The following is a 57,671-nucleotide window of genomic DNA, read 5'->3' on the forward strand; positions in this document are numbered from 1 at the left end:
TGCTTATGTGCCGATCGACCCGGATTATCCATTGGCGCGACGGACCTACATGCTCCAGGACAGCGGCGTGGCCTGGCTGTTGGTCGAAGATGAACAGCATGATCTCGGTGACCTGGCCGATGTGACGGTACTGGCGCTGAGCGCAGCTGATTCGCCGGCTCCATGGCTGGCCGATTCGCCGTTGGATAATCCCCCCCGACTACCGGAGCAGTCAGCGCAGAACCGTGCTTATGTAATCTATACCTCCGGCTCGACCGGCCAGCCCAAGGGGGTCATGGTCGAGCATCATGCCCTGATGAATCTGGCGCACTGGATTCACAGCATGGCGCAGCAGCATTTTGGCGATCAGTGTCAGAACTGGGCATTAAATGCACCACTGGCGTTTGATGCTTCGCTGAAAATGGTCACGCAACTGGCCTTTGGTGTGTCACTGCACATTCTGCCAGAAGCACTGCGGTTGCAGCCCGCTCAGCTGATGCAGTATTTCCAACAGCATGCCATTGCGGTTGCGGATATCACGCCATCGTTGTTGGAGATTGTGTTGCAGGAGGCTGAATCCGCATTGCAGCCTCTGCCACATCTGTTAATTGGTGGCGAAGCGGTTCATGCACAGTTGTGGGATGTCTTGAGCCGTTATGGCGAACAGCATCAACGGGTGTTTGTGAATGTCTATGGTCCGACTGAAGCTACGGTGGACAGCAGTTACAGCCTGATTACCAGGGCGCAGTCGCCCAACGTCGGTTATCCGATTGATAATGTCCAGCTATATGTTATGGATACCCGGCAGCAGTTACTACCGGCCGGATATTGCGGCGAACTGTGCATCGCTGGCCGTGGTCTGGCGCGTGGTTATCTGAACCAGCCGGCGCTGAGTCAGGAAAAATTCCCGCTCGTAACCCTGGCCGACGGTCAACGCGTTCGGATGTACCGTACCGGTGACAAAGTTCGCCTGCGTGAGGACGGTCGCCTGGATTATCTTGGCCGGATGGATAATCAAGTGAAGATTCGCGGGTTCCGCATTGAGGTCGGGGAGATTGATCATCAGTTGTTGGCTCTGGAGATGGTGACCGCTTGTTGTACCGTGGTTCGGGATGATGCCCAGGGCAACCGCATGTTGGTCAGCTATCTGGTGCCGCAACAAATGCCGGACGTGCACACAGACTGGATTCAGGATATCCGTTCTCAGTTGATGACCCGTGTGCCTCACTACATGATTCCATCTGCGTTCGTGCTGCTGCCGCAGCTGCCGGTGACCGTGAACGGTAAGGTCAACAAACAACTGCTGCCGGCTGCAGACCTGAGCTTGCAGGCTCACTATGCGGCACCGGAGACTGTCATGGAAAACCGGCTGGTTTCAATCTGGTCGGATCTGCTGGCGGTGGAGGCTTCCCGGCTCAGTGTGGGTCAGAGTGTGTTTGAACTCGGGGCACATTCGCTGTTACTGCTAAAAGCGCTGGCCGAGATGAAGAACGCCGGTATTGAAGCCACCCTGAAAGCTATTTATGAATATCCTGCCATTCGTGACTTCGCTGCCCACCTGCAAGCCGATGCGCTGTCTCAAAGCGAGGGGTGTGTGATCCGGTTGAACCAATGTCATGACGGCCAGCCGTTATTTATTTTCCATCCGTTTGGTGGCCGTTGTGACGGTTATGCGGCCCTGGCAACAGCGCTGGAAAATGTCTGTCCCGTTTATGGGGTGCAGGCACCGTTTACCTATCGCCATGCGTTTTCGTTCCATCAGTTCAGTCAGCTCTGTGATTTTTATATTGAGGGGCTCAGACATTATCAACCCAAAGGACCATATCGCATTGCCGGCTGGTCCGCCGGAGGCAATATCGCCGCCATGGTGGCTGCCAGACTGACGGCCGCCGGTGATGACGTACAAAACCTGATCGTCATGGATGCATTGCTGGAGCGTCAGTTGACCAGTACACCAAAGACTGAATTCGAACATCTTCGGGATGTGTTGAAGATTGAGTTACAGGACGAAGAGGATACTTCTTCGGAGTTCGCATTGCCTGATGTTCTCGCACAGCAGTTAGATGGTCAGCATATCGAGCGGCAGATTCAGATGGTGGCTGAGTATCTGGTGGCGGAGCAGCGTAATGATTTTATGGATGTAGAACAGATCGCCATTGCGCTGCGCTTTGGCATTGACTTCAACGCGGTGGATCGCTCGGTGCCGCCCTTTGCAATCACCGGAAAATCGGTGCTGATATCGGCCACAAAGAGTCCCGGTACCTTACAGCGGGATATCTTTCAGAGCTGGATGAAGGTGGTTCGGGCTCCGGCCAATGAACACTACAAAGTGGACACCGAACATCACCGAATGATGCGTGATGAAAGTGTACGGAAAATTGCTGGTATTTTGCGCAAAGAACTCAGACACAACCGAACAAAACACAACCGAACAAAACACGCCAAGTGATTGGCGAGTGAATACATTTTGATAAAAAGGATCCGCTTATTATGGGCGACAGTTACTACCTGAAAGAAGATGTGTATATCGAACCATTGTTTAACCACTGGTATGCGTGGCCATATCTGATAGCACCGGCGACGGCGGCCAGACATCTGACCAACACTCACAGACGGATCATGAAATCCTATGTGAAGAATTATGAACTGCATATTCTGGCCAAAGAGCATAAGGCCTTAACGGGGGGCGATTTTGTTGATTGCACCGAAGAACAGTTGGAGGACATCAAACAGCTGATCGCTGAAATTGAAGATAATTGTGGTGAACTGGTCGCACTGTCTTCAGATATCAAAAAGCTGAATGAATTGATGGCCAGCCATGTTACCGGTGAAAGCATCGAGTATCTCTATGAACAGGTACCTGAAGGACTCAAAGGCTACGTGGAGTTGTTCATGGACATGGAACATAATCCCGGTTACCGCTTGATCGAACCGCTGTTGTATAACAGCCACTATTATCGGCCCGACCTGCAATCCATATCCCTTGGTCTGATCTCCAAAGTCGGTGACCGGCCATTCGTGTTCAGTACCCCACGGCTGCCGGATGATAACCACCTGCAACTGGATGCTGAGTTCAATGATTCGTTCTGGGATACATTGTGCCGCGCCCGTGAATATCCGTTATCATCACAACAGATTAAGGAGCTGTTTGACGGCCGGCAACTCAGTGGCGGTTTAACGGTAGAAGAGTTGTTTACCGATACACCCAGTCAGCACCAACACCAGCCGGTGACCTCTGGCATACGGCTGACCTATACCGGGCACGCCGGTTTTCTGATCGAGAGTGAGGATGTCAGCATTCTGATCGATCCGGTCATTGCGAGCCGGGGTGATCAGTATGCCAGTGACGTGGTGAGCTTCAGTGAGCTGCCGGAGAAAATCGATTACATCTGTTTGACTCACAATCACCAGGACCATATCAACATCGAGACCTTGCTACAGTTGCGCTATAAAACCGGCAAAATTCTGGTGCCGAAAAATAATGGTGGCAGTTTGGCCGATCCTTCCATGAAACTGATCCTCAAACAGCTTAAGTTCACGGTGGAGGAGATGGAGGATCTGGATCAGATCGATATCCCTCATGGCCGCATCACCGCGATTCCGTTCCTGGGTGAACACGGTGATCTGAACATTCGCAGCAAGGCCGCCTGGCTGGTTGAGCTGAGGGGTAAGAAGTGCTTCTTCGGTGCTGATTCCGCCAATCCGGACATTAATCTGTATCGACATATGCAACCCCTGCTGGCGGATGCTGATGTCTTCGCTGTGGGCATGGAATGCGTGGGGGCACCGTATACCTGGCTGTATGGCGCGCTGAACACCAAAAAAGTGGCGCCAGTGATCCGCGAATCACGGCGTTTGAATGGTTCTGATTCGGCTCAGGCCATTGAAATGGTCAAGTTGCTTAAACCCAGACAGGTGTTTATTTACGCCCTGGGTATGGAACCTTGGTATAAGTACTTTATCGGCCTGGATTACAGTGAGGGTGCTAAACAGATTGATGAATCCGATCACATGCTGACACTGTGTGAGACGATCAAAACGCCAGCGGAAAAACTGTTTGGTTGCAAGGTTATGACCCTGGAAACCAGTACCTGAGACTTAGGGAACCTCTGAAAAATGGCCCGTTTTCGCGCAGAACCTTGTCAGCACCCGTCTCACATCCTCATTTACGCCGGTAAATTGTGGTGTTGCGAGTGGTGCTTCCTCGCCTGCATCAAAACTATTCCTATTTTTTCTGAGGCCCCTTAGCAATGAACGGTGCTGAGGTGGTTATGGATAATGGCTTTGGAGTCTGTGGCCCATTCAGGCACAGACTCCCAAAAAACCTGAAATGGTTCAGATCTTTTCCTAAAAAACCGAGTATTCATGGCTACGTAGTCTCTCAATCAGTTGGTTTCGTAATTGTCTGATAGTGCGGCGATCGCAGATTTGTACATCAAACAGTTTTGCCCGTTGGTGATGCTTTGGATGAATATCATGGAAACTGGTAATCATGCCGGTGGTTCGGAATCCCCCAAGATGTTTGAGCATGGATCCGAGTTTGTACACCACATGCTGGGCATTGCGGTAGTCCATTAGCGCGGTCTTGCATTCAATTACGATCAGCCGATTGTCATACAGAGCCAGTACGTCGAATTCGTTGCGAAGCGAGGATTTTTGTTTGCTGCCCAACCAACGGACCTGAACGCTGCGGGCTACATCCTGTAAGCGTGGAAACTCTGAACGCAATTGAAACAGTTCGCTGAATACCCGTTCCTCCAGCCAGCCACCATTGGCAAAAAAGCGTGCCTCTTCACTGGCGAAGGTCAGCTGCTGTTGCTGCAAGTCTGCCAGACCGGTGGCGCTCAGTTGGTCCAGAATGTCCAGGAACATATGATCACCACGCAGTTCGTGGCGTGGTATGTTGCACTGCAAATGACCTTCTGCCTGACTGGCATAATAATTGAGTTTGGCGATGGCCTGACTGTAGGCAGATGCCTGACGCTGCCATTTTTGCGCCAGTTCCCGTTGTTCTGTTGGAATGTGTGAGCGACAAATGGACTCCACTTTAAGTCCATGAGCCAGCATAAATGCTGGCAGCTTAACATTGTCCTGTAATGCAAAATCTGCTTGTTGATCAGGGTTGCTCAACCAGCGCACCCAGTCCTTGTTTAAAAAGAACACCGGCAGATCGCGATAAAAAAATACCTCATGGGCAATGATGGCGACCGGTCGATAACCGCCGGTGCTGTTCAAAACCAGCTTGTGGCCAAGAGCCAGGCGTTGTGTCACCAATGATTCAAAAGTTTGACGTAGTGCTTCGGTCTGCCAGGCTTGTGGGAGATCCAGCAGAGTACACTGAATACCCATTGGTTTGCAGGCTTCCATTAACCACTGTTGATGTTCCTGGAAAGGAGTGTTGGGTGTGGCTGCCAAAATCACTTCATCGGGTTTCAAACGAAGATCCATTAACGGGCAAAGATTTTGTCCCGGTTGTTCAGATACCAGGACCAGTTGGACTGTTTTGGTGTTCATATGATCTTCCTTTGGGTTACTGCCGGAATTATTGAAAATTGTTCTCAAAAATACCAGTGGCAGGGCACTCATTGTTCTTCGGTATTATCGAGAGAACCCCGTATAGCTGAGATATTTTCTGTGTTTCTTGCTGCTGAGGCTGATCCACTTTCACGGTGTTGCATGTGTGGGTGACGTCATAACCGTTAGGAAGTGAACTAAGCTTGTGGCGTCAGCGAAGAGTAGGTTTGCTTGAGAAGGGTAGGGAGAACTGTCCAGGTGCAGACCAAGAATCGTAGCGATGTATGAAAGGCGAGTGAACAGCTGCTTGTTGTTTTGTATTCTGAACTGTTTCTTATCGAGGTTTACAATATGTATAAAGTTATCTTGATAATAGTTTATTTCGCAAGACTGGCGTGTACATCGCCTTACAGCGGGAGCCGAAGGGCCACACCGTTTATGCCACTTGAATAAAAAAGGATTGCTGGAGAATGCTGCTGGGCAAGTGGCCAGCGGATCATCAAACCACGGGATGTCCGGGATTCTGATGATGTTTAATGATGTATCACCGAGGTAATGGCGCAGGAACGGAAAATAGATACCTTAATCAACCAGGCCGGGGCAGTTTTTATGCGTATCACCAGACATTTTCCGTTAAATCCCGATCACGTTGTGCATTTGTACGGTGGTGTCTTGGAAACTAACTAAGCGATTGCCCGCAAACGCACTCGAAATAGTATGGTGGATGGTACTGAAGAAACCGCTCATGTTGAGTCGACCGCATCTCCGGTCAATCGCATAGGCTGCTTATCCGCTCACTGGATACCGCTCCGATTCTTAGACCAAACGGAGATGAGAGTGGATGTTACTGTAGGGCCGATAACCGGTACTTGATATACAAAGGGTTTAGTTCGTTTGCACACCCGATGGCTACCTTCAGACAGGTCAATTGTATTTTCGCCGACACAAAAAATATCAGGGACAATAAGCACGTAGAAAAACATCGACAGCTCTGGCGGCAGAGGCATTAAGCTCGTCGAGATCTGGTCGTTCAATCGCGTTCAGAAACAGGGGTGTGTAGTATTCGGCGACAATTAAGGAAAGAAAATGTTGGGCGCATACCCGAGGCTCTACTGAATAAATGTTCCCCTTTTTCATATGCTGTTCCAGAAAATTTTCCAGCTTCGCTAATCCTCTTCTGGGGCCATGCTCGTAGAAAAATTTACCTATTTTTGAGCGATGGGCCTCATGCGCCACAATTTTTTCCAGTGCCAACATTTCCGGTTCGGTAATGGATTGCAGGTAAGACTCTGAAAAGCTCTTCAATGAGGGGAGCAGATCGCTTTCGGCTTCCAACGTATTGAATGCTTCGGCCAGCTGTCTGCGAGCGAACGTTTCCATGACAGACAAGAAAATTTCCTCTTTAGAAGAAAAATAGTTGTACACGGTTGCTTTGGAAAAGCCTACCCGGCGGGCAATTTCATTCATCGAAGCACTCTCAAACCCCGTTTCACTGAATACCTGTTTTGCGGCATCGACGATGGCCAGGCGGCGAGACTCACTTTTAACTCTCATTAATCATACTGCTCCACGGTTAGGGGGTTCTCTTATCCTTGACTTTAAAAACGATGTCAATATTATAACTAAACTGAACGGTTCAGTTATTTATAGAACTTTCCCCTTTAAATTCATATAAAACATCCATTCAAGAGGTTTTAGCATTGCGTAAACAGTATTTAGCCCTGTTCGCGGCCTTATTACTGGTTAGTGGTTGTGTGTCGCTTCCGGGTGAAGAATTCAGCCAGACCAGCATGGTCGACAAGCTACCTTATGAGAAATCGGTGATGACAGACACCGACTCCCTGTGGCCGGAGGACCTCTGGTGGCAACGCTATCAGGACAATCAGCTGGACCAGTTGATTGCCCAGGCACTCGAAGCATCCCCGAATCTGCAGATTGCAGAGGCCAGAATCAATCTGGCGCTGGCCGGTGTTCTACAGTCCGGTGCGGCGATGATGCCATCGGTGTCGGCGAACGCATCGATGAACGAGACCCGTTTGAGTTATCACAATGGTAACGAGTTTGTGCCAAGAGGTTGGAATACCTTCGGCAGTGCGACCTTGAATTTTGATTATGAGCTGGACCTGTTTGGTAAAAACCGTTCGCAGATTGCCGCCGCCAAGTCAGAAGTATTTGCCTCGCAGGCAGAACAGGCCCAGGCACGTCTTGTGTTAACCACATCCATTACCAAAGCATATGCTGAACTCGCCAGGTTGTACGCCAATCTGGCCAATGTGTCAGAAGCCAGAGATATTCGCCTGAAAACTGTGCAGCTAACACGTAAGCGATTTGAGGAAGGGCTTGAGAATAAAGGTTCTGTTCGTAGCGCAGAAGCGGCGTTGGCGTTAACTGAGTCATCCTTACTTGAACTACAGCAACAGATTCTGATTCAAAAACATGCGCTTTCAGCACTGACAGGGTCCGGGCCCGACGAGGGTGAGATATTAACCGAACCGGTATTAATTCTGGATGCATCTTACGGAATTCCAAATGACGTGGGAATAAATCTGATGGGCCGGCGACCGGACATTTCAGTATCCCGCTGGCAGGCGGAAGCAGCGGCACATCGTATCGGTGTGGCAAAAGCGCGGTTCTATCCCAATGTTTCTTTAACAGGCTATATCGGCTCTCAGGCAATGGGATTGGAGTACATGAATTTAGGCGGGTCTTTGGCTGGGGGCGTGGGTCCAGCAATATATCTTCCCATATTCCAGGGTGGTGCCATTAAAGCCGGTTATAAAGCAGCCGGTGCTCAATACAACATGGCGGTTGCCACGTACAACCAGGTTGTAAATCGGGCATTTCAACAACTGGCGGATGTTTCAGCGCAACGAAAGTTTATGCAGCAACGAATCAAAAAAATGCAACAGGCTGAAGCAGCAGCCAGAGATGCCTATCAGATTGTCAATCAACGCTATGAAGGAGGTTTGATGGGGTATCTTGATGTTCTGAACGCTCAGGATAATTGGTTATCCAGTAAACGAAATCTGGTGAACCTGCAGTCTGAAGCTGTATTTGTCGATGTTGAAACGGTACTTGTGCTTGGCGGCGGATTTGCCGCAGAGCATTCCTGAATGTCAAATTATTAAGAGAGAATCCTATGTCTGAAGCTTCTCAAGAGTTGGATGTAACTGCTCTGTCGAACAGTCGTCGAAATATGTTTTTATTATTTTTTTTGGTCGTGATATTGGCGGGAGGAGCCGGTTTCGCCTATTGGTATTTTATCAGTTCGCACTATATTTCCACGGATAACGCATATACCAATGTGGAAACCGCACAAGTGACACCGGCTGTGGGGGGTATTGTTACAGATGTAAGAGTGAGCGATACGCAGCAGGTTCAACAGGGTGATGTTCTGGTCATCCTGGATGACACCGACGCCAGTATTGCGCTGGCACAGGCCGCCGCCGACCTGGAACTGGCCCGCCGCCGGGTACAGGGATATCAGGCTCTGGATGAAAATCTGACCGCACAAATTGCGGCTCGAAAAGCCGATAAGGAACGTGCTGCTGCACAATTGGATGCTGCCAAATCCAATCTGGTCAGGGCGCGATTGGATTTTGATCGCCGTAAAGGCCTGGTGAATTCCGGTTCGGTTTCTGCAGAAGATCTTTCCAATGCTCAAAATGCACTGACCCGCGCAATGGCCGATTTGAAAATCGCTGAGTCCAGCCTGCATCAGAGCGAAGCCAATTATAACAGTGCGATCGGTGCGCAAAAGGCCAATGCAGTACAGATCATCAATGCCGATATTGAAAACAACCCCGAGGTGCTGGCAGCCAAAGCCCGTTATCAACAAGCTCAGGTGAATCTGGATAGAACGGTCATTTATGCGCCAATCTCCGGGGTCATCGCCAAGCGCCAGGTGCAGGTGGGCCGTCGTGTTCAAATTGGTGAGCCTTTGATGACATTGGTGCCCACCGATCAGATATATGTCGATGCCAATTTCAAAGAAGTAGAACTCAGCCAGGTCAAACCTGGACAAATCGCCACGCTGACGGCAGACATTTATGGTGAAGATATTGTATTTCGTGGCGTAGTGTCTGGATTTTCCGGCGGTACAGGTTCTGCTTTTTCTCTGATCCCGGCACAGAACGCCACCGGCAACTGGATTAAAGTCGTTCAGCGCCTTCCGGTTCGCATAGAACTCAATGCGGTTGATTTGAGCAAACATCCGCTGAGGGTCGGGCTGTCAATGGAAGTGAAGGTACATTTGAACGAAGAGACCCACGATCAGGTGGCACAGACCAATGAGTTGTCTTATTTAGATGCGAACCAACATTTAAGGCAAGTTGAATAATGAGTACAACAGCGATTGACGAAAGTCCCAAGCCGCTGGCGGGTATACAACTTTTATTGGGAACACTGGTGTTGGCAATGGCAAACTTTCTGGCCATTTTAGATACCACGATTGCCAACGTTTCTGTCTCCAACATTGCAGGTGCGATGGGAACGACGACATCCCAGGGAACCTATGTGATTACCTCTTATGCCGTTGCAGAAGCGATTGCTGTGCCACTTACCGGATGGTTGGCGGCTCGCTTCGGTTCTATTCGGGTATTTGTAACCTGTTTCTTTTTGTTTGGAATTTTCTCCATTGCCTGTGGTTTATCAACCAGTATGGGGATGCTGGTTTTTTTCCGTATATTGTTGGGATTCTGTGGTGGCCCACTGATGCCCTTGTCACAAACACTGATGATTCGGATATTTCCGGCGAACAAATCCCATGCAGCCATTGGTATCTGGAGTATGATGACATTAGTGGCACCGATCATGGGCCCTATCCTGGGAGGGATATTGTGTGATCAGTTAGGGTGGGAATATATCTTTCTGATAAAAGCGCCGTTTGCCATTATTGCAGCCTTTTTATGTTGGAAACTGTTACGTTCATTTGAAACCAAAACCGAGAAAGTGGGTGTCGACAAAGTCGGTCTGATTTTGCTGGTGGTCTGGGTAGGTGCGTTGCAGCTCATGCTGGATGAAGGAAAAGATCTGGACTGGTTCTCATCCACCTGGATCGTTTTTCTGGCAATCGTTGCCTTGCTGGGATTTGTGGCTTTTCTGATTTGGGAATTAACGGAGAAGCATCCGATTGTTGATCTGAAAATATTCCGACACCGAGGTTTCAGTTTCAGCATGGTGACATTGTCACTGGCGTTTGGTGCATTTTTTGGAATCACCGTATTGACCCCCCTGTGGTTACAAATGTACATGGGATACACCGCCACCATCGCTGGTTATGCTACAGCGACGATGGGAGTGCTGGCGGTGTTTGTTGCGCCGGCCATTGCGAGTTTATCATCGAAATTTGATCCCCGGCCCATGGTGTTCGTAGGGGTTCTATGGTTGGGAGGATGGACTTTGTTCCGCAGCTTCGGAAATATGGATATGACCTTTGCCCAGATAAGTGTACCGATGTTATTTCAGGGTTTGGGAACACCTCTGTTTTTCGTACCTCTAACCGCCGTGGCATTGGGTGCCGTTGGCTTTCATGAAATGAATTCCGCTGCAGGTCTGATGAATTTTATCCGCACCCTTTCCGGCGCATTTGCGACATCGCTGGTGAATACCCAATGGGAAAGCCAAAGCACCTATGTACATGCAGAACTTGCAGGACTGACAGACCGAACCGGTGCTGCCATGGAATTAATGACGCAAACGGGAACACCCAAAGAACAGGCCGTGAGTATTATTGACATGTTGTTACATCGTGAAAGCGTGATGATTGCAACCAACCATATTTTTATCGTGATCAGTGTCATATTTGTGGTGGCGGCATTCATAATCTGGTTTGCACCAAAACCAGCAGTGAAAGCTGACGTGAGTGCCGTGCACTAACTGCACAGTCAAACTCAGTTGATCATGATCAAAATTTTATCAGAGGCGCGTCTGAACCCATGTTCAGATGCGTTTTTTTTAGGGCACAACCACTCTCCACACCCATATCAGAAAGACAATTCAGCGCCATTCATCGCAGCTGCTTTAAATTCTCTACCGCTGACTGAATGCCACTGGTTTGACGGTCAATTTCCGTTATCAGGCTCATGACCACCCGCCCGATATCAGATCGTTTCTCATTCTCAAAGTTTAATAAAATACAACCGATGGATTCATACTGCTTGAGTTTGGCCTGTATTTTATTCAATTGATAATCGATCAGCTTTAACTGCGACTGATAACGTCTTTCGGATTCTGTTTGCATAAGTGAGACTCCATGCAGAATGAAAAATTACCCCGTAGCGGGTTATTGGATATCGCCTAATGCGGAATAAATACTGTCCATCTGCACATGCAAATGCTGCAAAAAACCATAAGCTGCTCTGGCCACATTGGCAGTGGTTTCGTCATCCGATTCGGATAGCATCAGTGCAATCGCCTGACCACCATTGAGCGTGGTGATCGTTGTACACAGATCGCGCCTGATCAGTTCCAGTTGAGAGATATTGGGTGAAGGGTTTGAGATGGGCGTGGACTCTGTCGTCATGGCATATGATTCCTCTGTGATCGCATGGATTCTGCCCCTCACAGGGATTCATATGACGTTTTGGGGGCAGAGTCGGCGAGTCGCAACAAACCGCTCACAGAGACGCGGCCCAGCCGAAACTGGCCCGCCGACCTGCCATAAAACGGGCAGGTGCGCGAGTGCGCAGGCATACCACAGGCGCTGAACGCCTAATGCCTCTCTGTGACTAAAGCGGGGTTGCGATCCCGACGCCGGATTTTGCCAGCGCGCGGCTATGTTACGTGAAAAGCCCGGCCCGGGGCAACAGTGAGACTTTAGGGAACAGGTTTGAGAGCGTATAAATATGAAACTGAGCGAAATCAATTTGAAGCTAAACTTTGTATTGGCGGTTTTAGGTAGCGGGGCTATTTTGGATAGGGTGTGGAATGTGTAGGTGTTGTTTAAATAAAAATATGATGAGATAGGTATAGTTGCCTCTGGGGAAAAAGGCATATTTTATGGCAAATATCCCAACGTCTGAATTTGTTTATAAAAATACATGAGCGCAGGAGACGCTGATGCTAAAAATCGTCAGTCTTTCTTGGAGCGTTGTGTGGGGGGCTAATTTTATGATCGAAATGAGTGTGGAATATAAGAACATCGTCGAAAAAATATTCGACACGTTGAAAGCACTCGAAGCGCAAGGTGAGTTGGTAATTACTTCAACAGTGCCGCAGAGCATTGCCCGAACCATCTTTCATGCTGCAATAGAGGATTGGCTTAAGGAATTGGATGTCGGGCATGAGCCTATGGAGTGTACTATGCCATACTTGCTGGATCAGACTTGTTCGGAATTGTCGCACAGGTTTGCGATAGACTCTGTGCGAGCCAGAGAGATTATAAATGCATATTATTCTCAGTGGTGTAAGACTCGTAGCATTAAAGAAATTGCAGAAATATACTGGCATGAAACACCCTCAGAGATGGCTAAGCGAGCCTATTGGAGTGTCGTCATGAAAAAGCCGGATAATCGTAACTTAGATTATCTTGAATGGAGAAAGCAGTGCTGACAATAGTCGCAAGGTGCAGCACAAGGAATCAGGTACTAGCGGGGCGATAAAAAAAACAATTGCTCATCAAAGGAGATCATACCCATGGCAAGACCCACTACAAAACAGGCACTACTCGAAGCAGCAAACACAAATTTCGAAACGCTCTGGCGAACCATTGATTCAATGACAAAAACCGTTCTGACCACTGAGTTTGATTTTTCAGATGATGTGAAGAAAAAAGAAGCTCATTGGCAACGAGATAAAAATCTTCGGGATGTATTGATCCACCTCTATGAATGGCATCAGCTACTGATACATTGGGTAGAGTCAAATATGGCCGGAAAAAAAGCCGACTTCCTGCCGGAGCCATACAACTGGAAAACCTACGGTGATATGAATGTAGCGTTCTGGCAGAAACACCAGAAAACCAAACTCGAAAAATCCAAGGAAATGCTGAAAGCAAGTCATCAATCGGTATTGCAGTTAATAGAAAACTTCTCCAACGAAGAGCTGTTTACCAAGAAGATATACGATTGGACCGGCACAACCACACTTGGAAGCTATTGTGTCTCTGCCACCTCCAGTCACTACGACTGGGCAATAAAAAAATTAAAGGCGCATGTTAAGAAATGTTGTGGATGATTGGTCTGTGAGTAGGTTGGATAAGCACTACGATATCCGACTTTAGGATTATTTTTAGTCTATCGACTCTATATGGTTATGATGGGTATCTAATATCGTTGAATGGAGTTGGATTTAAGGGTTGAATAAATTTTTCGAAAAAGTTATTAAGGTACTTTTTTTAATAAAATAAATTTTGAAGTTTTTCAGAAGGAATTTTTATGGTTTTCTCGAAAAGAATATTGGTTTTATTCGTTGCTGGTGTTTCCTGTGTTTTTTCGAATGCGGAACAAGCATGCTCTGATTACGTTTTTGAGATAGATGGGTGCTCGGATATGGGGCTGGATGAATACAATCTGAATACTGATTTTAAGTGGTCATGTAATGCTCACGACAGATGCTATAGAAAAATAGGAAAATCGAAGTTTTCGTGCGATAAAGCCTTCTTAAAGAACTTGAATGATTCGTGTGATGAGCTTGGTGTGTGGGATGTACTGTTTCCGGTGACAATACCACGAAGAGTTATTCAGTGTAGATCTACAGCTAAGACATATTACGAAGCCGTTCGCAATGCACCAAGCGCAAAAAATGCATACATAAAAGATCAGAAGGCCGCTTTCAGAACTGCTTTAAAATTAACAGATGAATATTTTTCCAGTAATTGTGTGGCTAATGAAACACCATCGTCTTTGTTTGACTCTAATGAGAGTGTGGTGACTGAACGGCTATATATGGGTTACTTGAACAGAAAGCCAACAGAAAGTGAACTGTATGCCGCACACCAGTACCAAAATAACTCAGATATCTCAGGTTTGTGGGAATATTATGTCATTTCTGATATTCAAGGGGAAAATAGATTGATGGCAGCGATGTTGATTGCAGTTAATCATGTTTTACTGAGATAAAATTATTGTCGATTAGTTCTTGTTTTTGTTGCTTTAGCGTATAGGTTTTGGGTATCTTCATGCCGATTTAATTGCTATTGGAAAGCGAATGCCGTTAGGCAGCTGTGATGCTGTTATAAAGACTCAGTCAGACGGATCTGATCCTTCCTTTAAATCAGCTCTTATCAACTACATAAAATTACGGAGTTTAAATCTCAATGAAGTACGTATATTTTTGTCTTTTTCTAATAATGTCATTTTCTGTTCAGGCAAGTGAAATAAAGAATGTTCGCATTCAGCAAATCGCGATGAATCATGACCAGGGTGACTTTGTTTTTATTAAGCTGGAGACAGCTCCGTCTCGGGCATCTTGCTCCACTAATGGTGCGTGGGACTATACATTGTCTTTAAAAGATGAAACATATAACTCTATGTATGCAATGCTATTGGCTGCATTTATGGCCGGAAAGCAGGTCAATATTGGTGGTACGGGTACGTGTAATGAGTTTTCACAAATAGAGAGTATCAGTTCGTTTTTTGTTAATTGATATATGGTTGCTCTGACTGAGTGATTGGCCGTTTTTTAAACGCGTCCCTTTCTTCAGTTTGTGTTGTAAAAATGCAACCCAATTTGTTGGATTTCATCAAGGAACGGAAGGAATATCTGATCGACACAGTTGTTCATATATTCCTCGACCATTTCTTACGAGCACAATCATTGATCGCTGTTCTCTCCCTCTAACAAACTCACCAAGCCCATATAATAACCAATGCTGCGACCATCAAGTACATCCGGTCACAGCCAAATGGTATTTATCCTGTCATTCCATCTCAGTTAGCAGACACCTGACTGCGGACCTGATCTAACGTGTACTCTGTGATCAGTTGACCATTACGAAAGACGGTGACCAGTTGGTTGGCGTTGGCTGGAACGGTATCTCTGGCAACGGTCTGGTACTCGCCGTTTTCCCGTATTAATGCCAAGCGGCCTTTTTTCGAGCGTTTGCCGTGGTCGGTTATCGGGTCTTTGTAGATGTCTTTCCAGTCGCCATTGATGCAGATGGCGGATGCTTTCATGGCAAATTTCTGGGTATCCCGGTGTACTTTCTGTAGCAGTTCTCCACCCATACCGAACGATACGTTTTCGGCACTGATTCCTTGTTGTTTCATGGCTTCGAGGATGGCTTTGATGGAGCCTGGATTAACACCGTCACCCTGAATCAGGCGAACACAGTCAGGCAGTACCCGGTAGCCTTTACTGTTAGTGTGGCTGCCAAACTTGGCCATCAAGCGTTCGATGGCTTGTGGTACTACTTCTACCGGGTTGCCTGAATCGGGGCGGACCACCAGGGTGCCCCCCATGGTTTCGACCTGGTTTTTCAGGTCGCCGCCCCATAGATCATCGATAGCGGCCCAGAGGTTGTAGGAGTCGCTGACCACGGCAACTACTTTGTTCTTGCCACCAAATTGGTTGAGCATGTTGCGATAGGCATCGGTTTCGCCGTCTCGTCCCCAGCTGGTGATGGTGCTGTGTTCGGCGGCTGGAATGGAGAATCCGGCCATCTCGGCATCATAGTAACGACGCCCGGCGACGATGGCGGAAAGACTGTCGGTTCCCATGAAGTTGACCAGATGGGCGAGTCCGCCAATGGCGACGGTCTCTTCTGAACTCGCACCGCGGGCACCAAAGTCATGTAACTTGAAGGGCAGGCTGGAAAGATCGTCGGCCGTTTCGGTCAGATAACCGGCAATGATCTGATGGCAGGCTCTGGATATGGTTGCCACGGTGGTGGGATACCAGATAGCCCTCAGTAGCGCGGTTTCAATATAGCTGGTTAGCCAGGCGCAGGCTGGATCTGTATTGATGACCTGTGCGAGTACATTGCTGGTGGGCACTTCTGCGCCCTCAGGGACGGCTTCGATTTCCAGTGGCAGGTAGCCCTGATGGGTATTGAGAATGTAGGCCCAGCCTTCACGATTAAATGGCACGCCATGGGTTGTGCAAATGAGCTCTGCTTCGTCGATATCGGCCTGGGTGATTGGAGTAGTAAGGTATTGTTTAATAAACATCTGCAGACCAAAAAACACCGTGGAAGGAAAAATGCCGCCGCGGGATTCAATGTAGCTGGAAATGTATTCGGTGCCTTGTGGATATTGGGCAAAGTGAGAGGTTTTGTAGGAATCGGTGTTTAAAATCAGGTTCTGCATGATGGAAATCCTCCAGTCATCATGGGTCCGATGCCGGTCTATCCAGCATCTTCGACAGTTAATGCGGTCAGTGACAGAGCAGTTCCTGCCCTGTGTTTAATATAGTGTCTTTATGCCACTATATTGTCAATCATTATTTTTTGGCTAATCGCCACTAATTAAAAAATCCGGGCTTCGTCGATGCATATTGACCAGAGCGACAGCCGGCAATCCGTAATTTATACCGTTCCCAGTAAATCCTGGATGATGAAGTAGTGGTCCTCGAACATGGTTTGCGGATTCAGCTTGCTCAGGGGAATCCATTGTGCTGTTTGTGCATCGTCACCGCCTTTCACTTTCGGCAGTTCGGCATTGGGGGCCAGTTCGATGTGGAAGGTATGGGTAATGGTGCGACCGCGGGTGGAACGATAAGGGTCGTCATAAACGGCCGAGCGTTTGATTGAACCTTTGAGTACCGGAGCAGGCACTTTCAAGCGGGTTTCTTCCCGCAGTTCGCGAAGACAGGCGTCCTGCAGCCGTTCATGCTGATTGACGAAACCACCCGGGAGTGCCCATAGCCCTTTGCCTGGGTTGGCTCGGCGTTGTACTAACAGCACATGGCCCGATTGCACGACCACTGCATCTACAGTGACAAACGTAGGTGCGTAGGGGGCTGATTGCCAAGCTTGTTGATATTTTTGAACGAACTGTACCTCTTCCTGTACCTGCATAAAACCGGCTTCAGTCGCAACAAAATGTAATAAATATTCTGCTACGGGAGCGGGAATTAGCTCGTTGTTTTGCATCGTATTGATGGCGCTATCAGGTGTCGTCATAAACAGGTGTTCACGCAATGGTGTGGCGCTGATGTTGCGGTAGTTTTCAATACTGATGCTGTGCCACTGTGGAAACAGATTCAGATAAAAACCGGTCTGATCTTTTCGGTGGCCGATCAGAGCGACTTTGGCAGGTTGGTGTGGAGTGGTGTGATGGGCGGTGACCAGGCCGTTCACGGTTGCCTGTACATTGCGCACCCAGAGTTCATCATTGTAGGGAACATCCATCAGAGGCAGGCACAGCAGACGGGTATTTTCAGTCTCATTGAGGCAGGCACGCACCATGGCTTCTCGCTCCTGATGGGTCCAGGGGTTGCGTGCATTACGTGGCTGCCAGGCAGAGCCGATCAGCAGTACCAGTTTGTTGGCGCGGTTCAGGCCTTCTCTGACAATCTTCAGGTGGCCGGAATGAAATGGTTGAAAACGGCCGATGAAGACCGCGAAATCGAATGTTTGAGTCATATCGCAAGATCCTTGCAAAGTATGGATGGGCGTGAGTCTGTCTCTTGCCCGTATTTAAATACTCGCCTCGGCTTGTGCTGCCATGGCGACATGTTAATATTGGCTTATAGCCACTTAATTAGCAAGTGTCTTTGCCAACACTGACGGAAAACTATAATGGGTACTTATAAGACCGAACGGGAATTTTTGCAGCACTACAATATTCATGATCACGAGCTGCCGCTGGTATCGGTGGATGTTGCCATCTTCACTTTGCTAGAAGGGCGTTTGCAGGTGCTGTTGGTGAAACGCGGGGACTTTCCACACAAGGGACGCTGGTCGCTGCCAGGTGGTTTTGTGAATCAGCGACAGGACCAGGACCTGTCAGCGACGGCGCGGCGCAAGCTGCTGGAAAAAACCGGTGTCGATACCTCTCACCTGGAGCAGATTGCCACGGTTGGCAATGACAAACGTGATCCGCGAGGCTGGTCGGTAACGGTGCTTTATATGGCGTTGATACCTTATTCACCGGCGCAGGCAATTGCCGCACCGGTCAGCGATGCGCGCTGGTGGCCGTTAGAAGAAGCCGCTGAGCAGCGCCTGGCGTTTGATCACAGCGAATTGATATCCATGGCCAGAGAGCGTTTGCGCAATAAGACCGGTTATACCATGTTACCGGCGTACATTATTGATAGCCCGTTCAGCCTGACTCAGTTACAGCAGGCTTTTGAAGAGTTATTGGGGACAGGGGTAGAGAAAAAATCCTTTCGCCGGAGAGTACTCGCAGCCGACATTCTGGAGGAAGTTGGTGAAGGGCTGGCGGAAAGTGGTCGTGGTCGCCGCGCGGTATTGTATCGACCCAAAAAAGGTGGTGAACAGCATGCGTTTGTGAGAGTGTTTGGCGGGGTGGACGAGGTGTAGGGAATGATAAAAAATATCCATAAAATGGTGAGGTCGACACTTTTTTTGGAAATGAATTTCAAGTTAACAAGCTTCCTTTTTATTTTTGTTTGATTTCACAGACGTAGAATCAGTGTACCTGAAGTCAGGGTTTTGCTGCTGATTTTCATATACACTGAGCTGGTGATGGGACAAATATAATCCAAATTCAAACTTGTTTTGACGGGTGTTAATGATTGATCATATTTTTTGAGAGCGGTCAGGGATTTCCTAATTTTTCCATACTTGGATATTGTTTTGAATAAAGCTATCTATAGACACAGGTGATACATCATCAGTGGATTCTACATTGATATTTATATGGTCTTCAGATGCTTGTGAGATGGTTTCGTCCATGGCTGCAATTCCGTTAGCTTAGTCTTCAGGGTATCCAATTTCACGAAGACGTTTTGCCAGATCCACAATAGAGAGACGTTTGTGTTGAATGACTTTACCAAGATGGTGTGAAAGAGTCTCTGCGATTTGGTTATATGAGACTGCTTCAGGGGACAGCGGCGCAGGTTGTCGAAAGAGGTTGTTGATAAAGTAACCCGGGTGGTCACCATCAGTATAAGGCAGGCGTTTTAGTGGAGCTGTCCAGAGAACTTCCAGACAGCCGCCTGTCACTCAATTAACACTTTCTCGTTCGGCTGGTTCATTGCCATAGCGGTTGATACCTGACCAGCGCCAGAGTACCAGTATCGCCGTTAATATCGGTAAGCCGTGAAACACTAATACAACATGTGCCGGAGCCCAGAACTCGTAAAACGGAGCGGAGATTAACATGCCAATGCCAAACCCGGACATTTGTAGCACGGTTAGCAGACTGAAAGCAGGTAACCGCAATTGATCCGGCTCCTGTTGCAGACGTGAAACCAGCCCAACTTCGGCAAGACCATCACCGAGTCCGGCGGGAATTGCTGCGCACAGTAACCAGACCAGTTCACTTTGTTGGAAGACGAGAATAAATCCACCAGACATGGCCAGCACACCGAAAAAGAATGTTTTTTCCATACTGCGTAATTGATTGGTTTTGAGTATCCGACTGGCTATTCTGGCACCCGCAAATTTTCCACACGCCCATACGGCCAACAGTAATCCCATTGTTGTGCTGGCGCTCTCAGGTGTCAGTAGTTTGGACAGGATCGGAAAGCCAACATTGTGTGCAGCGCTACCCAGTGTATCCATCATCGTTACTAACAGCATACCCGCCATTAACGGCGCGGCTTTCAGTCCGTGTCGTAACTGTATCCAGTCCTGGCGCAGGTGTGGGAATTCTGCTGTTCGCCGGATGGAGAGCATGCGTAAAGGCAGTATGAACATGGTGGCAACAATATATGTTGTGATGTTAATGGCGAATACCAGCTGATAACCAAAACCGGCAACCAGCAGGCCTGAAATCAGGCTGCCGACAACAGCACCCGAAGAGGCTGCTGAGGTAATCCAGGCGTTGGCATTGACCCGGTGTTCTGCGTTGATCAACCTTGGCATCTGGCTGTTAAGACCAATGGAAAACATTGAATGGCCAAAGCCGATCCCGAACGCAATAACCGGTAGCAGCAGTAGTTGTTGCTGGGTCGGTACAATCAACAATAACAGCACTAGAAATGCGCGTAGCAGATCGAAACATATTAACGGTATTTTGCCAGTCCAGTGACGGAAAAATGGTGTTCCGACAATGCCCGCGGTGATTCCACCTGCTACCCGACAGGCCAGGAAAATACCGATACTCATGGCGCTGTTGCTCAACATATACACATACGTTGACAGCGCGACCATATTTAAAAAAGCGCCAAAATCTGAAATCAGTCTGGCCAGGACGATCAGGCGGGCATTATGAATAGACTGGGATGGCGTTGCTTCAGTATTCAATATCCACCTCCACCAGTGATTTCATCTGCTTATCGATGTCCAAAATACCATCCAGTGTGTCAGCGTGAAACCAGGCATCCACCACGAATACTTCTTCATAGTTGCCGCCGACTTTTCGGCCGGGTTTAAAGTGGTCGGTAATACTGATCATGCCAGGTATCTTTCCGGCTGCTTCAATGCCACGGACTTCGCGTAATACTCCGCTGTTACGCGGGTAGATTGCAGCCATGCCATAAATACCATCGATTTGAGGTGGAACAGGTCGCTTGATTTCTTTGCCCAGTAACTGATCGATAAACACCTGCCCGTAATCGAGTGCCAGCAGAGATTTCAGGCTGTCTTTCACTCTCATTCCACCAATACGGGGATTGACTTCAATGACACTTGGACGCTTTTGGCTGTCGAGGCGCATCTCTACATGACAAAAGCAATTGCGTAATCCCAGGGCCTGTAAAATGTCTTGGGCATAAGACATGACCTGTTGTTGTTCCTGTTCATTTAGTTGGACGGGTGGGGTTACCAGCAGGTTTTCGTAACTACAATAAGTTTCCTGAGTGACATCCAGTTTGTCGTGAACGATTAATGGCCAGACTTCGTTTTCGGTACATAGGCATTCAACGCTGATTTCATCGCCATCAATAAGAGCTTCTGCCAACATCTCATGCTGCGGATCAAAATACTGCCCTTTGAATTCATGGTCGCAAAAAAAATGAGCATAGTAGCCATCGGCAATATTCTGCATATAGTGTTCAAATACTCTGCGCATATCATCGATGTTATGGCAGACTGAAATAAAACTCGATCCAAGGCCCACAACAGGTTTCAGTATGAGTGGAAAGCCAACGTGTTGGGCTGCTTGCAGTAAACTTTCTTCATCATAGACACGTGTATGGCGGACTGTATATATGCCGTTTTGTGCCAAGGTCTGTCGCATCAGATATTTATTGTTGGCCAGAAACAATGCTTCGGCCGGAATGTGAGGTAACCCTCTGGACTGGCAAAGTTCTGCTACTTGAGCGCCCAGCAAACCTTCACCGGTAAAAAATCCCAATATGGAACCGATGCCGATAATGTGACTGTCCTGCTCAATCTTTTGGATGGTCTGTTCCAGGCCGATACCGGACCAATCAGAAATGCGGACAATATGAAAAGGCATTCCTGCTACCTGGCTGTCCGTGATGGTATCCGGAACGATCACAACGACATCAATGCCGAGCTTGATCGCTTCCCGGGCAATCACCGATGTTGTGATAAATGAATACTTTTCAATCAATACCAATTTTGATGTTTTCAATTTAAGTAACTCCGTTTAGTAGCGGATGGGAGTATCGTTTCCATCCAGGTATCGGGAAACAATAAAGCCTTTTTCATCCTCATCATGTAATGCGGGTAGTACGCTCTTTCCTGAAAACGCTTTAAATCGTGAAGCCTTGTATGGAGAACGGGTACGGATAAACCGTTTTCCATCTATCATTTCATAATCTAATGTATGTCCAGGAGAAACCCGGTGTTTGCCGACCGGGGTGACATAGACATAAGGAACTGCATACGTACCGGAGAACTCCGTCAGTTGCGCCAGCAGGTCCAACCCTTTTTGCACAGAAGTGCGCATGTGATAGGTACCAATGACATCCATGCAGTGAAACAGGTAGTAAGGGGTCACACCGATTATCAACAGATGATCCAGCAGGTTTTTTAAATCTGTGACAGTATCATTAATACCTTTTAACAATACCATCTGTCCTCTAACGGATACTCCACGTTTGGTAAAGCGATGGATCGCTGCAATCACTTCTGGCTGTAATTCATCGATATGGTTGATGGATACGCCAACGGAGATATTTTTGGAGTTAAGGGGGTTTTGATAATCAACATGGTTATAGCTGGCAATCCGTTCGGCCAATTCTTCCGTGATACGCTCAGGCTGAAACAGAATATGACGGGTTCCAATGCGGATTTTGGTGATATGTGGAATAGCTGTCAGTTCTTCCAGCAGTTTAAATACCCGTTTGGGCTGTGCCATAGGATCTCCACCGGTAATCAGCGCTGTGTTGATACGTGGGTCACGGCGGATGTAGTCAATCGCCTGTTCCATATTCTCTTCACTCATTAATTTAGCGGTACCGGCTAAAGTTCTGGTTTTTTTGAAGCAGTACCGGCAATAAGAAGCACAACCGAAATAAGGTGTAAGCACTGCGCGATCTTCATAAATCCGTTCCAGGCCATATATGCCGGAATTGTCTTTACCCTCTTCAAATGGTTGAGGCCGGCCAAATTCCAGGGCTTCATAAAAACTGGGTTCGAACTGTTTGCGTATTGCCTCTGATTGAGTCATCAGATTCTTGATATATCGGGTTGTCGAATCTCGAAACTGCTCGTTTACCTCATTCAGCATGGTTGATTGCAAAGTTATGTCTTGCGTGACATGAGATAGGGGAGGTATTCAGTCATAGCGTTTTTCCTTTTCGCGAAATTCGGATTATTTTCTGTGTGGCTTTCGATACAAACTGGATGAGCACATAGATTGATCATTAGCGGTCGGGATGATCTGGGGTTGATACAGCGGTTTCAGAGCAGACCTTATTGACCATTTTGAATAGTAAATAAGGAGGATGGAATCTGTAAAAGCGACAAGTTTCAGCTTTGAACACGACATTTTAGTGAATGGCTCTTTTTTGCCCATTCAGAAAAATAATAGTCGCGCTGCTGATGATGGCCGTTGTTGGTGAAAATAGCGTGTATCTGTTTTGAATATGGCTGAATCATACAGTGTTCTTGCGTTGCTATTACCCGGCAATTAAACAGATCGTCCTGGTCCCTTTGATTGTCGCCCCGGGGGATCTGGCTGTGTTACGCGAAACTCTTTAATTTCCAGGGGCTCGCATTGGCGATGGCCAATGGTGTGGTCCGACACTTTGGTGCATCCCGGTATATCAGTCAGTACAAGACCAAAACCACAGAGGAAATATACTTAATGAAGCAGGGTGTACAGTATGAGTGCCGGATGTATTGGCCATAAGCTCGTATTTCCATTTTTCAGTATGGCTAAATACTGATAAATATACAGTTAAACAGCAGAGAGCATCGTCAGAAAGATATAGGAAGTCGCAGAAAATCCACCTAAAAGTTGCACTCTGGAACAGGATCGTTTCAGCCATTGCTTCGGGTTACCAGGGTGCCGGGGAGTTGGCAGGTTCCTGGACCATAGAGGACTTTAATTGTGCGACGTAAGCCCAATATCGGGCCCTTTTTTTGCTTTATCCTGAATAGTGTCTAGCGCCCGATTGGTTTACTATTGCGCCGCAGATTTTTTGATACCTGAAGATATAAGGACGGATGTTGGATGAAGCGGCACTTGGTGGCAATTGTGGTGATATTGGTAAGCCTGGTACTGGATCAGGTCAGTAAGTGGGCGGCGATGACCTGGATGAAAGGAGAGCCGGCACTTAGTTATCTGGGGGGAATATTCGTCATAAGATACGCTGAAAATCCGGGCGGTATGTTGAGCCTTGGGGCAAAGTTGCCTGATCACGCCCGTTTTTTGATTTTTACCGTATTGGTTAGCTTGATTTCTATCGCGATTCTCTATCATTTGTTTCGAAGCAGGATAGGTACCATGGAAAGAGTCGCCTGGGCACTTATTTTTAGCGGTGCAATCGGAAATTTGGTTGATCGTATCCGTTTTGAAGGTTATGTTGTTGACTTTCTGAATGTGGGTATTGGATCCTTGCGTACCGGTATTTTCAACGTGGCAGATATGGCCGTTATGCTGGGATTGTTGTTGTTTTTCATATCCACTCTTGGTACAAAACCTACACATTGAAATGCCTATGCACAGGACAGGATAGATGGATATACGCAGTCTTAAATTCAGTGAACTGAATGGAGTTTTGGAGCTGATTGACCAATATGATCGTCCTGTATCTCCCCGCCCTTCTTTTTTATTACAAACACAGATCTATGAGCAGATCAAAGCTAACGGCGGTGAGGTGATCGGCGCTGTCGAAAATGGAAAAGTAGTGGCCACATCCACAATTAATATATGTGCCAACTTAAGCTGGTCAGGGCGCCCGTTCGGAGTCATAGAGAATGTGATTGTCCATGCGGATTATCGCAGCCAGGGAATTGGGCGTCGGGTGCTTGAGCGGGCGGTCTTGATAGCCCGGCAGAAGAATTGCTACAAAGTTATGCTGATGAGTGGTTCATCCAAACCAGAAGTTAAGCGTTTTTATGAGCATGCCGGATTCAGTCAGGACAAGCTTGGCTATCAGATTCGCTTTGATGCCTGACCGATCCAGCCCTTTCTTATCACTCGTCAACTACGCTGCATCGTTCAAGTTGTAATAGTCTGTTTGGCCTGCCTGAATCTTTATCGATTGTAGACAGTGGAAATAAATTAAAAATGATAGTTTACTGGTCTTTTTCAGCCGGGAAACTTCGCCATGACAGAAAAACTGCATACTCCCAAGGTAAAGAAAATCGTCGGCGGGGGCCCTAAAAAAGTCCTCTATACGTTAATGACCGTCAATCGTATTGGTCTGAAGAATTCTGCCAAAGCTCTGAATAGTCATAATGTCTGTAAAGCCTGTGGTCTGGGTATGGGTGGGCAGCATGGTGGCATGACGAATGAGCTTGATGAGTTTCCATCTGTTTGCAATAAGAGTATCCAGGCTCAGTCCACCGATATCCAGCCGCCTATTCCAGTAGAAGTCTTCGCTCACCCCTTATCCGAATTTCAGAAACTCAGCCGTAATGAATTGGAACATCTTGGTCGGCTGGGCATGCCCGTCCATAAGGCTGCTGATAGCGACCGCTATGAGCCGATCGAATGGGAGGATGCCTTGCATCGGATTGCATCCCGGCTGAGTGTTACCAAACCCGAGCGCAGTTTTTTTTATTCTTCCGGACGTTCATCCAATGAGGCGGGTTTTGTTTTGCAGTTGCTTGCTCGCCTCTATGGTACCAATAACGTTAACAACTGTTCTTACTATTGCCATCAGGCCACGGGTGTTGGCTTGTATAACGCCTTGGGTGTCGGCACTGCGACTGTTGAGCTGGCGGATTTGAATGAATGTGATTTGCTGTTTCTGATCGGTGCCAACCCGGCATCCAACCATCCGAGACTAATGCATAAGCTGAAGGCCATACGTGACCGTGGCGGCAAAGTGGTGGTTATTAATCCGGCCAGAGAGTCCGGGCTGGTGAAGTTTGCAGTACCTAAAAGTGCTAAGTCCATGTTAACGGGTGGTACTGAAATCGCATCCGAGTATTTACAACCCAAGGTTGGCACAGATGCTTTATTGCTCATGGGGTTGGCTAAAGTGGTATTGCAGCGTCAGGCGATGGATCAGTCTTTTATTGATCAGCATACGGATGGTTATGACGCATTTGCAGAGCAACTGGATCAACTCGACTGGGATGATATCTGTTTCCGCACGGGTGTTACGCTTGCGGAAATCAAACGTGTTGGCGAGTTGTATTGTGAATCCAAAAACACGATTTTTGCCTGGGGTATGGGCGTTACTCATCATTTGAATGGTGTTGATAATGTGGAGACCATTGCCAATCTGGCATTGTGCCGGGGAATGGTCGGTAAGCCCGGTGCCGGGTTATTGCCATTACGAGGACACAGTAATGTGCAGGGGGTTGGTACGATAGGTGTCAAACCCGTCCTGCCGGAACAGGTATTCAGTGCTTTGCAGCAGGAGCTGGGGGTGTCATTACCGGCAGAACCCGGGCTTGATACGCTGGCCTGTCTGGAACGAGCCTATGAACAACAAATGGATTTTGCTCTGTTAATGGGCGGAAACCTGTTGGATGCGTCACCCAATACTGAATGGGCCAGACAGGCATTGGATCGCATCAGTCTGAAAGTATTTCTGACCACTACTCTGAACCGTGGTCACATCAGTGGTGTGGAAAACAGTGAAGTGATTGTGTTGCCGGTGACCGCCCGAGATGAGGAGTGGGAGCCCACCACACAGGAATCAATGTTCAATTTTGTCCGCCTCAGTGATGGTGGTATTCAGAGGCTGGAAAATGTTAGGCCGGAAAGTGTGATTCTGCTGGAAATTCTTAAGCGCAGCATCGAGTTGCCCGGTGTTAATCTGGAGCAGGTATCCAGTCATGCCGGTATACGGCAATTTATCGCTAAAGTGATTCCTGGCATGGATAAAATCCGCGATATTGCCGATTCCAAGCAGGAATTTCACATTCAAAAACGATTGCTGAAAACACCAGAGTTTGCCACTGCCAATGGTAAGGCCCGGTTTAATTGTGCAACACTGGAAGTGCCGGCTGAAGATGAGAATTATCCGTTCAGATTGATGAGCGTAAGAAGTGAAGGACAGTTCAATTCCATTATTTATGAGCAACAGGACAGTTATCGCGGTACCAAAGATCGTTGGTCCATACTGATGTCGCCTCAGGATATGTTTGAACAAGGGATTCAGCCAGAGCAACAGATCACCATCCGCTCGGCGTTTGGAGAAATGGCTGGCGTCAGGGTGATTCCCTACAATCTGGCCAGAGGTACAATCATGGCCTATTATCCTGAGGCCAATGTGCTTATTGGTACAGCTGTCGATCCACGCAGCAGAACACCGGCTTTCAAACATGTCGCGGTGGCGCTGCAGCCATGAGGAAAACGCGATGGATGAGATACTTCTCCGCCGGGCGGGCCTGGAGGATGCACCGGAAATCAGTGATTGCATCACTCAGGCTTATATTCCCTATGTTTCCAAAACAGGTTTGGCGCCGGCTCCTCTGCAGGATAACTGCAGTGAGCTGATCCGGCAGCATCTCGTGTATGTGCTGGCAGATGATGTTCGTATTGCCGGGGTACTGGTGTTGATGCAACAGGCGCATCGGTTGTTGCTTGAATGCATTGCTGTGCACCCTGAATATCAGGGCCGTGGCCTGGGGACTCGATTGTTTCAGCACGCAGAGTCGGAAGCTCAGCGGCTGGGAGTCAATGTCATTGTTCTACATACCAATGAGTTAATGACTGAAAGTATTCGTTTATATAAACGGTTGGGTTATCAGGAAGTGGAACGCCGGGTTGAAAATGGTTGCAGGCGGGTGTTTATGGAAAAACGCATTATGTTTTATGAATAACAAAGTCTGACATCCGGTTGCTTTTTCGCTTCAATTCAGTACCATGCGCGGCGTCATTGGGGAGTAGCCGCTCTTTTCCCAAAGAGGCTTGTGTCAACATAATTGATCCACAGATCATGGCATAAGCAGTCCTTCATACTGGTAGCAACCAACGGCTTGTTACCTGTCTGACGACCTGGCAAGACCTTTGACCACAACGCCTCCGAATGGCCGGGGATGCGTGGTGGTCATTCGTCTTTAAACCGGCCAGGATTGTTACCATGGAATCCTTCTTTATCTCGACAGGCGTTGTGGCTCTGGCTGAAATGGGCGATAAGACCCAGTTGCTGGCGTTGATTCTGGCCACTCGCTTTAAAAAGCCCATTCCCATTATTCTGGGCATTTTCCTTGCCACTATCCTCAACCATGGTGTTGCCGGGGTTGTTGGTGGTTGGTTGGCCTCGGCGGCAGGCCCTGAGACTCTGCGCTGGATCTTGGGCATTTCTTTCCTGGCCATGGCGATATGGGTCATGATTCCCGATAAAATGGATGATGATGAGGGATTGTCGGCAACCAAGTATGGCAGTGTGCTGATGGCCACGCTGATTGCTTTTTTTCTGGCAGAAATGGGTGATAAAACCCAGATTGCCACCGTTGCCCTGGCTGCTCATTACAGTTCTGTCGTCTGGGTCGTGGTGGGTACTACCTTAGGCATGATGTTGGCCAATGTTCCGGTGGTGTTTATCGGCAATAAACTGGCTGACAAGATTCCGATGAAAATCGTACATGGGGTTGTTGCTGCTTTGTTTGTGATACTGGCGATATCAACATTGCTGGGTATCGGAGCCGGGTTTGGTATCTAGCAGAAGAGCGACGCAATTTTAATTGCAGGCAGAGAATTAACCGCCTGCCAGTATCTTGTACAAAGCGTTGACCAATGGCGATACCGGGCGTTCTTCCAGCTGTAACAGAAACAGTGGCCGGAATAGTGGGGTGTCCCAGACATCCTGCCAAACGGCTATTTTCCGTAGCTCCACTAGCTCCTGAATCACACTGGTTGGTAAAATGGAAACTCCCAGACCCTCCGCGACGCAACGGGCAATGCCTTCGTTACTACCGATTTCAAGGTAGTTGACGGTGGCAAGCCCGTGATTTTGTAAAACCTGTTGAATCACATCCCGAGTGCCTGAACCTGGTTCTCGTACCAGCCAGGTTTTTTCCTGCAGAGTATTTGGTCCGCCTTGTTTCAATGCTTGTTCCCAGGCGACCGGCATAACCAGCTGTAGAGGCTCATCCTGCCAGTGCCTGGATTTGATACCCCGTTCGTTGACCTGGCCTTCCACCAGCGCCACATCCACCCGGCATTCCAGCAAAGCCTGGGCAACCGTCTGAGTATTTCCACTGAACACCCTGACATCAATATCCGGATGCTGTTGCAGCAGTACGGCAATGACTGCCGGCAGCCAATAACTGGCAACCGTTGTACTGGCGCCAATGGTCAATTGGCCTCGCTGCTGACCGATTCGAGCCTGAATATCTTCTATGGCAACACGTTCAAGGGCGAAGATCCCGCGAGCATGTTCAAACAGTGCCTGACCGCTGTCGGTTAATTGAATTCTACGTGGGCCTTTGGCGGCATCTGAACGTCGTTCCAACAGAGCAAGATCAAGCTGATTTTCCAGCTCTCTGACACCTTTTGAAACAGCCGGTTGGCTGATTGCCAGTTTTTCCGCAGCGTGCGAAAAACTGCCATGCTCGACGACTGCGTGAAAGATCCGCAACAAGTGAAGGTTTAGTCGCATAACTTTAAATTATATTTCAATAATAATTATGTATTTGCTTCATATATCCTCTACTTATAACTTATTGGATTAAATATATTCCAATTAACAATAAGTCTTGAGGTTATGTCATGAGCAATCGTTTTAGTCACTCTCTATGGCTAATGTTTCAAAAGCCTCGGTATCCGCAGTTACCTGGAGTGGTTCTGGTGACTATTCTGGCGGTGATATGTCTCACTGTATCTGCACAACCATGGTTTCGGCAATATGGTATTTCGGCATTGAGCCTGGGAATACTGGTCGGCCTGATACTCGGCAATACCTGGTATCCCCGTTTTGCCGGACAACTGGACAGCGGAACTGATGTTGCCAAGGGATCAATCCTGCGAGTGGCCATAATACTGTATGGCCTGAAAATCAGTTTTCAGCAAATTGCCGAAGTGGGGTTCGATGGCGTGTTAACGGCTCTGCTGATGATGCTGACAACGTTTTCTTTGACTCTGTTTCTGGGAGTTCGGATATTCAAGCTGGACCGCCAAACCGCTATCCTGATTGGTGCCGGCAGTTCCATATGTGGCGCAGCAGCGGTATTGGCCACAGAATCGGTGATCCGGGCCAAGTCGAACCAGGCATCTGTGGCAGTTGCAACCGTTGTGATTTTCGGTACCTTGGCGATGTTCGTCTATCCGATGATTTATACCCGGCTGGGGCTGGCTCCCTGGCAGTTTGGTATCTATGTTGGATCCACCATACACGAAGTGGCGCAGGTGCTGGTGGTAGGTAACAGTGCAGGGGAGCTGGCTGCGGCAAGTGCCATCATCGAAAAAATGAGCAGAGTGATGATGCTGGCGCCGTTTCTGTTGATTCTCTCCATGCATCAGTCACGTCAAAGCCACCAGGACCATCCGGGCCGTATTACCATCCCATGGTTTGCCATATTGTTTGTGGCGGTCAGTGGTATTCATTCGTTGATCAGCTTGCCAATATGGCTGAACCGGTTCTTACTTGGTCTGGATAATCTCCTTCTGACTATGGCCATGATTGGCCTGGGTCTCAAAACACATTTACGGGCGGTGCGCGAGGCTGGTTTGAAACCCATACTGTTGGCCGGATGCGCGTTTGGTTTTTTGATGGTGGGAGGTTATGTCCTGAACTTTGTGTTGTTGCCCGGTCATTGAAGTCCTGTTTAAGCAAAGTAATCACGACCAGCGACTTCACTGATGGCCGTTCATTCATATGAATATGTATTTGGAGAGTAAGTTATGAAACTGATCGTCGGTAGCCAATCAACCTGGTCTATGCGGGCATGGATGTGTACACGTTTGGCAGGTGTCGAATGTGAGGTTATCTCAATGGCATTGAGCGGCGATGGGTATCGCGAGCAATTGGCTCGTTATTCACCATCGGTATTAGTGCCGGTATTGGTGGATGGTGATCTGGTGATCCACGATTCTCTGGCGATTGCCGAGTATTTAAATGAGTGCAGTGATGGTCGTTTGTTACCGGTTGACTCAGCAGCAAGAGCTGTGGCGCGAAGTCTGCTGGCTGAACTGCATTCGGGGTTCTCCCAATTACGCAGCAGTTGTCCTTTTACACTGGAAACGGCTGAACCGGTGGCTATAAACAGCGCGATTCAGGCAGAACTGACGCGGGTGACGCAGATCTTTTCCCAGGCAACAGGCGGGTTTATGTTTGATGCGCCAGGAGCGGTCGATGCGTTTTATGCGGTGTTGGCATCCAGACTGAGTATCTATGGGATGTCCCTGGAAGGTCGGGCTGGAGAATATCAGCGTGCACTGACAAACTGGCCTTTGTTCAAATCGGCATGGCAGCAGGTCCAACAATGGTAAGTCGTTGGCGAATGTCATCGATGATGGATCTATTTAATGTGTCTTTTGGTTTTGGATAACGGATACCGAAAAAACAGACTGTCATGGATATGGCCATGACAGTTTTAGGATGAGGGTTTATGAAGCACAGCTAGATTTACGTGCCACCATTCTGGTCTTTCCAGGGTGGCAGTGGCGCCGCCAATCGATCACCGTCATAACCGGTAACCGTGCCGAAATCTTCAGCAGCATTCCAGCGCCTGACATAGTCGTGGAGTTCCTGTTTATTGCGACCAAGGAAGTTCCACCAGATCAGTACATCCTCATTAAAAGGTTCGCCACCGATCAGCAACAGTCGGCATGGGCCGTGGCAGGTCATGGTGAGGGATTCTGTGGCTGTGGCCAGATAAAGCAGTTCTGATGAATCCAGTTCACGACCATCACAGCTGACGACGCCATCCAGCACCAGCAGACCGTGTTCAAATGAACGTTGCAAAGGAAGAGTCAGAGGGCCGGCGTCTGCGCAAACGATTTCTGCCGCCATTAATGGTGAGTACACTTTGATCGGCGCTTCCAGTGCGAAGGCTGAACCGGCGATGACGGTTATCTGTGCCGGGCCCAGGTGGGTTACGGGCGGTTCGGCACAATGCTCGAAGGCCGGCTCAATGAAACGTTGTTCATCGGGCAGGGCAATCCACAGTTGTGTTGCATGGATACAGCGGGAGCGCGACTGAGGAGATTCTTCGCTATGACTAATGCCTTTACCGGCTGTCATCAAATTGACTTGTCCCGGACGTATCGTCTGTACCGTATCAAGTGAATCACGATGCAACAATTCCCCTTCGATCATCCAGGTAAAGGTTTGCAGTCCGGTGTGTGGATGCGGTCCTATCTGAACGCCCTTACCAGCACTGATGTCGGCCGGACCAATATGGTCGAGAAACACCCAGGCACCAATCATGCGGCGCTCACGGGTTGGTATAAACCGCTGCACCGGTAGTCCGGCGCTCAGCTCAGCAGTGCGTCCGCTGATTCTTTGATGCCGGGAGTCGCTCATAACGTTGGCCCTAATGCTGCCTCCTCCTGCGAGGGTGGACTTGCCAGGCGAATATTACGACTACTGATGACACCGTTGGGATCGATTTGCAGCAACTCCTGCTGTTGCAGGTTTACCATGCTCATGGTTCCCCCCCAGACATAACCGGTATCCAGTCCCAGCACATCTTTGTCAGTAAACAATCCATTCAGTGCCGCCCAGTGACCGAAAATCAGCCGGATTGAACGTTTTTTGCGGGCCGGGTATTTAAACCAGGGTTTCATGCCTTTGGGGGGGTGGTCTGGGCCTTCTTTGTGTTCCAGGTCCAGCCGCCCCTTGTCATCGGTAAAGCGCATGCGGGTCAGGTAGTTGGTAATAACCCGCCAGCGGCTGGTGCCTTCCAGGCTGTCTTTCCAGACATCCGGAGTATTGCCGTACATATTGGCCAGAAACATTCTGAGCAGACGTTCAGTACGTAATACTTCTGATACTTCTTCTGCCAGTTCCCGGGCTTTACGAGTACGCCAGATTGAGGGAATACCGGCATGGGTCATGGCGTAGCCCAGAGTTTTATCGTGATGCATCATCGGCTGGTTACGGACGAAATCGATCAGGCCTTTGGCCTCCGGGCTTTGTGTGACCTGAACCAGGGTGTCTTTGGCACCAGGTTTTTTATAGCCGTAATAAACCGCCAGCATGTGCAGATCATGGTTGCCTAACACAATGCGGCAGCAGTCATCGATTTGCCTGAGATATTGAATCACACCTATGGAGTCGGGGCCGCGGTTAACCAGATCACCAGCGACCCAAAGATTATCCCGGGCAGGATTGAATTGAACTTCTGCCAGTAATCTGAGTACTGGCTCCAGGCAACCCTGGATATCTCCAATGGCATAATCAGTCATGAGGCGTCAGTTGATTGGCAAGATTAACAAAATCGGCAACAGACAGCTTTTCCGGACGAAGACCGGGATCGATGCCGGCATCTTCAATCTGTTGCTGGGTCATCAGTTGTTTGAGGTTATTGCGTAGCGTTTTGCGTCGTTGTGAAAACGATGTTCTGACCATCGTTTCGAGTGCTTCAAGGCTACGGGCCGTTAGTTCGTGTTTTGGACGTGGAGCCAGTCGGATAATCGCGGAGTCCACCTTAGGTGCCGGGTTGAACGCACCTGGTTTCACGGTAAACAAATACTCCGTCTGACAAAAATACTGCATCATCACACTCAGGCGACCATAGTCAGAACCGCCGGGGCTGGCACAGATACGTTCAACCACTTCTTTTTGCAGCATGAAGTGCATGTCGGTGATGTGATCGGTAAAGCGCAGCAGATGGAACAGCAACGGCGTGGAAATATTGTACGGCAGGTTGCCCACCACCCGCAGCGGTTCTCCGGGGTGAAGGGTGGCGAAATCAAACTTGAGGGCATCGGCTTCATGAATAGTCAGCGCTGCTGCCGAGAAAAATTTTACCTGTAGTATCGGAATCAGGTCCCGGTCCAGTTCGATAACATCTAACTGGCCATCGGTTCCGGCCAGCAGTTGTTCGGTCAGGGCACCCTGTCCCGGACCTATTTCCACCAGATGCTGGTCGGGTTTGGGACGGATGGCACTGACGATCCGGTCAATGACTTGTTGATCGTGCAGGAAATTTTGGCCAAATCGTTTTCTAGCTTTATGCATGTGTCTGTTAATGATCCCGTGAGCGTCAGTTCGCGTGTCTGGCCCGATTAGCGGCCATTTTTTCTGCGTAATGAATGGCCACCAGCAGTGAGCCGTTATTGGCATGCCCGGTACCGGCCAGATCCAGGGCCGTACCATGATCTACTGAAGTGCGGATGATCGGCAGTCCCAGAGTAATATTCAAGGCCCGACCAAAACCAGAGTGTTTGAGTACCGGCAGTCCCTGGTCATGATACATCGCCAATGTGGCATCGGCCTGATCAAGCCAGTGTCTGGCATACATGGTGTCGGCTGGCAGGGGGCCGGTGACCGGAAAGCCGAGTTCACGCCATTGCTGGATCACCGGGGCAATGATCTCATCGTCTTCGCTACCAAGATGACCGCTTTCGCCGGCATGAGGATTGAGCCCGGCTACCAGCAGGCGCGGTTTTTCCAGTCCGAAATCGGTCTGCAGGCTGTGCATGAGTACATTCATGACTTCCTCCAGCAGTTCCGGCGTAATGGCATCGGCCACCTTGCGCAGCGGGATATGGGTGGTGGCAAGCGCGACCTTAAGTTCCTCTGTTGCCAGCATCATAACCACCCGATCGGTGTGGCAGCGCTGCTGAAAATATTCGGTATGGCCGGTAAATGGAATACCGGCATCATTGATAACCGCTTTATTGACCGGACCAGTCGTGACGGCGTCAGCCTGATTGTTCAGGCAGGCATCAATGGCAGTATCCAGAGTTTTCAGAATGTACCGGGCATTCTGTGGATTCAACTTTCCGGGTTCACAGTTGGCACCGCAGCTGACTGGCAGGACTTTCAGAGTCCCTGGCTGGTGTGGTTGTGGTGTATCGTTCAAATCAACCACTTGCAGTTGAACGGTGTCCAGTCCCAGTAGCAGGGCCCGTAACTTCAGCATCTCCGGGTCTGCCACCAGAATGATTTCACTGTCGAAATGGTGTTGGGCCAGCGACAGGCATAGGTCAGGGCCAATGCCTGCCGGTTCGCCCGGCGTTACCAGGATGCGTTTGGTCATATGCGTTTCTCTATGAATGCGCTGCTGCGGGTTTCTGCAATCCAGCGTTGTAGTTCTTCTTCGTACTTGGCGTTAAAGATGGCCTTGGAAGCATTATTTCGCAACTCTTGATCACTCACATCCTGAGTCCGTCGGTCCACTACTTCCAGGATGTGGTAGCCATAATCAGTTTTGATGACATTGCTGAGTTGCCCGATTTTCAGCTGTTTAACTGTATCAGCGAATTCTGGTTGAAACACCTGTGGCTCAGTCCAGCCCAGCTTTCCGCCCAGTTCCTTACTGTAAAGATCTTCAGAGTATTGTGATGCCAGTTTAGCGAATGACTCGCCATTCAGAATACGCTGTCTCAGATTTTTTAGCAGGGTCACAGCCTGATCATCTGTCAGCACCAGATTCGGTTTAATCAGAATATGACGAACTAATACCTGTTCAACCTTGTGGGTGTTGGTAACGCGCTGGTCAGCCACTTGGACCAGGTTGTAACGATTGTTGGCTTCAATGGGGGGCAGAATAAACCCGTTGGCCTTGTTTCCAAGGTCACGGTTTTGAAACAGGCTGGGGATTTTATCCAGGGCGCGGAATCCAAGGTCTTTGCTGCCGTCAAAATCTGTCAGGGGTTTACCAGCCTCTACCTGCTGGTAAATTTGTTGGGCCTGATCGGCGTCGTCAGTACTGAGATAGATCAGTTTTATTTCTTTACCCTGTGCTTCACGACCGGCTTCGGTATTCAGATAAGAGTCGATTTCCTGTTGGTTGACCTTGATTGCTGAATGAAGCTGACGTTGCTGCAGCTGACTGATTTTTATCTGTCGCTCAATCTGCTCACGGATAAACTGATACTGCCTCGGATACTGCTGTTCGAAGTCCTCTGGGTCGATTTTGTTGCCTTGGGCAAATCTGTTGAAAGCCTGGTTGATGGCATCATCAGAGATATATATCCCGCGTTTGTCGGCCATCTGCAGCTGCACTTCTTCAGTGATCATGACATCCAGAATCTGATTTTTCAGTTCTTTGTCGCTGGGCAGAAGGTTGGGATTCGAGGAATAGCGCATTTTGATGTCTTCAACCCGTTTATCCAGTTCTGACACCAGAATGACGTTGTCATTGACGACAGCGGCGATTTCATCAACCAGCTTCAGGGCAGCCAGACTGCTGGTGGAGACCAGGCTGCTGATGAATACGAGAACAATGGTTAAAAAACGAGAGACATTAGGCATTGGCATGAATGATTCCAAATATTATTCGTAGATCCTACCGGTATAACCGGTCACTTTTGAACGTAACAGACTGTCGATGTTGTTGCCATAGCCGCCCAGGCCTTTGAGTTCAAACTCAACCAGGAACGAACTGCTGACATTGCCTTCCCAGGCGAATTTGTTCAGTACTCTGATATTCCAGCAACAGCTGTCGTATTCAATACCGACCACAGATTCATCGAGTCCTTCGGCATAAAAATCATAATTCAGTGCACTGGTAATCCCCCAGCGCTGGGCAAACGGCATAATAAAGGAAAAATGGGCGATTTCTTCATTTTCTTCATCGGTCTCATTGTAGCCGTTATAGTAGTCGACGTTGATCAGTGCTGCGCTGTCGGTCCGGTAACGTAAATGCCAGGCTTCCCAGGCACGGGTGTTTCTGTCCCAGTCCCAGACCTGTTCGGTGGCAAAATGCCAGGACGGTGAAATCTGCCAGTTGGCACCGAAATACATCTGGCTGAGTTTCTGATCCTTATTGTTACTATCCGCTTCTTCCTGCAGCTTTTCCGGTTTCAGATAGAACAGCTGATCCAGACTGAGGCTGACCCATTCCTGATTGTCCTGCTGTAAAAAACGGGTTTTGGCGCCCAGGGTCAGACGGTTCATGTCACCAATGCGGTCTGATCCGGAAAAACGGCGGTTGCTGTACAAGCGGGATTGGGTGAAATCGATGGTTTCGCTGTCAAACAGAGGAGCATCATATTGACTGATATATGGGGTATAGACGTAGTAGGCACGTGGTTCCAGGGTCTGCCGTTCAGCAAACTTAAGATTGATCGGGCGGCTGAATTTCAGGCCGCTGTCGACCACCAGTTGTGGAACGGTATTGGAAACCGTCTTATCCCAGGCTGAACCGGTTTGCTCCAGTTGGTAGCTGGCGTGATAAACATTCACCTCCGGTTTGAAAAAACCGTAACTGCTTTCCAGTGGATATTTAAAATTCAACTGGCTGTTGAACCGGTAGCCTTCGACCGGAATACCACTGTCGAGACCGACGCTGTCTATTTCTGTGTCGGTTAGATTACGGCTGAAACGGTTAATGGCAAAGCCACTGCCGAAACCAAAATGATTAGCCCCGCCGCCCCAGGCGTTTCGGGTGCTGATGCCTGGTTGAATTGCATAGGGGTAATCCTTTAGCGCCAGATTGTCATTGACGATTGACCAGTGTTGTACTTTGAAAGTCGTGTCCCAGCCAGACAGGTCAGTGGTCAGTCTGGCAGACTGATCGACATAATCAACTTTGTCAGAGCCGTTTTCAAAATCAATCCGGAAATCTGCATCGCTCATATCCTGATAGTGCAAATACAACCTGGTTTTATCACCCAGCTTGGTGGTGTTGTTCCAGTTGTAGGTCCAGCGGTCATCTTTGCTGCCATTTGCAAACCAGGTGCCGGTAAATATGCCTTCATTATTCCGCCCAAGATAGCGGAACTCATCCGACCAGCCCCAACCATATTTAGCCAGATAACGACTGGTGATGGTGGTATCGTAGTTCGGAGCAAGGTTGATATATAGTGGTATCGCCAGCTCCGACAGGCTGAAATCCGACCAGCTGAATTCCAGTGTCGGGGATAACAATCCGGTCAGGCGGCGGTCATCAATCGGAAAACGAAAATAGGGTGTGTAGAACACCGGTACGTTGCGGATTTTCAGGACGGCGTTCTGGGTGGTGGCAATGCCAGTGGCGCGATTCACAGTCAGCTTGCCGGCGGCCACTTTCCAAGTGGGTTTTTCCGGGGCGCAACGCGTCAGAGTGGCATGTCGCAGATAAATGACATCATCGCCGTCTTTATAAAGCGTTCTGGCTGTGCCATGGTAACCGGTGTTGTGCAGCACAAAACGAACATTATCAATGGTGATTTCCGATTGACCAAAATCCGCCTGGGCATTCGATCCGATGATCAGCAGGTTTTCGGCCCGGAAAGTGGATTGACCGTTAACGTTACCGAGTCCGGTCAGCGGATTGTAGGCGGCTTCCCCGGCAAACAGGCGCAATGAATTCTGGCGTACCTCAACATCGCCGGATGCCGTATACCCTGCCTGGGGAGAGTAATTCAGTTGTTGCGCCCGGATGACCACTGGTTGATGCTGATAGCCGATACTAAGATCCACCTGATCATCGAAGCGGCTGGGATCTACGAAGGCACCGCTGCAATAGGGTGCGGTTTTGCTTTGAATATCTTTGGGCAGCGAGTCGTATTCCATCCAGTCAATTTCGTGATAATCCTCTGTAATGCCAAACGATGAGATCGTGGCGAGAGCAATTGCTGACTGAATGAATGAGAATTTCCTTCGCAAACCACGTACACCCGGTTATCAAAAAACACAAAGCGTGGGATGATACTGAATTAACAGCGAGGGAGGTAGCATAGGCTTCTCAGCTTGCGCTAAAGTTTACTTTCGGAGCTATCAAAATCCTCAATTCTGATGATTGGAGTTAATCTTGCGTTGGACAGGAAAAGTACTCGGTGCGGGTATTGGTTTTTTATTTGGTAAATGGGCCGGTCTGGCGCTGGGGTTGTTTCTGGGCAATCTGTTCGATCGTTCCCTGGACCGAATGCAAAGCAAAGGCCCCCAGGTGCAGGGCAAAGCCATGCAGAACACCTTTTCAAAGGTGACTTTCTGGGTTATGGGTAAATTGTGCCGAGCAGATGGCACAGTCTCTGAGCAGCAGATCAACCAGGCGCGCAGCATTATGGAACGATTGCGGCTCACCGAGGATCAGCGACTGGAAGCGATGAGATTGTTCAATGAAGGCAAACAGTCTGATTTTGACATCGTGCCACCGCTGACAGAATTGAAGCAGGTGATTGGCCGACGTATCACGCTGGCGCAGTTTTTTCTGGAGCTGCAGTTGCAGACCGCTTATGCCGACGGTCAGTTAGGGCCCGGTGAGCGCCAGGTATTACAGACCATCTGTCGGATACTGGGTATCAACAAAATACAATTCGAGTTTATTCGCCAGCGAACAGTTTCCCAGCAGAACTTCTCCAATTACCAACGGCATAGCCGGCAAAAGTCCAGTGCCGATCAACTGGCTGATGCCTACGGTGTATTAGGTGTAAATGCTGACATCAATGACATAGAGCTGAAGAAAGCTTATCGCAAGCTTATGAGCCAGCATCATCCGGATAAAATGGCGGTCAATGGTCTGCCAGCGGAAATGCAGGATATCGCCAAATCCAGAACACAGGAAATCCAACAGGCCTATGACCTGATCAAAAAGAACCGGCGTCAAGGTAATTGAGTCGTTGGCAAGGAAATATCGGGATAGGAAGGCGCGACTGAGTCGCTGATCAGAAAGGGCTGACTGTGATCGTCAGTGGTCAAATCAAAACAGTCGCAAACAGGAAGTTCTTTTCAGAAAACCGGAGGCATGGATTGGATCAGCCTCCGCAACGGATATGGTTACTGATTGACAGTACTGGAAACAAGGGTGTTGTTGGTTCCGTGATAGTTGGCTGTCATGGTGTTGCAGCCAGGATCGGTGAACTGAACATCTAATGTGCCCCAACCATTGGTATCCTGAGTATTCAGGCTTCCACTGCTGAAACCTCCCCCATTACACAACGTCGGCGACGTATTAGTATTCAAAAGGATGAAGCCATATGGCTCAGCGTACACAGTAGCGCTTGCGTCCCACTGATTGTTTTGGGCGTCAACCGTTTGGCGGAAGGTGTGTTCCAGACGGAAATGTTTGCCGTTTTTTGAAAAATCAACGTAGTTGGCAGAACCATCACTGCAGAGATAGTTGTCGTCATATTTATCCGCTTCGTCTGCCTGACAGATATAGACGCTCTGAACCTGATACTTTTCGTTATTCCAGCTGATGACCATGTTGTCTGAATATTCGGTCTCTTTGCCGACATCTGAGTTGTAGACATATTGACCATTGAGAATACGTGAGTCGTAACTGCAGTTGTTAAAGCTAACAGAGATGGATTTGGCCGTTTCTTTCAAGGTTGCTTTGCCATTCTGCTGACAATCTTCAGCAATGCTGTATATATCGTCAAAAAGGTCACCGATAACAATGGCGTACTCAATGCCATAACGTGCTGCAGCGGCCAATTCCTGGTAGTTCTCTGATGTGACAGTGGCCTGGGTTTTTAGGCCTTTATAAAGGTCGTCCGGGGGTGAGGTCGAAGAGTCTTTGGAGTCGGAAGAATTACAGCTGCTGAGAACGACTAACAAGACGGAGGGTACTAAAATGCCTGTACGCATGCGCTATTTCCTTAAATGCTGGTTGAGACAATTTTCCAGACCGCGATTTAGCCATAATCCAAATAAAATAACCATTCGAAAATGATACTGGGGCGGTATAATTCCGCCCTCAGGTTCCAATAGATTTGTTAAAGACCACTGTTCCAGCGGACATCCAGCAGGCAGTTCTGCAGCCACGGAAGACGGACAATACCGAGTCCCCATGGGAGTTTGATTAACAGCGCATCCTGGGGCATGGGGGTAATGGTCAGTGTGTAGCCATGTTCATGGGTTTCCAGAGTACCTGGTCTGTGTAGAAACAGAGAGCGAAAGCCACTGTTCGACATTTGCTTGAGTACCGGCCATTGTTGAATAACCTGATTAAGCAGATGCTCACAGTGGTCTTGCTCATGCTCATTCAGTATGCCCGGTTCATAGGGCATATCCGTATCCCGGCCGGTCAGCAGATTGGCGCAGGTTGGAATGGTTCCAGGTGTGTCATAACCGTACAGGCACATGAGTAGGTCCATGGCTTTTTGCTGTGCAGCTTCATTGCGCCATTGATGTTCTGAATCAAGCAGCTCCTGTTGTTGGAACCACGGTTGCAGAAATGGCCAGAGAATGCTCAATCCGGCATCCGACATCACTCGTGGACCCGATTCTGATAGTAGTGACAGGTGTCGTACTTGCTGTTTCAGCGGATCTGTCACTGCTGAAAAATCAGCCTGTGAAAAGGCATGCTGCTGTCGTCGGGTGATATTTCGGGTTGCCGTGAGCAGGCGTTGCAGCTGCGGTTCGGTGGTCAGGTCCTGCTGCGTCAGCAGATCCACAAACGGTGTATCGCCGTTGTCTTCGTTGGCACTGGCCAAACAGGTCAAGAGTCGATCGCAGTGATTACCCAAAGCGGTTGGCTGCCATGGCTGGGATGGTTGCAGCAAGGATAGAATTCCACGCATTGCCTCTATGTAAGAGTGTGATCCTTGGGGGTTATTACGCTGTTCCAACAACCGATTGGTGTCATGTAATAACGGAATGAGCCATTGTCTGAGGTTTGGCTGTGGATGATCATGACAGACCCGTAACCACTGACGCAGCAGCAGACAGGTTGATAACAACTGCCGGTGGATGACATGGGGCGAACTCAAAACAGTCATTTCACGTAACTGTTTTTTCAGCTGGGTCAGACGCCTGATGATATTTTTCTGGTCGCTGAAATCTGCTCCTTGCTGTTCCTGAGCGGTGGCCGGCAATGATTGACTGACTTGTTCTGTCACACTGTCAATGAGTTCGAAGCGCCAGTTTTGCAGCCGTAATTGATGTGATGTGCCGGCAGGCAATTGGGCATAAAAACGATCCAGCACCGGTGTAATCGGTTGGATGGATCGCGCACTCTGGCCGAGACCACCGGGAGCGGACTGCTCTGATAAGGTGATCAGTATCCATCGTTGGCAAAGCTGTAATGCAGCCAAGTATCGGGTAATTGCCAGACTGGATGATGCGTTGGAAAATCCATCATCAGATGCGCCACCATTGTTCGATCGGGCCGTCAGCTGATCCACCTGCTCTCCGGTCTGGCGAATCGTGGCATCCAATGTTTTCAGCCATTGTTTCAACACTCCGGCAGGTATGCCGTGATGAGGTTGTTGTAGGGCAGTTCGGGACTGTTCATCCTGCGTCACGGCTGTCAGTCCCTGTGCCTTGAGTGATTCGATCATAGCCTGAAAATACGGCTGATGATCAGGATTGTGCAGCCAGTTCAGTATGTTCAGGTGGGTGTCCATGGGCAGTTGTGTCAGCCGGGTAGACAGATTGAGTGCGAGAGTGAGGCGGGCTTCGAGATTGCTGCCAGCCTGTTGGATACGTGTGAGGGCCTGATGGACTGGGTGCCAGTTGCGGTTATCCGCATCAAAGTGCACAAACCCGGTAAGTGGTGACAGGTGATGTTTTAATTCGTTGATGATGGTGACCACTGAGGCGGCATTAGCCCCTGACCGGCGCAGCCGGGTACGACACTGGCGAAGATACTCCAGAGTACGGAATGGCAGGCTGGAGAGCGTTAACAGTGGTGACAAGTCTGGCAATCGCTCCGTTTGCGCACGTTCCTGATCCAGCCATTGCAACGCCAATGAGGCTGCCGCCTGCATGGACCAGCCATGAGTGGAATGCAGTTGCAGCCGGAGGCGCCAGTCGGCGGGCAGGAATTGTGATTGCAGAGAGAGTTTGTCGATACAGCTGATGATGCGTCCGTAACCCATCAGATCACCGGACAGTGATAATCGTTCCAGTCGATTCAGAGCCGCCAGCTGTTCTGTCAGGGTCCGGATCAGCGCGCGTACGTCCGTGGTGTCGGTATCTGCCTCTGCTGCCAGGGTTTGTGCGGTTACGGTGCTGTCCGGGTGATCCTGTGCGACTATCTGGATCAGCTGCTGCAACATCTGCGAGTTAACCGATTGAGTACCGGCCACTGCCAGCCAGGTTTGCAGCCTGTCAGAGTGCGTCGGTTTTATCAGTCCGCGCAGCAGAGATTGTTGCTGAGGTTGGGTCAGTGGCAATCCGGCTTCACGGATCAGACTGAGAACGCTGATTGCCTGCTTCCAGGTATGTGGCTGTAACTCGCCAGGGGGTTGATTCAGCATGAGCTTCGCCAAGGACCAGAGAGTATCCCGACTGTCCTGGTCTGCCCCTGCGGTTGTCATTAACGAGCGTGCCATTTCAGCCGGAAACAGTCGGGTCAGAATATCCATTGCCAGGGTGTTACTGTGGTTCGCTTCGAACTGGCGTTTGAAGCGCTGAAATACTCGTGGCTGACGCAGCCAGTCGCGCAGAATAATGGCACCGTCCGGACGTGCAAGCCATTTTTGCAGGCCGGCGCAAAAGTCTGCAAAACCCAGGGCGATATCATCACGCAGGTAATGCTGTAGTTTCAGAGCCGACATGGTATCCCGGTGTTGACCACTACGGCCGTTACCCGCCAGCGTGAACTGGCCCCGGGTGATCTGTTCAAGCTGCAAGCGCAGAGCTGGCAGCAGATATACGGCGAAGTAGTTGTCAGGATGACGCATAAATGCCGTGGCGTCGATGCAGGGCAAATCGACCTGCACCTCGGGGAGCCTGGTAATGGTTGTTCCGGCGGTTGCCGTCAGTGTTGTCATGGCCTGTCTGACCAACCTCGATAGCGCTGCTTCAAAGTCGTCAGCACAGACGGGGCGTTGCAGGTAATGCAACGCCAGTGACAGATGACTAATCCGTGTCGTCATGAGCAGCTCCCAGCCGGATCCGGTATGAACGCTTATTCATTGTGCACCCGCCAGACACCTTCACCGCCGTCGATGCGACGACCCACATAATCCCCACGCCAGTAATGACGCTCTTCCTGATCATCGGTCAGGCTGTTGCTGGCATAAATGTGTGGACCTTCGGCAGCGTTATTGCCCTTCCAGAAACCATCGCAGATAAGGTCGGAGCAGTAGTAAGCACCACCGCCTTTACCGGTAATGGTCGCACCGTGGGTTTGCACCCGGCAATTGCTGGCATACAGACTCAGGCGTTCACAACGATAGGCACCACCGCCATTAGCTGTTGCGATGCAGCCTGTTGCCTTCACCTGGCAGTCACTGCACCAAGCCACAGCACCACCCTGATCGGCCTGACAATGTTCGGCGTGAATTTCAGAGTATCCCAGACCCCATGCGGCACCGCCTTCATTGAGCAGATTGTCCGGCTGGGAGCTGAGTTCCATGGCTTGGCAGTGACTGATATGCAACGCCTGAATATTGATCGCAGAACTGTTCTGGCTGTCGATACGGTTGCCATACAGTGCCGCGCCGTTACCACTGATGCGGTGATAACGGATGACACAGTTGAGCTGGCAGTCACGGGCGTATTCAAGATAGAAAGCGCCGCCATTCTGGGTGGTATGCAGGTTATTGCCGTCAAAGGTAAAGCCTTCAAGATGGACGTTGCTGAGCCATTGCGCACTCGAACCCACCAATTCAAACCGGGCTTTGGGCGTCTGTTTACGAATGATCGTTGAGTGCGGATTGAAACCGACAATACTGACATTGCTAGCCAGCCGGATGGTTTTACGCAACAAATAAGGGCTGATGCCGTAATCATTGTTGCCCTGTGGCAGCAGAATAACCGTGGTGTTTTCGGAAATTGGCACCGATTCATAGCCTTCTTTGTTGAACAGCCGATCGAACTCGGTCTGGGTGCTGATGATGTGGGTTTTACCACCGTTGCCAAATGGCAGGATGACATTGTCGATATACCCCTTCACCGCTGCCTGGGTCGGCAGTAAACCGCTCACGCCGCCGTCGCCACCGAGGGTGAAATCGTTGGAAATACCGGAGATGATCGGGCCGTCACCCAACTGCAACTGTTGACCGATCTGCAACCGGGCAGTGGCCAGCTGGCCGCTGTTGCTGAGAGCGGCTGTCTGTAGTTGCCCGTTGATCATCGCATTACCGTTCACATCCAGGCGTGCCGATGGTGCGCTGGTACCCAGGCCGAGATCACCGGCCGGTGTCAGGGTCATGAGATTTTGGGCCGGGCTGCCGGATGTTTTGCGGTCTACCCGTAATGGCGTTTGCTCGGTCTGGCTCTGTACATGCAGACTGGCCTGGGCTGTAGTGGTACCAACGGCCAGTGAGTCTGCTACCTGGAGTGTCTGGCCGGCGCGGAGATCCCTGGCCACCGTCAGCTGATCGTTGATCTGTACCGCCTGTTGCAGAACGGCACTGTTATTCACCGTTAACGGCCCGTTGAGTGTGGTACCGGCGGTGACCGTCAGTTCGGCATCCAGTTGGGTGTCTCCACTGACCGTCAGGGTTTCATCAATGCTGACCCGGTCTTCAACGCTCAGATCACCACTGATCTGCACGTCCGATCCGAACTCAGATTTTTTCGAAACATCCAGACTGCCGCGCGCTACCAATTTTTCTTCGACTTCCAGTTCACCGTTTAATTGTGCATTGCCGTCCACCCGCAGGGTTTCGCTGATGGCCGCGCCACCACGAACATCCAGGGACAGATCCGGACTGGCGGTACCGATGCCCAGGCGGCCTTCTTTCACCACAATGCTGTTGTGGTTGGGGGATTCGATGCGCATGGCCTCGGCATAACTGGTATCGGCGATAAACAGCTGGGCTCTGGTCTCATCCATGTCGGGGGTGGTCACCCCGAGAATGGCCTGCTCCCGCAACCGCGACTTTTCGTTCACCAGCAGGTCGGATTTCAAATAGGCATCCTGTGCCACGTCCAGGCTGGCGTTGAGATAGGTGCGGCCATCAACGCTCAGGGAATCACCAATATGAACATCATCGGCAACATCCAGAGCGGATTGTGGGGTCAGCTGACCGATACCGACCTTGTTCTGAGAGACAATCAGCTGGCAACTTTTGGCGTTATCGCCGTCTATCCGCAGTGCCGGCTGGCTGTCATCGGCGGCTACATGAATGCGAGCACTGGCCTCTTTGACGCCGATTGCGAGGTTTTTTTGTACCTGCACATGGTCATCAAAGTGTGCTGATCCCTGAACCTCGGCGCTTCCCGAGACTGACAACTGATCACCGAGAGCGCAAGCGTCTGCGACATTCAGGTGACCACTGATATTGGTGGTACCGGTGACGTTCAGGTCATTGCCGATGTTCACCCGACCGGCCACCTGGGCATCGGCTTGGAGATCGGTCTGACCGGTGACACTGAGTGCGCCATCCAAGTGGGTGTCCCCTTTAACAGACAGCTGTTTTTCAGGGGTGTCGGTATTGATGCCGACATGGTCATCCTGAACCCAGACTACTGGATTGGACTGATTGGGCTGATCGATGCGCAGTGCCACGCTGTTGCGACTGGATTGCCACAGATGCAGGTCCACGTCCATGTCCACCGCTGCATCCACGTTGCGGTCGGAACTGTCGGGCTGATTCAGTAACACTGACCCCTGGGCTCGCAGACCCTGGTCGAAGTCCGCCTGTCCTGCTGCCTGCAGGTGAGTGCGTACCAACAACTCATCGGTATCGAGATCGGCTTCAATCAGGGCATTGCCGTTGACGTGTAAGTTAGCCTGGGACTTGGCGGTGTTGATGGCAATACCATCGGCATTCAGGTGTAACAGATGGCTCGGGTCGGCATCGTGAATTTCCAGTGCCGGCTGATGGTCGAGCTGCCGCAGAGTGAGCTGTTGCTGGTCAACGCTCATCCAGTTGGCGATCATCATCGGACCCTCAATGGTTGTAGCACCTTTGAGCTGGATTCCATCGTTCAGTCGCTCGCCATCAAGGCTGATTCGGGTATCCGATACCGACAGCGCGTCGATCTCAGGTTTACCCTGCGGATGAACCGTGAGGCCGGCCGCGGCAGTGATTTCACCGTCGGCTTGCAGAGTGCCACCGACGTGCAGATCGGCTTCGGGGTCGGTACGCAGGATGCCGACTTTGTCCCCATGAGTGGCGAGCACGGTGGTGTCATCGTGACACACCAGCAGGGCTTGATTATCTGCCCCGCGGGCGATGATGGTCGCAGCGGTCACGCCGGCTGGTACTATACCTTCGGTCCCTTCCTGGTTATTGCCCACGGTCACTTCCAGGGAATTGTCCACGGTCAGGCCGTCATTGAGTTGGGCGCGTCCATGACCAGTCAATGTCCCGTCAATATAGGTGTCACCATGGATGTTGGCATCACCATAGACATCCAATTGACAGGGGAGAGTCTTACTGCCCAGACGAACGCTGTCATCATTAACCTGTAAGGTGGTCTCGCCATCGTGGTTATCGATACGCAGACCGGGACGGCTGGCGGTTTCTTTCACATGCAAGGTGGCACCGGGCTGCAGATGTTGATCCGCTGACAGGATCAGGGTTTCATCAAAGCGGGCATCACCGGCCAATTCCAGGTTGCCATTCAGGGTGCTGTCGGCATCCACGGTCAGCCCCTGTACCTGACTGTTTCCGGCCACGGTCAGACTGGATTTCAGGGTTGTGTCGCCGCTCACGGTCAGTTGGCCACCCAGCTGGCTGTCGCCGTCAAGGCTCAGGTTTTCTTTGCCGGTAATGGTCTTTTGCACCACGACGTTATCGCTGACATTGAGTTGTCCGTTGATATCAGTGCCCGCCAGATGACTCTGCTGGTCGACCGTCAATTCGCCCTGCAGATGGCTGTCGCCACTGAACGTGAGTTGGGCATCGTCGTTATCCATACCGGTTTGGACACTGAGGACGGTGCTGTCGTTCTGGCGCAGCCGCAGCGCGTCTTGGTTACCATCGCAGTGGATATCGAGGCGTGACGTCGGTTCGCTGGTGCCGATACCGATTTTTTGGCTCACTGCCAGACTGTAGTTTGTTTTAACGTTTTGCACAGTCGGCCCGATGGCCAGACTGCCGTTGACATCTATCGAGTTAACAGGATTATTGTGGCCAATACCCAGATGCCCGTTCTGATCGACCACAATATTGTGGAGATCGCCATTGATGTATAACAGATCACCGGGGCCGGTCTGCTGTAGTGATAACAATGTGGTTTCATTGGTAGGGCTGCCGCTGATTTGCAGGGAGCCGTCGATGCTGGCGTTGCCTGACATATCCAGGTCGCCTTCGAGAACGGCTTCACCTTTGACGGTCAATGCCGTGGACTCTTCTCCATCTTCTCCATCTTCTCCATCTTTTCCATCTTTTCCATCTTTTCCATCTTCTCCACTGCCGATGGTCACGGAACGGCTGAAATGCCCATCTTTAGCACTCAGGGTACCGGTGATTTTACTATCGCCAGTGACCTCTAACTGGCTGTCGGTAGCATTGATTTCGACTCTGCCATTGGGTTCTTTCTGATAGTGAACGGTCAGGGCGTTAAAGGCGGTCAGGCTGGTGTCTTTTTGGAAGCTCAATTGTTCTCCGACCTTCAGGGTGCTGGCATCAAGGCTGACACCGTTGTCTAGGGTCAGGCTTTTGCTATCCAGCCGGCTGCCGCCACTGAAAACGATGCTCTCACTTTCATTGCTGTTGCCGCTGCTGAAGGTGATGGCTGCTGCCGTATCATCCTTGTTTTTCAGCAGGCTCAGGGTGCCTGTAACGGACAGGGATTTATTGATCTTCAGTTCACTGTCGCTGATGGTCAGGCCGTCATCCTTGGCGATGACGGTGGCATCTATAAATTTGGCAAAATCTTCGCCTTTTGGGCGCTGGTTATCAGCGAACTTTTCTTTCAGCTCGCTGCGCTTGGTTTCGCTGGCCGGGACCGATTGCTGAGTTTCTGAACTGCCATCAGATCCAGGGTTTGTAGCCTTAGTTTCAGTGGTTTCTGAGTTGTCATCAGGTGCAGGATTTGTGTCATTAGTCACAGTGGTTTCTGAACTGTCATCAGATGTAGGAAGTGTTTCATCAATCATAGTGGTTCCTTAGAGGGTGTTGGGGGCACTGATATGTACGGTGAAGTGCGGCGTTCCAGGCTTGTCCGGGTTGATATACGCCGCATTGATCGGGTAACTGGGTTTTAGATAATCCAGCGGCTGATAGCCAATCCGGAAATTGCAGCCGATGGTCGCTTGACCAATTGGGTAGGGGTTGAACATCTGTTCCAGCCGTTCGTGGGCCAGAGCGAATAGCAGACTGTCTGCGTCAAGACCTCCGTAAGTTTCGGCTTTGGGGCTCAGCAGCTCGGCCAGTTGATCGTGGATCTCTTCGAAATTGCTTCCATTGATCTTGTCTTTGTCATCGGTGTGCAGCCACACTTCGATGGCGTCGATCAGCGGCTGCCATGGATTATTGTTGGTCGGGTCCACAAGTGTACTCAGGATCTGTTCCAGCAAACTGTCGGGTGCCTTGATGAAGGTGCGCAGATGAACGGACAGCCGGCTGATCCGTTGGTTTTCATCGTCGAGCTTTTCCGGATCGTCGCACGTACCTGAGTCCGCCTCATCACAGTTCAGAGAAAGCCTCAGCGATTTGTGAATCAGGGCGTTTTGCAGCTGACCGGACAGCCGGTTAACCGGTTGGTTTTCACTGTCATCGGTCTGATCCTGATCGTTGTCCGAATCAGCATTACTGGTCAGAGTGACTGGCAACGGTTTTTGGGTCATCGCATTTTGCCAGCAGTAGTACAGCCGCTCGAACAGACTCATTAATGGCCGCGACAGACTGATCAGTCTGACGTGTTGATGTACGGGTGATTGGCGGCGCAACTGTTCTGCCAGCAGGCTTTGGAATTCTGTGTTGGCAAACCGGCTGGGCCAGTCGGGCACCACAAAATAGAGCTGGTAAGGCTGATAGCTCTCGGCATCGGCACCGTGGCGCAGCAATTCACTTTCGAGCAGATAAATGCTTTCGCGACTATTAACCGCCAGGGGAATCTGACCAATGTGAGACCAACCCATAAAACGGCCGATGCGACTCAACAGACCCGCAGGAGGGGCTGTCAATGGTTTAGGACTGAGGTAGTTGGCTGCCCCCGCCCGTTGTTGGCTCAGGCGTGGGTAGTCGTTGATGATGGCGGCCATATCCAACAACGATTTCAGTGCCACGAGTTTGTCCAGCAGTGGCTGATCGCGGCAGATGTCGGCGGGTATGGGATTGAACCGATCAATATAATGGCTGAACACCGGTCGGTATTTCAGCAAGCCATTATCCAGTCGTTTTTCCGCAAACCGGGCCAGCAGATGATCGAGTGAGTGAACCAGCCGATTCAGCTGCCATTCGCTCAGAATCGGTTCAACGTAGTCCTGAAACCCCTGTTGTTGATACTGTTCAAAATAATCGGTCAGTAATTGTTGCATGCCACTGATGCCGGTAATTGGCTGACTCAGCTGGGTGCGCGGCAGTTGCCGGACATCCTGCCAGAACTGGTTGATGGCGGCAGACGTTAATGTTTCGCTGGCAAGCATGGTGTTGAAAACGCCGGTCAGCCGGGCATATACCCCGGTATCCGGTATCGCCAGCAGTCGGCGCAGGTTGTCCAGTTGGGCCATCTGGTCGGCCAGCAACTGATCGAACAGGGTCAGAAATCCTTTCAGTTGCAGAATCCCGGCATTGTCGAAACGACGCTTGGGATCATCGAAACGTTGTTCCATCAGCTGGTAGATTTCCGGAAATTCCTGTTGGATCGAGACGTAGTCACGCAGCTGCCGATAACGCTGGCTGATAAAATCACTCAGCACGGGGGTTGAGAGCGTGGTGCTGTTACTGTCATCAGAGGTGACCCGGTCGATGATCTGTTGACGCACGTCTTCATTCAGACTGAATGGCTGGCCATCGAGCGTGAGTTCGAGTGAGGCCAGTGAACTCGGCAGATCCAGAGTCAGGATTTTTTGCGCCCCGTCAGTGGTACCGGTGAGATCTCTCAGATCAATGCGCCAGTAATAACGGCGGTCCTGAATAACGGCTTCCCGTTCACCCGTGTCCTTTTCCACCACCTGGGCAAAACTGAGTCCGTTGATTTCTTTCAGACCTTCGACCGTTTTCACCGCATCGAGAATATCGCTGGTATAGAGTCGTTCGGGCAGGACGATATCTTTGAGGTCGCTCTGCTGTATCAGGCCGTGGGTGGTTAATGGTCCCTGATAGATCTCATCGCCACTGAGACCCTGCTGTTGCAGGCTTTCCAGGCTGTATTTGGGGATATCGGGCGTGATCACCTGACGGCAGATGCGAAAGATCTCAGCCAGGCTGGCAATGGGGTCCTGGACGCCTTCCAATCCCACGGACATGCACACGGCCACCGGTTGGGTGTCCATGATCAGAATGCTATCCAGATCCTGGTTGACATTACGCAGTGACATAAAGCGTTGCCGGACCCGGTGGATCAGATCTGACTGTTCGCAGTTGGTCATTGCGGTCCAGGGTGTATCCAGTTCCAGCAGTAGTCGAATACTGGCAATAGGGAAGCTGGCTGAACCGTCTTCAGGCGTTTGGTTGGCGCTCATGATCGAGACATTCCGTACACCGGCCACATCGATAATGGCCTGACGGATGTCGGTGTGGGTGACCAGATTGGACGGCAGTATGGTTGGGGCCAGGAAAAAAGCTTCCGGCTCCCAGTCGTTGCGCGCCCGGTCCGGTGCCAGCAGATCTGGTACCGAAAACTCCAGCCGGTAACACATATCGGAGATGGCGAAGGAGAGAACTTCCAATAATGTGATGCCGGGGTCCGCGGTATTGTGATCGGTCCAGTTCTGCTGGCACACCTGCTGCACCAGATTGACAGCCTGTTGTTTCAGATACAGGCTGTTCTGGCTCTGGCTGGCCAGCTCGGTATCGGTAAGCAAGGAGAGTTGTGGTTGAGACATAGTGACCTCAATAAACAGAGTCACTCTGATGCACCGGCATCAGAGTGGTGACGTTTTGAATAGACGGAACAGAGGAAAAAGTGTGAATCCGGAGGAGCAGATCAGGTGACTACGAAGTCCACTTCGATGCGCCATTTTTCAATGCCTTCGAAAACGTTCTGATAGTTGTTGAACAGGGTGATGTTATGTGTCTGGGCGGGTACCAGAATGGCGTCATAGCGGCTAGAGGTAATGATATTGTCCGCCTGATAATTCTCGTTTAGACCGGTCATGTCGGTACCCGAATTCGTCTGGGTTGAATCGCCGTTGTCGGTATTTGGGTAGTGCTTGATACCGGTGGCTGTCGTCTGGTTGGCACGCATTACATAAATACTTTCCACGGCTTTATGCTGTTCCAGTCGCTGGGCCAGGTAAGTCAGTTGAATGGTATGTTGCAGGGTGGTTGCAGACGCAGCCTGATTCCACGGCGTCATGGTATTCACCAGCAACTCATTCAATTCTCCCTGCACCCGTTCAATGTCGAAATCGTCGTAGATCTGCGCAACCAGGGTAATGGTGACCTCTTCATAAATCGGATCCTGAACGATGGGGGTTACTTCATCAGGGCTGACACTGTCGATAAACCGCTGGATCTGACGCTTCAGATACAGCGGTATCTTGGGCTGCAGAATCTCGGGATTGTAGTTGGCTGGCACCACTACCATTGTCACCGGAAACCCGTTACTGAAATCAAAAGGGCCGCTGGTATCGGGTGTATCGCTGGTGTCGGATGTATCGCTGTTGTCGGATGTATCGCTGTTGTCGGATGTATCACTGTTGTCGGATGTATCACTGTTGTCGGATGTATCACTGTTGTCGGATGTATCACTGTTGTCGGATGTATCACTGTTGTCGGATGTATCGCTGGTGTCGGATGTATCGCTGGTGTCGGATGTATCGCTGGTGTCGGATGTATCACTGTTGTCGGATGTATCGCTGTTGTCGGATGTATCGCTGATGTCCGTGGCGATACAGCGGGCCAGATAGAGTTCCGGAAATTTGCCCAGTACCAGGCGCTCGTAGTCCCAGGCCAGCAGGGCGCGTTGTTTGTGGCGCAGCCGTTCGCTGGCACGCACCTGCATAGTGGTTGCGGTTTCGGCCGGTTTGGCGGCAAACGAAGGATAAGGTTGGGCGACTTCGGCTACTGCCGCCTGGGCCTCCGTCAGGGCGTTGATGGTGCCGGCGGCCAGTGGCTGGGTGTAATGATCAGCCGCGACGGTGTCACTGGCGAGTTCTACTTCGAGCCCCTGCGCGTAGATATTGCGAATGCGTGAATAGCGGGCATGGTTGCTGCCGTCTTCCACTGCACTGTTGGCAATACTGACGCGGATCCAGAAACGCTGTGGATCGATGAAGTTGTTGTGGTAGTCGAGTGCCGGCACGTCAAACGTTATGATGCCGCTGTCCAGCAATTGATACGTGGAGTCCTCGATGATGCTGGCACTATTGCTGAGGCTGCTGTCGAAATATTGCCAGCCGCTGTCGCTGAGGTATTGAAAATCGATGAGTGGATAGTCGGTAATATTGCTGCCATCCACCGGATCCAACTGGAAATACACACGTAACTGGGTAGGTAGTTTCAACTGGCCGATGCTGATATACAGATAACCGCGCTGATCAAAATATGGCAGCAGTGCCAGCCCATTGTCCACCTGACTGATGACCGGTCGACCGAGGGGAAGGACGTGGCGCATGAGAAGCTGGCCGGTATCGTCTGTCAGGCTGACGCTGCTGTCATAATTCAGGGTCAGGCGATCCAGTTGCGGAGTGTAAGGTTGCTGCACCATTAATGGCTGATAATCGCTATCGTTAAAATGCCGGGCGTTGAGCTGGGCGGCATACTGGCTGACCAGACTGAAATCCTTGTGGCCGAAATCCGGGCTATTCAGCTGCAGGCTAAAGTAGCGTGGCCAGAGACGCGGCCGGGTGCTGGTCAGCGGCAGCTGTTCGTAGCTCTGAACGGCGGACAGTTCGGTGTTTATAAATACCAGCGAGTGGCGATCGATATTGTCTACTGGTGTTTCATCACTGAACAATTTTGGAAAATTGTCTTCTGGTGTTTCATCACTGAACAATTTTGAAAAAGAGCCTAAGGGCACAGGGCCTTCCAGGTCGGACCGAAAAACCGTTGTGGTGTAAACCGGCCATTGGGAAAAGTCATCCACAGTGGGATCACCACTGTATCCACTCCCAGGATCGGCATAATCGCGATAGGCGTAATAGTGTTTGTCCCAGTCATCCGGCCGGCCGAGCCAGGACAGATTCAGACTCGCGTTGCTGATGGATTTGCAGAGTAATTCCGGATGAGTGAAGTCGAATCGTGACGCCACCGCCGGACGTGCACCGAAGGGTTGAAATGGCGCGCTGGCATCAAGGGCATTGCCACCATGACCGATTACCAGACCCGGCAGATCGGTGACTGAGACGTGCAGCTGTATATCGGCAAACAGTTTGTCGTGCAGCAGTGCCGCACTGGCATCCGGCTCGTTCTCCTGCAGCCATTCGGGTTTGATCAGCAGCTTTAAAAACGGCAGTTCGCCGTCTATGCCGGTAATCGCGGCAAACTGGGGTTCACAGGTGATCGTCAGGGCGTTGTCCTGCCACTGCCAGGCGACGTGGGTGACTTCATCCGTCAGCTCCAACAGTCCGTCGGCGGTGGTGATGGCAATATCAAACAGTTCTGCCAGCGGTACCGGCAGCTCAGTACTCTGGTCTTTGGGGACAAACGTCACTGTAATGGAGCGTTGACCACCAGCCAGATGGAGACAGGAGGATGCCAGTTCAAAACCCAGGCGCGGCTGGGACTGCCGCTCCAGTAGTTCGGTGGATTGGGACTGAGAGTCCTCCGGTTCAGTCGGTTGGGCGGCCTCGCCAAACGTGAATACGCCTTGCTCCAGCATTTCCGCGTCATTGTCGATGTTGATGCCTTCGGTCAGCAGTAGTTGTCCGGCTTCGGTCAGTCGAGACAGGGTGAACAGTTGCTCAATCTTGGCCTGATTGAACAAACCGTTGTTGCGGGTCTGATAAATCAGGTTGTTGCCGGCGCTGTCCTGACCGCCCTTAAAACGAGTGCCTTTGAGCAGAGTGACCGAGGGAGTATCGGCGGCCAGTGTTAACACCAGATGAGCGCGGTCGGCGGTAGCCGGGTTGCTATGGAAACCAAGTACGTTCTCATAGTAGTAATCCAGATGACGCTGGGTAAAGCGCTGCATCTGTGCCACCGGATAACGTAACATCTGATAGCACGCCATCAGCGCGGTAATATCGGCACGGCTTGCCAATGACCTGATATCATCCGTGACTGTATGGCCGGACATTAATGATTCCAGCGCCTTGGCCTGGACATCGTTCGGCAGGGCTGCCTGCCAATTGCCTTCGGCCTGACCGCTATTGGTATCATAGAAACTGATTCGTCCGGCTATGTTTCTGAGATAACTGATCCAGTCGGCGAAGCTGCGTTGCTCAATGTTAAACGCATTGCTCTGCAAAGCTGGCAATGCGCGCTGTGTCTGTAATTGTCCGATACTGTGAAACTCAGGTTCACTGCTACTGGACAGGGAGGGTTTGTTTGCCATGGGTGTTCCTGTTGCAAAAGACGGATGATTGGAAACGGTCAACCTTCTGTGAGATAGAAAGGGAAAACCAGATTGCCGGCCTGATTGGTGCTCTTGATTCGGTAGCTCAGCTGAATATTGAGCAGACCGTCATAGAGGTTGTCGGTGTTGAAGGTGATCTCTTCCAGGGTGACCCGTTTTTCGTATTGGCTGATGGAACGGGCGATATCCTCTTTGATGTCAGTCAGCGTTTCAGCATCGGTCGGTTGAAACAGATAGTCTTTTAAATTACAGCCATAGGCTGTGTTATGCAGCCGTTCACCGGTGCGGGTATTCAGCATGATAAACAGGCTTTGCTGAATGAGTGCTTCGTCTTCCTGCATGGCAGGCCCGGTAGATGGTCGTTGAAACCGCGGTGGGAAACCCCAGCCGCTGCCGATTAGTTGGTTTAAGGACATTTATGCAACCTCCATTTTGTCGCTGACAGTGACTTTGAAGGCAGCAGTGTTGACTTCGACATTGTCATTGACGGTCAATACGGGTTCGTCGTTGTAACTCAGTTCCAGCGCTTCGCCGACGGCCAGTGAGGCTTTTTCGCCATTGAGCCGACAGCCGTCCTGGTCGCTGAGAGTCAGCATGGTTTTTTCGCCACCACTCAGGATCATGCCGGGTTCGCCTTCCTTGAGAGATATCGCCAGGGACATTTTTTCCTTACCCCAGAACAGACCGACTTGTTCGTATTGTTCGGCATATTCCATCGGTGGGGCGTTTACCGGATTGTGCATGGCGCCGACAATCACAGGGCAACGGCCATCGCCGCCAACAAAGGCCACCACAACTTCATCTTTCTCGCTTGGTGGCATAAAAAAGCCTGTCTGATCGCTACTGGCAAATGGGGTTGCCAGTCGGGCGTAGATAACTTGTTTATCATCCTTACTGATGCCGGGCAGCCAGACTGGAATCCGGTACAGTCCTTCCGGGTCGGCGGCAAATTTGCCGACTATGCCAGTTAACAGAGGAATTGGCGGTGGTTTACGCCAGTCTGAAAACAGGGTGTGGTTCAGGTGCAGACCGAGTTCCAGATGGATGCGCCAGCCGCTCCTGGAAATCTGATGAGTGACCGAACTGATCAGGTACTTACCGGAAAAGGTGTCACCAATATCCTGCAGGTCGATGACCGTCAGCGGCTGCAGGGTCAGCGATTGTGGTGACAGGGCTGCATTGATCACGAGTTTCCCCTGAATCAGATCCAGCTGGCGGTAAAACAATTCGGCATCGGCCTGGGCTTGCAGTTCGGCATCGCCGACCGGGATGGCAATATTCTGTTCTTGTGTCAGCCCCAGGCTCTGGTGTGGTGGTTTGAGCAGATCGCTCAAGTATGATGATGCGCCGGCGTGGCTGCTGGTAACGGCCTGTTGTTTGATATCCCAGCCGGCCAGTTTGAGTTCATCGAACTGTGAACAGATGTCTTGAGCGATGGAAAAATGTTCGATACCACTGTCTTTAAAGCTGATCTTCTGTGCTGAGCCGGCGGCAGACTGAATACTTTCCGGGTGGACAATACTGTCACCCTCCGGACCCGGCAGGTAGAGAAAACCGTTGGCCAGTACTCTGGCCATGATGGCCCGCCATGGTGTCTGTCGGTAAACCACAAACTGTTGTTGTTGAATCGCCTGATCAGCTTTAGGCAGGGTCAGGGTAATACCGCGCAGTTCCGCCAGCGATTTGATGATCTGGGTATCGTCGGCATGGGTATCAGCATTAAAGGCCAGGGTTTCTTCGCCTTCCGTCAGAGCGCTGGCGCTGCCCTGGGCGATGATTTCGGCATAAGGATGGGTGTCTATGCCGATCCGCTGAGCCGTGACGATGCCCTTGAAACTGGCTTCGGCCACCATATCGTTGCCATCAAACGCGCGGGCGCTGAAAGTGATTTCTTCGCCGGCCTGGGGAATTCCTGCCGCCACCAGATTGAAGCTGCCGGCTTCTTCTGTGTCGGCTTTGGTATCAATGCATGCCAGTCGGATTTTAAAACCGGCAATCCGGTTAACGGCATATTGCCAGTTGACCGCAACGGTCAGGCCACTGATCTGACGGTCGTT

General features: G+C 50.3%; 42 protein-coding genes and 1 riboswitch (1 of these 43 running past the window's edge). Of the genes, 18 read left to right on the forward strand and 24 right to left on the reverse strand.

The annotated features are described in order from the left end of the window. Positions 1-2,428 (forward strand): amino acid adenylation domain-containing protein (locus ACQY6I_RS08455; RefSeq protein WP_428241039.1); only part of this gene is annotated, 2,428 nt, incomplete at its 5' end. A gap of 41 nt (positions 2,429-2,469) precedes the next feature. Continuing rightward, positions 2,470-4,074 carry an MBL fold metallo-hydrolase gene (locus ACQY6I_RS08460; protein WP_428241040.1) on the forward strand — a complete coding sequence of 535 codons (1,605 nt, stop codon included), beginning with the start codon at positions 2,470-2,472 and terminating at the stop codon, positions 4,072-4,074. Between the two features lie 252 nt (positions 4,075-4,326). Here ACQY6I_RS08460 and ACQY6I_RS08465 read toward each other — a convergent pair whose 3' ends face one another. Both ACQY6I_RS08465 and ACQY6I_RS08470 read right to left on the reverse strand, forming a co-directional pair. Next, on the reverse strand, positions 4,327-5,493 hold the full coding sequence (locus ACQY6I_RS08465) for a Card1-like endonuclease domain-containing protein (RefSeq protein WP_428241041.1): 1,167 nt from the start codon (positions 5,491-5,493) through the stop codon (positions 4,327-4,329). A 954-nt stretch (positions 5,494-6,447) separates the two neighbouring features. Then, a complete protein-coding gene (locus tag ACQY6I_RS08470) occupies positions 6,448-7,047 on the reverse strand; it encodes a TetR/AcrR family transcriptional regulator (RefSeq protein ID WP_428241042.1) in 600 nt (199 codons plus the stop codon). A 146-nt stretch (positions 7,048-7,193) separates the two neighbouring features. Here ACQY6I_RS08470 and ACQY6I_RS08475 point away from each other — a divergent pair, with 146 nt between their 5' ends. Genes ACQY6I_RS08475 through ACQY6I_RS08485 form a run of 3 tightly spaced genes read left to right on the forward strand, consistent with a single transcriptional unit; the run spans position 7,194 to position 11,370 of the window. After that, positions 7,194-8,606, forward strand: coding sequence for an efflux transporter outer membrane subunit (locus tag ACQY6I_RS08475; protein WP_428241043.1), 1,413 nt, complete (start codon positions 7,194-7,196; stop codon positions 8,604-8,606). 26 nt (positions 8,607-8,632) lie between these two features. After that, on the forward strand, positions 8,633-9,832 hold the full coding sequence (locus ACQY6I_RS08480; protein ID WP_428241044.1) for an HlyD family efflux transporter periplasmic adaptor subunit: 1,200 nt from the start codon (positions 8,633-8,635) through the stop codon (positions 9,830-9,832). Next, entirely contained in the window at positions 9,832-11,370 is a 1,539-nt protein-coding gene (locus ACQY6I_RS08485; protein WP_428241045.1) for a DHA2 family efflux MFS transporter permease subunit, read from the forward strand. Before ACQY6I_RS08480 ends, ACQY6I_RS08485 begins: the two co-directional genes overlap by 1 nt. 130 nt (positions 11,371-11,500) lie before the next feature. Here ACQY6I_RS08485 and ACQY6I_RS08490 read toward each other — a convergent pair whose 3' ends face one another. Then, the gene (locus ACQY6I_RS08490) at positions 11,501-11,734 is read right to left on the reverse strand and encodes a hypothetical protein (RefSeq protein WP_428241046.1); all 234 of its coding nucleotides are present in this window, start codon (positions 11,732-11,734) and stop codon (positions 11,501-11,503) included. A 42-nt stretch (positions 11,735-11,776) separates the two neighbouring features. After that, complete coding sequence (locus ACQY6I_RS08495) at positions 11,777-12,016, reverse strand: hypothetical protein (protein ID WP_428241047.1); 240 nt, start codon at positions 12,014-12,016, stop codon at positions 11,777-11,779. Between the two features lie 536 nt (positions 12,017-12,552). On the opposite strand from ACQY6I_RS08495, the gene ACQY6I_RS08500 reads away from it, so the two are divergent. The 4 genes from ACQY6I_RS08500 to ACQY6I_RS08515 all read left to right on the forward strand — a co-directional run bounded on the left by ACQY6I_RS08500 (position 12,553) and on the right by ACQY6I_RS08515 (position 15,079). Continuing rightward, on the forward strand, positions 12,553-13,044 hold the full coding sequence (locus tag ACQY6I_RS08500; RefSeq protein WP_428241048.1) for a hypothetical protein: 492 nt from the start codon (positions 12,553-12,555) through the stop codon (positions 13,042-13,044). Positions 13,045-13,128: 84 nt separating this feature from the next. Continuing rightward, on the forward strand, positions 13,129-13,668 hold the full coding sequence (locus ACQY6I_RS08505; protein WP_428241049.1) for a ClbS/DfsB family four-helix bundle protein: 540 nt from the start codon (positions 13,129-13,131) through the stop codon (positions 13,666-13,668). 200 nt (positions 13,669-13,868) lie between these two features. Then, positions 13,869-14,552, forward strand: a complete 684-nt coding sequence (locus tag ACQY6I_RS08510; RefSeq protein ID WP_428241050.1) for a hypothetical protein — start codon at positions 13,869-13,871, stop codon at positions 14,550-14,552. Positions 14,553-14,749: 197 nt separating this feature from the next. Next, complete coding sequence (locus tag ACQY6I_RS08515; RefSeq protein WP_428241051.1) at positions 14,750-15,079, forward strand: hypothetical protein; 330 nt, start codon at positions 14,750-14,752, stop codon at positions 15,077-15,079. 283 nt (positions 15,080-15,362) lie between these two features. Here the strand turns inward: ACQY6I_RS08515 and ACQY6I_RS08520 are convergent, their stop codons facing one another. After that, positions 15,363-16,739: a nicotinate phosphoribosyltransferase gene (locus tag ACQY6I_RS08520; protein WP_428241052.1), complete on the reverse strand. Its 1,377-nt coding sequence runs from the start codon at positions 16,737-16,739 to the stop codon at positions 15,363-15,365. Positions 16,740-16,957: 218 nt separating this feature from the next. Continuing rightward, on the reverse strand, positions 16,958-18,016 hold the full coding sequence (locus ACQY6I_RS08525; protein WP_428241053.1) for a bifunctional nicotinamide-nucleotide adenylyltransferase/Nudix hydroxylase: 1,059 nt from the start codon (positions 18,014-18,016) through the stop codon (positions 16,958-16,960). Between the two features lie 156 nt (positions 18,017-18,172). Between ACQY6I_RS08525 and ACQY6I_RS08530 the strand changes: the two genes are divergently transcribed. Continuing rightward, positions 18,173-18,916 (forward strand): NUDIX domain-containing protein, encoded by a 744-nt coding sequence (locus ACQY6I_RS08530; RefSeq protein WP_428241054.1) that lies wholly within the window; start codon positions 18,173-18,175, stop codon positions 18,914-18,916. A gap of 393 nt (positions 18,917-19,309) precedes the next feature. On the opposite strand, the gene ACQY6I_RS08535 is transcribed toward ACQY6I_RS08530, so the two are convergent. The 4 genes from ACQY6I_RS08535 to ACQY6I_RS08550 are packed head-to-tail and all read right to left on the reverse strand — an operon-like array spanning position 19,310 to position 23,201. Further along, entirely contained in the window at positions 19,310-19,561 is a 252-nt protein-coding gene (locus tag ACQY6I_RS08535; protein ID WP_428241055.1) for a hypothetical protein, read from the reverse strand. Continuing rightward, complete coding sequence (locus ACQY6I_RS08540) at positions 19,562-20,806, reverse strand: MFS transporter (RefSeq protein ID WP_428241056.1); 1,245 nt, start codon at positions 20,804-20,806, stop codon at positions 19,562-19,564. Continuing rightward, positions 20,796-22,100 carry an ATP-grasp domain-containing protein gene (locus tag ACQY6I_RS08545; RefSeq protein WP_428241057.1) on the reverse strand — a complete coding sequence of 435 codons (1,305 nt, stop codon included), beginning with the start codon at positions 22,098-22,100 and terminating at the stop codon, positions 20,796-20,798. Before ACQY6I_RS08545 ends, ACQY6I_RS08540 begins: the two co-directional genes overlap by 11 nt. 15 nt (positions 22,101-22,115) lie before the next feature. Next, positions 22,116-23,201: a KamA family radical SAM protein gene (locus ACQY6I_RS08550; protein ID WP_428241058.1), complete on the reverse strand. Its 1,086-nt coding sequence runs from the start codon at positions 23,199-23,201 to the stop codon at positions 22,116-22,118. Between the two features lie 948 nt (positions 23,202-24,149). Here ACQY6I_RS08550 and lspA point away from each other — a divergent pair. The 5 genes from lspA to ACQY6I_RS08575 all read left to right on the forward strand — a co-directional run bounded on the left by lspA (position 24,150) and on the right by ACQY6I_RS08575 (position 28,764). Further along, positions 24,150-24,629, forward strand: coding sequence for a signal peptidase II (gene lspA / locus ACQY6I_RS08555; RefSeq protein WP_428241059.1), 480 nt, complete (start codon positions 24,150-24,152; stop codon positions 24,627-24,629). Positions 24,630-24,654: 25 nt separating this feature from the next. Next, positions 24,655-25,095, forward strand: a complete 441-nt coding sequence (locus tag ACQY6I_RS08560) for a GNAT family N-acetyltransferase (RefSeq protein ID WP_428241060.1) — start codon at positions 24,655-24,657, stop codon at positions 25,093-25,095. A 153-nt stretch (positions 25,096-25,248) separates the two neighbouring features. Then, positions 25,249-27,447, forward strand: coding sequence for an FdhF/YdeP family oxidoreductase (locus ACQY6I_RS08565; RefSeq protein ID WP_428241061.1), 2,199 nt, complete (start codon positions 25,249-25,251; stop codon positions 27,445-27,447). Between the two features lie 10 nt (positions 27,448-27,457). Next, entirely contained in the window at positions 27,458-27,922 is a 465-nt protein-coding gene (locus tag ACQY6I_RS08570) for a GNAT family N-acetyltransferase (protein WP_428241062.1), read from the forward strand. A gap of 46 nt (positions 27,923-27,968) precedes the next feature. Beyond that, positions 27,969-28,176: riboswitch (yybP-ykoY riboswitch) on the forward strand. A gap of 6 nt (positions 28,177-28,182) precedes the next feature. Further along, positions 28,183-28,764: a TMEM165/GDT1 family protein gene (locus tag ACQY6I_RS08575; protein ID WP_428241063.1), complete on the forward strand. Its 582-nt coding sequence runs from the start codon at positions 28,183-28,185 to the stop codon at positions 28,762-28,764. A 36-nt stretch (positions 28,765-28,800) separates the two neighbouring features. On the opposite strand, the gene ACQY6I_RS08580 is transcribed toward ACQY6I_RS08575, so the two are convergent. Beyond that, on the reverse strand, positions 28,801-29,703 hold the full coding sequence (locus ACQY6I_RS08580) for a LysR family transcriptional regulator (RefSeq protein WP_428241064.1): 903 nt from the start codon (positions 29,701-29,703) through the stop codon (positions 28,801-28,803). 110 nt (positions 29,704-29,813) lie between these two features. On the opposite strand from ACQY6I_RS08580, the gene ACQY6I_RS08585 reads away from it, so the two are divergent. Together ACQY6I_RS08585 and ACQY6I_RS08590 are read left to right on the forward strand one after the other, a co-directional pair. Then, positions 29,814-30,860 carry a YeiH family protein gene (locus tag ACQY6I_RS08585; RefSeq protein WP_428241065.1) on the forward strand — a complete coding sequence of 349 codons (1,047 nt, stop codon included), beginning with the start codon at positions 29,814-29,816 and terminating at the stop codon, positions 30,858-30,860. 84 nt (positions 30,861-30,944) lie between these two features. After that, complete coding sequence (locus ACQY6I_RS08590; protein WP_428241066.1) at positions 30,945-31,532, forward strand: glutathione S-transferase N-terminal domain-containing protein; 588 nt, start codon at positions 30,945-30,947, stop codon at positions 31,530-31,532. 136 nt (positions 31,533-31,668) lie between these two features. On the opposite strand, the gene ACQY6I_RS08595 is transcribed toward ACQY6I_RS08590, so the two are convergent. From ACQY6I_RS08595 to ACQY6I_RS08620, 6 genes are read right to left on the reverse strand one after another with little or no spacing between them, the layout of a single operon-like run. Then, the gene (locus ACQY6I_RS08595) at positions 31,669-32,568 is read right to left on the reverse strand and encodes a pirin family protein (protein ID WP_428241067.1); all 900 of its coding nucleotides are present in this window, start codon (positions 32,566-32,568) and stop codon (positions 31,669-31,671) included. Beyond that, positions 32,565-33,452 (reverse strand): symmetrical bis(5'-nucleosyl)-tetraphosphatase, encoded by an 888-nt coding sequence (locus ACQY6I_RS08600; RefSeq protein ID WP_428241068.1) that lies wholly within the window; start codon positions 33,450-33,452, stop codon positions 32,565-32,567. The genes ACQY6I_RS08595 and ACQY6I_RS08600 overlap by 4 nt, the downstream gene beginning before the upstream one ends. Then, complete coding sequence (gene rsmA / locus ACQY6I_RS08605; protein ID WP_428241069.1) at positions 33,445-34,227, reverse strand: 16S rRNA (adenine(1518)-N(6)/adenine(1519)-N(6))-dimethyltransferase RsmA; 783 nt, start codon at positions 34,225-34,227, stop codon at positions 33,445-33,447. The genes ACQY6I_RS08600 and rsmA overlap by 8 nt, the downstream gene beginning before the upstream one ends. A gap of 25 nt (positions 34,228-34,252) precedes the next feature. Continuing rightward, positions 34,253-35,251 carry a 4-hydroxythreonine-4-phosphate dehydrogenase PdxA gene (gene pdxA, locus ACQY6I_RS08610; RefSeq protein ID WP_428241070.1) on the reverse strand — a complete coding sequence of 333 codons (999 nt, stop codon included), beginning with the start codon at positions 35,249-35,251 and terminating at the stop codon, positions 34,253-34,255. After that, positions 35,248-36,474: a peptidylprolyl isomerase gene (locus tag ACQY6I_RS08615; RefSeq protein ID WP_428241071.1), complete on the reverse strand. Its 1,227-nt coding sequence runs from the start codon at positions 36,472-36,474 to the stop codon at positions 35,248-35,250. The genes pdxA and ACQY6I_RS08615 overlap by 4 nt, the downstream gene beginning before the upstream one ends. A 15-nt stretch (positions 36,475-36,489) precedes the next feature. Further along, a complete protein-coding gene (locus ACQY6I_RS08620) occupies positions 36,490-38,805 on the reverse strand; it encodes an LPS-assembly protein LptD (protein WP_428241072.1) in 2,316 nt (771 codons plus the stop codon). Positions 38,806-38,950: 145 nt separating this feature from the next. Here ACQY6I_RS08620 and djlA point away from each other — a divergent pair, with 145 nt between their 5' ends. Beyond that, a complete protein-coding gene (gene djlA, locus ACQY6I_RS08625) occupies positions 38,951-39,754 on the forward strand; it encodes a co-chaperone DjlA (protein WP_428241073.1) in 804 nt (267 codons plus the stop codon). Between the two features lie 161 nt (positions 39,755-39,915). Here djlA and ACQY6I_RS08630 read toward each other — a convergent pair whose 3' ends face one another. From ACQY6I_RS08630 to ACQY6I_RS08660, 7 genes are all read right to left on the reverse strand, one after another. Continuing rightward, the gene (locus ACQY6I_RS08630; protein ID WP_428241074.1) at positions 39,916-40,728 is read right to left on the reverse strand and encodes a hypothetical protein; all 813 of its coding nucleotides are present in this window, start codon (positions 40,726-40,728) and stop codon (positions 39,916-39,918) included. Between the two features lie 128 nt (positions 40,729-40,856). Beyond that, positions 40,857-43,964, reverse strand: a complete 3,108-nt coding sequence (locus tag ACQY6I_RS08635) for a contractile injection system tape measure protein (protein ID WP_428241075.1) — start codon at positions 43,962-43,964, stop codon at positions 40,857-40,859. A 32-nt stretch (positions 43,965-43,996) separates the two neighbouring features. Beyond that, complete coding sequence (locus ACQY6I_RS08640) at positions 43,997-49,087, reverse strand: hypothetical protein (protein ID WP_428241076.1); 5,091 nt, start codon at positions 49,085-49,087, stop codon at positions 43,997-43,999. A gap of 9 nt (positions 49,088-49,096) precedes the next feature. Then, complete coding sequence (locus ACQY6I_RS08645; RefSeq protein ID WP_428241077.1) at positions 49,097-51,979, reverse strand: hypothetical protein; 2,883 nt, start codon at positions 51,977-51,979, stop codon at positions 49,097-49,099. 101 nt (positions 51,980-52,080) lie between these two features. Continuing rightward, entirely contained in the window at positions 52,081-55,593 is a 3,513-nt protein-coding gene (locus ACQY6I_RS08650; RefSeq protein ID WP_428241078.1) for a hypothetical protein, read from the reverse strand. 38 nt (positions 55,594-55,631) lie between these two features. Continuing rightward, positions 55,632-56,030, reverse strand: a complete 399-nt coding sequence (locus ACQY6I_RS08655; protein ID WP_428241079.1) for a GPW/gp25 family protein — start codon at positions 56,028-56,030, stop codon at positions 55,632-55,634. Then, positions 56,031-57,671, reverse strand: the 3' portion of a protein-coding gene (locus ACQY6I_RS08660; RefSeq protein ID WP_428241080.1) for a phage baseplate assembly protein V. The gene runs 24 nt beyond the window's last position; only the last 1,641 of its 1,665 coding nucleotides appear in the window; its start codon lies off the right edge, out of view; it ends in the stop codon at positions 56,031-56,033.

The organism is Gynuella sp. (assembly GCF_050297175.1).
GTDB lineage: Bacteria > Pseudomonadota > Gammaproteobacteria > Pseudomonadales > Natronospirillaceae > Gynuella.

Coding starts and splice junctions, on each gene's coding strand:
- ACQY6I_RS08580 (WP_428241064.1), bottom strand. CDS start 29,703: ATGCGACTAAACCTTCACTTGTTGCGGATCTTTCACGCAGTCGTCGAG.
- ACQY6I_RS08595 (WP_428241067.1), bottom strand. CDS start 32,568: ATGAGCGACTCCCGGCATCAAAGAATCAGCGGACGCACTGCTGAGCTG.
- ACQY6I_RS08650 (WP_428241078.1), bottom strand. CDS start 55,593: ATGGCAAACAAACCCTCCCTGTCCAGTAGCAGTGAACCTGAGTTTCAC.
- ACQY6I_RS08490 (WP_428241046.1), bottom strand. CDS start 11,734: ATGCAAACAGAATCCGAAAGACGTTATCAGTCGCAGTTAAAGCTGATC.
- ACQY6I_RS08575 (WP_428241063.1), top strand. CDS start 28,183: ATGGAATCCTTCTTTATCTCGACAGGCGTTGTGGCTCTGGCTGAAATG.
- lspA (WP_428241059.1), top strand. CDS start 24,150: ATGAAGCGGCACTTGGTGGCAATTGTGGTGATATTGGTAAGCCTGGTA.
- ACQY6I_RS08600 (WP_428241068.1), bottom strand. CDS start 33,452: ATGACTGATTATGCCATTGGAGATATCCAGGGTTGCCTGGAGCCAGTA.
- ACQY6I_RS08615 (WP_428241071.1), bottom strand. CDS start 36,474: ATGCCAATGCCTAATGTCTCTCGTTTTTTAACCATTGTTCTCGTATTC.
- ACQY6I_RS08655 (WP_428241079.1), bottom strand. CDS start 56,030: ATGTCCTTAAACCAACTAATCGGCAGCGGCTGGGGTTTCCCACCGCGG.
- ACQY6I_RS08505 (WP_428241049.1), top strand. CDS start 13,129: ATGGCAAGACCCACTACAAAACAGGCACTACTCGAAGCAGCAAACACA.
- ACQY6I_RS08570 (WP_428241062.1), top strand. CDS start 27,458: ATGGATGAGATACTTCTCCGCCGGGCGGGCCTGGAGGATGCACCGGAA.
- ACQY6I_RS08640 (WP_428241076.1), bottom strand. CDS start 49,087: ATGATTGATGAAACACTTCCTACATCTGATGACAGTTCAGAAACCACT.
- ACQY6I_RS08480 (WP_428241044.1), top strand. CDS start 8,633: ATGTCTGAAGCTTCTCAAGAGTTGGATGTAACTGCTCTGTCGAACAGT.
- ACQY6I_RS08520 (WP_428241052.1), bottom strand. CDS start 16,739: ATGCAGAACCTGATTTTAAACACCGATTCCTACAAAACCTCTCACTTT.
- ACQY6I_RS08635 (WP_428241075.1), bottom strand. CDS start 43,964: ATGACGACACGGATTAGTCATCTGTCACTGGCGTTGCATTACCTGCAA.
- ACQY6I_RS08585 (WP_428241065.1), top strand. CDS start 29,814: ATGAGCAATCGTTTTAGTCACTCTCTATGGCTAATGTTTCAAAAGCCT.
- ACQY6I_RS08485 (WP_428241045.1), top strand. CDS start 9,832: ATGAGTACAACAGCGATTGACGAAAGTCCCAAGCCGCTGGCGGGTATA.
- ACQY6I_RS08630 (WP_428241074.1), bottom strand. CDS start 40,728: ATGCGTACAGGCATTTTAGTACCCTCCGTCTTGTTAGTCGTTCTCAGC.
- ACQY6I_RS08590 (WP_428241066.1), top strand. CDS start 30,945: ATGAAACTGATCGTCGGTAGCCAATCAACCTGGTCTATGCGGGCATGG.
- ACQY6I_RS08470 (WP_428241042.1), bottom strand. CDS start 7,047: ATGAGAGTTAAAAGTGAGTCTCGCCGCCTGGCCATCGTCGATGCCGCA.
- ACQY6I_RS08500 (WP_428241048.1), top strand. CDS start 12,553: ATGCTAAAAATCGTCAGTCTTTCTTGGAGCGTTGTGTGGGGGGCTAAT.
- ACQY6I_RS08645 (WP_428241077.1), bottom strand. CDS start 51,979: ATGTCTCAACCACAACTCTCCTTGCTTACCGATACCGAGCTGGCCAGC.
- ACQY6I_RS08495 (WP_428241047.1), bottom strand. CDS start 12,016: ATGACGACAGAGTCCACGCCCATCTCAAACCCTTCACCCAATATCTCT.
- ACQY6I_RS08525 (WP_428241053.1), bottom strand. CDS start 18,016: ATGACTCAAACATTCGATTTCGCGGTCTTCATCGGCCGTTTTCAACCA.
- ACQY6I_RS08565 (WP_428241061.1), top strand. CDS start 25,249: ATGACAGAAAAACTGCATACTCCCAAGGTAAAGAAAATCGTCGGCGGG.
- ACQY6I_RS08560 (WP_428241060.1), top strand. CDS start 24,655: ATGGATATACGCAGTCTTAAATTCAGTGAACTGAATGGAGTTTTGGAG.
- rsmA (WP_428241069.1), bottom strand. CDS start 34,227: ATGCATAAAGCTAGAAAACGATTTGGCCAAAATTTCCTGCACGATCAA.
- ACQY6I_RS08465 (WP_428241041.1), bottom strand. CDS start 5,493: ATGAACACCAAAACAGTCCAACTGGTCCTGGTATCTGAACAACCGGGA.
- ACQY6I_RS08515 (WP_428241051.1), top strand. CDS start 14,750: ATGAAGTACGTATATTTTTGTCTTTTTCTAATAATGTCATTTTCTGTT.
- ACQY6I_RS08550 (WP_428241058.1), bottom strand. CDS start 23,201: ATGCTGAATGAGGTAAACGAGCAGTTTCGAGATTCGACAACCCGATAT.
- ACQY6I_RS08530 (WP_428241054.1), top strand. CDS start 18,173: ATGGGTACTTATAAGACCGAACGGGAATTTTTGCAGCACTACAATATT.
- ACQY6I_RS08460 (WP_428241040.1), top strand. CDS start 2,470: ATGGGCGACAGTTACTACCTGAAAGAAGATGTGTATATCGAACCATTG.
- ACQY6I_RS08510 (WP_428241050.1), top strand. CDS start 13,869: ATGGTTTTCTCGAAAAGAATATTGGTTTTATTCGTTGCTGGTGTTTCC.
- pdxA (WP_428241070.1), bottom strand. CDS start 35,251: ATGACCAAACGCATCCTGGTAACGCCGGGCGAACCGGCAGGCATTGGC.